The following is a 57304-nucleotide window of genomic DNA, read 5'->3' as shown; positions in this document are numbered from 1 at the left end:
ATCATCTGGGGTGTACTCGAACACGACATCTTTCACGGCAGCGAAATCTCCACGACGCTCGGCGTCCACGGCCTGCCAGTAGTCGAGATGGATTAATAATACGCTGTTCGCTTGATCACGTTATGACTTACGCAGTTGGCGAGCTCAGCCTTCGGCAGAGCGGTACCTCATTCCGTAGAGGTGTGCGTTTTTCCGCGCAGAGCGCGGAAAAACGCACACGATGATCAAAAAGTACCTTGCTGCCGCAGGCGCTATGCGCGGCTTCGGGAAGCCGAACGGCGCAACTGCGTAAGTCCTACACGTATAGTTTGTGTTGCACTCCGTGGCTTCGCCACGGAGTGCAACACAAATTGGCTAGGATGCCGCTAGTACGGTAAGGCGCGGCTGCTCAGTGCGCAGCACTGCGCCGAACGCCAGGGCAAAAATGAGGATGACGATCCATAGCACTGGCTCGTAACGGCCAAACACCATATAGAGTGCGCCAGATCCGACGGGTGCTAGCGCCTGTGCCCCCGCCAGGAAAAATGCGATCACGCCGTTGATGCGCCCATAATGCGTCTGCCCATAATGTTCGGCCAGAAGCGCCGGCCGCGCGAGCGTCCCGGCTCCACTCGCCGCCCCAAAGAGCGCTACGCCGCAGAGCACCCCGCTCGTTCCCGGCACCATCATCAAAATCAGCACTGCAACTCCCTGGAGCAGCACCAGCACTGCCGCTAGATACGGGTGCGGGATGCGCCGCTCTAAAGGCGCAAACGCCAGCCGCCCTGGAAACTTCATTGCCCCGATGATACTTGCTGCCAGGGCCGCAAAGCGTGCATCATAGCCGTGGTCGAGGAGATAGGGAATAAGATGGATGGTGATCGCGATCGCTGCCAGTGTCGTCAGCGTGAACCCCGTCGTCAGCCACCAGAAGGTGCGGTCACGAAGGGCGGCGCGTACAGAGACATCACGCCGACGCCGTGGCTGCAGCTCGACGTCAGCCAGGTAGGGTTCGCCGTCAACCGAGAGGCCTAGGTCGGCTGGCCGCCGCCGTAGAACAAGCAGGTGCAGCGGGATGGTTCCCACGCCAAGAATGATTGCGAGTACCAAAATCGCTGCCCGCCAACCGAACCGCTCACTCAGCTCGGTTGCCAGAGGAATAAAGATTGTGCTGGCGAACGCGGCCACGAATGTGACAATCGACAGCGCGCGGCTGCGCTGACGGACAAACCAGGTGTTCACCACCACAAACGCGGGCTCGTACAGCAGCATCGCCATCGTGATGCCAATGCCGATCCAGATCAGATAGAACGCGGGGAGCTGGCTGGTTTGCGACCAGGCGAGCACCAGCCCTGTGGCGACACACGCGCCTACTGTCATCAGCAGGCGCGGCCCACGGCGATCCAGCCAGCGCCCGACCAGCGGCGCGGCGATGCCCGAGGCCAGCAGCGCCGCCGACAACGCCCCGGTCATGGCGACGCGCGACCAGTGCAGCTCGTGCTCCATCGCGGGCAGTACCACTGCAAAGGTGTAGTACAGGATGCCCCACGAAATAGTCTCGGTGATGGCCAGGGTGGCGACAATCACCCAGCCGTAATAGAGCCGTCCGTGCGCGAAGCGTGCGAGCATCGTATCTCCCAATCTCTTCGCTGCGCCTCCCGAGCAGCAGCGGGTCGCGCGACAGCTTCTGTGTACGGTTGGCGCGGGGGGCGCGCGCCACAACCGCACACGATACGGAGCATAGTACCGCTCTGCCGCAGGCTGAGCGCGCCAACTGCGTAAGTTCTAGACAAAAACGGCGTGGCCGCAACCACGCCGTTCAGCACCGCGATCGCTATTACGCGCCGCAGCCGCAGCCCCCCTGGCCAGCGGCCTTGGCCTCCGCATCCTTGACGCAGCAGGCATCCGCATCTGCTGGTGCCGGGCCACCGCAACACCCCTCGCTCGCGCCACTTGCGGTGAGCACAAGCTGAAGGTTTTTCGCTGCGGCACGCGCACTCACCGGCGCGAGATTGATCAGACTTACGCCACCGGCAGGCACCGTCTGCAGCGGAGCGCAACAGCCGCCTCCATCGGCGCCACGGTCGACTGAGCAGACGCCGGTCTCGGGCAGCACGAGCTGGACATCGCGGGCGCTCTCCCAGTCGCCCGCCAGCGCCGCAACCACCGAGCGTACCTGCTCGTAGCCAGTTAGCAGCAGGAAGGTTGGCGCGCGGCCGTAGCTCTTCATGCCGACGATGTAGAAGCCCGGCTCCGGGTGGCTCAGCTCGTCGACGCCGTGCGGCGGTACCGAGCCGCAACTATGGATATTCGGGTCGATCAGCGGCGCCAGCGCGCTTGGCGCCTCGACGGCCGCGTCAAGCCCCAGGCGTAGCTCGTGCAGCATTGCAAGGTCGGGCCGGAACCCAGTGGTGGCGATAATCTCATCTACAGGCGCGAGCGACCCTGTGCCATCGCTCACCACGATACCGTCGGCGGTAGCCGTGAGGCGAGTAATCTTGAATCCGGTGACCATCTGCACCCGCCCGGTCTCGACCAGCTCGCGCATGCGCTGGCCCAGCCGCCCGCGCTCTGCAAGCTGGTCGTCGGTACCGCCGCCGTAGAGCTGGAATGTATCGGTGCGCCGCAGTATCCAGGTAATCGCGGTATCGCTCTCCTGCTCAGCCAGCACCCCCAGATCGAGCAGTACGTTGAAGGCTGAATGACCGCTGCCGGCCACAAGCACTCGCTTGCCGGCGTAGCGCGCGCGCTCTGGCCCCAGCACATCAGGAATACCGTAAAAGATACGATCGGCAAGCGCCAGCTCGCCAATGGCTGGGCGCCCATTTGCGCCGAGCGGGTTCGGCTGCGTATAGCTGCCGGACGCATCGATCACCGCTTTGGCCAGCAGATGTTCCGTGCGGCCGTCGGCTGTCTCGACCTCGAGAACAAACGGCGCCTGCTCACGGCCAGGCGTTTTCATTTTGTCGAAGCCGTACCGGGCAACCGCCCGGACGCGCTGCCCGAGGCGCAGGTGCGGTGCAATTGCCGGGAGCGCCGCCAGCGGCGCCAGATACTGCTCGACTACCTCGCGACCCGTTGGATACGTATCGGGAGTGGGCGCTTGCCAGCCAGAGTCCTTCAGTAGGCGCTCGGCGGCCGCATCGACCACGTAGCGCCACGGCGAAAATAGCTGCACATGCCCCCAGGCGAGCATCGATGCGCCGACAACTGCGCCGGCTTCTAGCACGAGTGGCGTCTCACCGCGCTCGACGAGATGTGCGGCGGCGGCCAGGCCGACCGGGCCAGCGCCGACCACCGCCACAGGCAAGGCTGACTGATGCATTGCTTCACTCCTTTAGCACCCGCAGGCGGGCTGATTGATACCAACTCCGTTTGATTACTTGTGTTTTCTTGTGCGGCCCGCCCGGCTTTGCCGGGCGCCGCACAAGAAAACGAAATTTGGGCGGCGAAGCCGCCCCAAACCCAAACAAAGTGTCGGTCATCAAGCGAATTTGATATGATATGGCACATTGCGCTGTATACAGCGGAAGCTCCACTGTATCAACTACCTCAATTATATCGATGATGGTCGATGTAGCGGACAAAAAAAGCGGCTCAGGCCAGATGGTCGAGCGGCTCGAGGATGCGCGAACGCAGCTCAGCTAGCGCCGCGCGATTCACGAAATAATACGCGAACAAGCCATGTCGCTCACAGTCAATCAGACCGGCATCGCGCAGCAGCTTAAGGTGGTGCGAGACAGTCGGCTGTTTGACCGGCAGCGCCGCCTCCAAGTCGCAGACACACACTTGGCCCGGGCTGCCTGCCAGCATTGTCAAGATCTGGATGCGGATCGGATGCGCCAGCGTCAGCAAGGCATCGCTGAACTGCTGTGCGGACTCCGAGCTCAGCTGCTGTTGCTCGCCCTCGCCACAACAGCGCGAGCCTGGCTTTCGCGTGATTGATTCAAGTGTAAGTGTCATTGGATCCTCCATCAGGACGCAGTATAGCAGCTACATCGAAGATTGTCAATGTAGTTGGGGCAATGCTTTCCGATGAGTTTACGCGCGATTAGAAGCTGTCTGAGAGCGGTTTTTCCGCGCTGCGCGCGGAACATGGACACACGATGATCAGCTGCCGCAGGACCATGCACGGCTTCGAGAAGCCGAACAGCGCAACTGCGTAAGCCCTAAAAGAATATACTATACTATACCTCTATCCGTGGTTCCGGATAGACTCTAAGAAGCTGTTTGAAAAGGGTGGTTTGGAGGGAGAAGTCCCTCCAAGTTTCCACTTTTGGCGGTGACCACATTCGTGGCCGCCACCCGCCAGAAGGAAGTGCGAGGGGCATAGCCCCTCGCGCACCCCTTTCAAACGGACTCTAAGTGTGCCAGGGCTCGTGCAACGTCTTTCGGCCTCTCCCCCTATCAGGGCAGGCGAAAACAAATCTGGCGCCGTGGCGTGGTCGCTTTGCGATTGCACCACGACGCTAACAATAATCCCCCTTCCCGAGCATGGAAGAGGGAGGGAAGAGCAGTGAAAGCCGATTTGCACGAGCCCTGCTAAGCGTTCCAAGAAAACAAAGACGAGATGCTTATGCAGTTTCCTACCAATGACGCAAATAAACTTGCCGACGAGAACCTGGCCTTACGCCAGCGCATTGCCGCGCTCGAAGCCGAGCTAGCCACACATGGGCATCAGGCGCGGCCCAGCGCCGATCCCACAGGCGGCCTGCCACGTCTCGACCAGCTATTTGCTCCGGTTCTGGAGCAGCTTCCGGTGGGAGTGTTGATTGCCGCGCCCACTGGCGAGCTGCTGTTCCACAACCTCGAGGCAGCGCGGCTGCTTCGACATCCGCTCTCGCCCAATGCCGACTATAGCGGCTATGCGCAATATGGTGCCCTGCATCCAGACGGACGCCCTTACACGCCCGAGGAGTACCCGATTGCCCGGGCACTGCTGGGCGAAACACTCATCCCAACGGAGGACATGCGCTACCGGCGCGGCGATGGCACCCTGACGAAGTTCGCCGTCAGCGCGGCACCAATCTACAGCGCGGATGGGCAGCTCATCGCCGTGTTCAGCACCTTCCACGATATTGCCGCGCAGCGCGAGACAGACGCGGCGCTGCGCGAGCGCGAGCAGCAGCTGACCAGCGTGATTGAGGCGGTCGACGGCCGTGTCTGGTCGCTCGATCGCGAGCTGCGCCTGCTGATTGGCAACTCGCAGTTTCACCGTGAAGTTCAAACCCTGACTGGCCAGGCGCTCCACGTCGGCGAGAGCATCTGGACGCTGCCGATGCCCGAGGACTGGCGTGAGAGCTGGCACGCTTCGTATGAGCGTGCGCTCGCCGGAGAAAGGTTCAGCGTCGAGCGGCAAGCTGCCGGGCTGACGATTATGTACCGATTTATGCCGATTCGCTCGGCGGACGGGGCCATCAGCGGCGTCACGGTCTTTGGCTTGGATATTACGAAGCAGGTTGACGCTGAGACCGCCCACCAGGAAACCGAGCGTAAACTCGGCGCGCTATTCGAGATACTGCCGGTTGGCGCCTCGATCCTCGACTCCGAGCGCCAGGTCGTCTATGCGAACCCGGCCCTCAGCCAGATCCTGCGTCTCGACCAGGTAGATCTGTCTCACCAAGCGTATCAGCAGCGCCAGTATCTCCGCCCGGACGGCGCTCCTATGGCCGCCGAGGAGTTTGCCAGCGCACGCGTGTTTCGCGAGCAGCAGCCTGTCACTAATGTAGAGACTGGCATTGTCACCGAGGCCGGGGACGCGATCTGGACGAGTGTGAGCGCGGCGCCGGTAGACTTCCTCGATTGGCGCATGGTCGTCGTCACCACCGACATCACCGAGCGCAAGCGCGCCGAGCAGGCTCACGAGCGTGCCACTAAGCGGCTGCGGGTGCTCGCCAAGGCTTCGCGGGCGTTTGCCGAGTCGAACGTTGATCTTGGGGGTGTGCTCGATCGAATCGTGACAATCACGGCCGAAGTGCTGGGCGACGGCTGTGCCGTAAGCCTGGTCTCCGACGATGGGCTGTGGCTCAAGCAGCTCGCGGTCTACGATACCGACTCCGAGCGGCTGCGCCTGCTCCACGAGCACAACGAACACCCGCAGCCGCTCGACGCACCCTTAGCCGGCCCTCGCATCGCCCAGACGGGCCAGCCAATCGTGCTCCCGGTCGTCGACCACGAGCAGTTTCGGGCGAGCGTGCGGCCGGAGTCGCGGGCCTTGTGGGATCAACTTGCCTTCCACAGCATGCTTGGCGTGCCGATGCGCGTGCAAAACCGGTCGATCGGCGTCCTGACGCTGTTCCGCCACCGCCCCGAGCAGCGTCCGTTCGGCGAGGACGACCTTCTTCTCGCCCAGGAGCTAGCCGACCGGGCGGCGCTGGCCATTCATAACGCACGCCTGTTCCAGCATGCACAGAGCGAGATCGCCGAGCGTGAGCGCGCTCAGAAGGCTACCGACCTGCTGCATGTGGCAGGCCAGCTGCTGGCTCGGCCGCTCGGGCTCGATCAGGTGCTTGATACATTGCTCGACGTGCTGCAGCAGCTGATCCCCTACGACAGCGCGAACATCATGCTGCCGGATGATCCAACCGCTTTCCGCGTGCGCTACCTGCGCGGGTACGAGGCGTGGACCGATCCGGAGCGGATAAAAGCGCTGCGCTTTGATCTCTCGCAGCGCCCACCGATCGCCACGATTGTGGAGACCCGGCACAGCTACTTGATCGCGGACACCCGCCAAGATCCAGCCTGGAAACCGATGCTTGGCACCGACCATATTGGGTGCTGGCTGGGCGTGCCGCTGGTTGCCAACCATAAGCTGGTCGGGATCTATTCGATCGATCGACACGAGCCCAGCTCGCTGACGGCGAGCGATGTGCGGCTCGCCGAAACCCTCGCGGCGTCGGCGGCGGCGGCGATCGAGCGCGCCCAGCTGATCGCCGAGCTGCACGACGAGCGCGCCCAGCTGGCTCGGCGGGTCGCCGAGCGCACGGCAGACCTGAGCCTGGCCAATGCCGAGCTGGCGCGCGCGGCGCGGCTGAAGGATGAGTTTCTGGCGAACATGTCGCACGAGCTGCGCACGCCGCTAAACGGCATTCTCGGGCGCAGCGAGGCACTCCAGGAGGAAATCTACGGTCCGGTCAGCGCCAAGCAGATCGAGGTGCTGCAAGGCATCACTGAGAGCGGCCAGCATCTGCTCGGGCTGATCAACGACATCCTCGACCTGTCCAAAGTCGAGGCCGGGCGCCTCACGCTGGAGCACGAAACCCTGGATATCGACATGCTGTGTACGGCCAGCATGCGCATGGTTGCCCAGATCGCCATCACCAAAAAAATCAGCCTGAATACCAGCATCGACGCGGCGGCTGAGCTGATCAACGCCGACGAGCGGCGGCTCAAGCAGATCCTGGTCAACCTGCTTTCCAACGCCGTGAAGTTCACGCCGCGCGGCGGCAAGATCGGGCTGGAGGTGCGCAGCGACGCCGAGCGCCAGCAGGTGAGGTTCACGGTATGGGACACCGGCATCGGCATTTCGGAAGAAGACCTGGCCAGGCTGTTTCAGCCATTCACGCAGATCGACAGCCGCCTGAATCGCGCGCACGACGGCACCGGGCTAGGATTGACGCTTGTGCGCCGTCTGGCCGAGGCGCACGGCGGGAGCGTCCATGTCGAGAGCGTAGTGGGCCAGGGCAGCCGCTTCTCGGTCGTACTGCCGTGGGATCCGGCGGTGCAGCGCGCCGTCCGCCTGGCTACCGCCAGCGTCGTCGATACAACCCAGCCGGCGGTTCGCCAGGCACTGGTGATAGAGGACTCCACTACCGTCGCGGCGCAGCTCTCGCGCTACCTCCAAGAATTGGGCGCCCAGGTCGAGATCTCTTCCTATAGCACCGGCACCGTCGAGCGGGCGATCGCCCTCCAGCCGGATGTGATTATTCTCGACATCCTGCTGCCCGACGAGGATGGCTGGCACGTGCTGAGACAGCTCAAAGCCGAGCCGCGCACCCGCAATATCCCTGTGATCGTCGTTTCAGTGGTCGATACACCCAGGCTTGCGCGCGAGCTTGGCGCGGCCGAGGTGCTGCTCAAACCAATTGACCGCGAGATGTTTGTGACGGCACTGCGCCGCGCGACCACGCGCACAGCCGAGCCTCTGGTCGAGCGGGCGTTGCTGGCAGTACCGCAGCCGGTGGCCCGCCCGCGCCTGCTGCTGGCCGAGGATAACCAGACGAATATTGATATGCTGTTCGAGTACCTTCACACCAAGGGCTACGATGTGACGGTGGCGCGCAATGGGCAGGAAGCCATCGTTTGCGCCCAGGAGGAGAAGCCCGACATCATTCTGATGGACATCCAGATGCCAGGTGTCGACGGATTAGAAGCCATCCGGCGCATCCGCGCGGACGGCGCACTTGCGCATACACCGATCATCGCGGTGACGGCATTAGCCCTGCCGCGCGACCGCGAGCGCTGCCTGGATGCCGGCGCCGACGAGTACATGGCCAAGCCAGTCAGCCTGCGCATGCTTGTGCACACAATCGAAAGCTTGCGCAAGCGGCGTGCCGGGGAGCATAGTCACTCACAAGACGACGCAGCATCACCCGTATCCTGAGGCAGGACTTTGCGAATCGATCAGGCGGTGCATTTATGGGGGTTCGGGGGCGGCGAAGCTGCCCCCGAACTTCGTTTTGCGCTGCCCTGCATAGCTTCGCAAAACGACCGGGGTACAATTAAAATTGATAAATTTAATCAAATATATTAAGATTTATGCGAGCCTGGAAGTGTGTAGTCACGGCTGTGCCGGTGGCTGGGGCGAAGAGCATAGCCGTGCTTGGGGAACGAAAGCGAGATACGAATGGAACCGCAAGTGCTTCCTGATCTGCTGCAGCTGCGCTATGGCGAGCGCAAACCGGCGACACCGCCCGCCTGGCATGCGCTGCTGACAGTGCTGCTGAGTCACCGCTCGGTGCGTGCGTATGCGCCTGAGCCGCTGCCGCCCGGCACGCTTACGGCGCTGGTCGCGGCGGCGCAGTCGGCCGCCAGCTCGTCGAATCTGCAGGCCTGGAGCGTCGTATCGGTCGAGGATCAGGCGCGCAAGGCGCGGCTGGCGCAGCTGGCCGGCGATCAGGCCCATGTTCGCGAATGCCCGCTTTTTCTGGTGTGGCTTGCTGATTTGGCACGGCTGGCGCGCGTGGCCGAACAGCGCAACCTCCCATACGCAGCGCTGGACTACACCGAGATGCTGCTGCTCGCGGCGATCGACGCGACGCTGGCTGCACAGAATGCGGTCGTCGCGGCCGAGGCGCTGGGCCTTGGCACCGTCTATATCGGCGGTATTCGCAACCATCCGCTCGATGTGGCCGCCGAGCTGCGCCTGCCGCCGCGGGTGTTCCCGCTCTTCGGCCTTTGCGTCGGCTGGCCGGACGACGCGCGTACGGCGGCGATCAAGCCACGTTTGCCACAAAACGCGGTGCTGCACCACGAAACCTACGCGCTCGAGCAGCAGGACACGGCGGTCGCGGATTACAACCGGGTGATGGCCGCGTTCTACACCGAGCAGCGCATGAACGTCGATGGCGATTGGGCGGAGCACTCGGCACGGCGGGTGGCCGGGCCACAATCGCTCTCGGGCCGGCACACACTGCGTGAGGCGCTCCAGGCACTCGGCTTCGACTTGCGCTGATCGGCACCCGAGCCTCAGCCCGGCAACTATTTCTATGCGGAAAGGCGACACAAAGCCATGACAACTGCAGAAGTCATCGTGATCGGCGGCGGCGTCAATGGGGCGAGCGCCCTGTTTCACCTGGCCCAGGCGGGTGTAAAGAATATCATTCTCGTCGAGCGGGGCTATTTGGCAGCAGGCGCCACTGGAAAATCGGGTGCGCTGGTGCGGATGCACTACACCAACCCGTATGAAACGCGCCTGGCCTACGAGAGCCTGAAGATCTTCAAGAACTGGGATTGGATTGTCGGCGGCGAGTGCGGCTACACCGCCACCGGGTTTGTCCAGCTCGTTGCGCCGGCATTCGAGCAGGAGCTGCGTAGCACAGTGGCGATGCAGCGCGCGATTGGCGTGGAGGCGCGCGTGATTTCTGCCCAGGAGCTACGCGAGCTAGAGCCGGGCTGCCGCACCGATGACCTGACCTATGTGGCCTACGAGCCCGGCAGCGGCTACGCCGATCCGATCAAGACCTGCTATGGCTTTGTGCGGCGGGCGCAGGAGCTGGGCGCGAGCATCACAACCCACACAACCGTCACAGGGGTACGCCACGCGCACGGCCGCGTGACCGGCGTTGATACCACCGCCGGCCCAATCGACGCGCCTACGGTGGTGTTCGCCGGTGGCGCCTGGTCGAACCAGCTGCTGGGCAGATTGGGGATCGATTGGGGGCTGAAGCCGAATCGCCTGCAGGTCGTGATATTCCGCTGGCCGATCGCGATTGGCCGCGGCCATATGACCTGTATCGACGCGATCAACGACACCTGGTTTCGGCCCGAAAGCGACAGCGGCACGCTGATCGGCGCGGAATGGATTGCGTCGGAGGACTCACCCGACAACTACCGTGAGACGGCCGACCCAGCCGCAGTCGAGAGTGCGCGCGCGCGGCTGGTGGCGCGCTTCCCCGCCATGGCCGAAGCGCCCATGCGCGGGGGCTGGGCCGGCATGGTGATGATGAGCCCCGATGGCCGCCCGATTATCGACCAGGTTCCTGGTATCGCTGGCCTGTTCGTGATAGCTGGCGACAGCGGCACGTCGTTCAAGACCTCGCCGGCGATCGGCAAGTGCTTGGCCGAGTGGATTGTCGATGGCCAGCCGCGCACGGCCGACCTGCAGCCGTTCCGGGCGGCGCGCTTCGCCGAGGATGATCCGTGGGGTAAGGTTGCAACCTACGGCCGGGTCCGGCGAACCGTTTCGCGCTGATGCACTTCCAGCCCTGACTTGTGGCCCGGACTACGCATAGAAATTTCTCCTAGTCAGAGAAAGCGAAGTCGCTCTCGGCCCTCCGCTCGTTGTCATGTTTTTACTTGACTTATTAGATCAAGTATATTAATATTAATCCAGCCATGGCGTCACCCCTTCTTTTGAGGATCTACGCAGCTGGCGTGCTCGGCCTTCTGTCGGCGGGAAAACCGCACACAGAGGCGGCGTTCTCGCCACCATCCATCCTACCGGCCGGCGCCGCCGCAGGGAGAGGCAGCTCGCTCGCGAGCGCACAAGCCACGCGTCTGCTGCATCTCCCAGGCGCTGGCGCTGCATTCTACGGTGAAAGCTCAGACGCTTTCGCGCCAAGGTTTCTGTCAAATCTACCTGTCAGAGAAAGAAACAAGCCATGACAACCAGCACAAGCCTCTATCAAGCTGAGCTTGAAGCCTGGCGTCGCGAGGCCGAGATTCCGTTGCGGCGGGATTGGGTCAGCCTTATTGGACGCTTTGAGCTTCAGCCTGGGAGCTATACGATCGGCTCAGGAGCCAGCAAGGACATTCGACTGCCCGAGGGATCCGCGCCGGCCGATGTCGGCCTGCTGCGTTTTGAAGCCGGCGTGATCACACTCGTGGCCACACCCGGCGCTGGCGTACAACTCAACGGCATACTTCTGGATGAGGCGGCGGTGCTGCGCACCGACGCAGATACAAAGCAGACGCCCGACGTGCTCACCGTCGGCAGCGTCACGTTTTTCATCATCGAGCGCGGCTCACGCACGATCGTGCGCGTGCGCGATGCCAAAAGCCCGGCGCTAGCCGCCTTTCGCGGGCGGCGCTGGTTTCCGATCGACGAAGATTACCGCGTTGAGGGCGTGTTCACCGCATATAACCCGCCGAAGCCGCTCGCGATCACAAACCTGCTTGGCGACACCAGCGCCCAGACCAGCCCGGGCTTTGTGACTTTTACCGTCGGGCAGCACGAACGGCGCCTAGACGCGGTTGGCTGGCGCGACGGCGGGCTGGTGCTGCACTTCCGCGATACCACCAACGGCAAAACCACGTATGGTGGCGGGCGGGCCGTAGTGACCTCGGCGCCCCAGCTTGGGCTCGTGACCGTCGATTTCAACCGGGCCAGCAACCTGCCCTGTGTGTTTACCGAGTTCGCCACATGCCCGCTGCCGCCCGAGCAAAACCGGCTTGATAGTGCGATCGAGGCCGGCGAGCTGCTGCCCAGCTAGGCTCTACGCTCTGAACTCGTGTTTACCTGCGGCACGTCTATATTGCCCGTTGGCGAAGGTAGGGGCGCGGCCATGCCGCGCCCCTACCTTCGCCACGATCTCCTCGCAAGCCATGATGCGCTGTTCGCTTGACCACGTATAGATTGTGATGCACTACGTCAGGGCTCGTGCAACGTCTTTCGAGCCCTCCCCCGTCAGGGGAAGGGGAAACACATCTGGCTGTGAGGTGCAGTCGCGGCGGCGACCGCACCTCACCCCCTCACCCCCTCTCCCGCGCGCGGGAGAGGGGGTGAGGGGTGAGGGCCGACGTTGCACGAGCCCTGTGCACTACGTGGCGAAGCCACGTAGTGCATCACAATAAGAAATTTGGGGGACGGCTTCGCCGCCCCCAAACCCCCACCAAAGTGTACGTAATCAAGCGAATTTAGTATGAAAGGGGAATCCAATGCGCGAGCCAGCGCTAAGCGTTGCCGAGATCATTGAGCCAGCCAGCGTGGAGCAGCTGAACCAAGTGCGCGCGCTGATGCGAGCGTTTGTCGAGTGGAGCCGGCAGCGCTACGCAGCCTATATCGATCAAGTAAACGCCTACTTCGAGGCCAAGGCCTTCAACGCCGAGCTTGATGGGCTGCCGGGTGCCTACGCGCGGCCGCTCGGGCGGCTGCTGCTGGCTCAAATTGATGGTCAGCCGGCTGGCTGCGTCGCGTTTCGACCATTTGACGCCAGTGGCTGTGAGATGAAGCGCATGTTTGTCGCGCCGGCATTCCAGGGGCGCGGGGCGGGGCGAGCGCTCGCCGAGCGCCTAATTGCCGAAGCGCGTGCCAGCGGCTATGCGCGCATGCTGCTCGACACTGGGTTTCTCCAAGTTGAAGCCCAGAACCTCTATCACAGCCTGGGCTTTGTCGATATCGAGCCGTACTACCCGATCCCTGATGCGGCGCGAAGCACCGCGCTGTTTATGGAGCTGCGGCTCGATCGCTGACGACGCCTTTGGAGTGCCATTGGCATATGTTGGATCGCTACCTGTGTGCTAGGAGCCAGATAGCGCGGATTCGGCCAGCCGAACCCATGCGGCCGCGCCGGTGGTGAGAATGCGGTCGTTGAAGTCGTAGCGCGGTGTGTGGAGCCCGGCAGTATCGCCGTTGCCGATCCAGATATATGCGCCGGGCCGCGCCTGCAGGAGAAATGAGAAGTCTTCAGCGGTCATCAGCGGCTTCAGCTGTGTGTGCACGCGCTCGCGACCTGCCACCTGTGCAAGCACCTCGGCGGCAAAGCCGGCCTCGCGCGGCGTGTTGATCGTCGCCGGGTAGCCGGGCACGAAGTTCACCTCGGCGATCACGCCGTAGCTCGCCGCCGTGCCGGCAGCCAGGCGCCGCAGCCCGTCCTCGAGCGCGGCGCGCGTCTGTGGGGTGTAGCTGCGCGCAGTGCCCTGGAGTCTGACGGTCGCGGGGATCACGTTGCTGGCCTCGCCGCCGTGGAACTGGGTGACCGACAGCACCGCCGGCTCGAGCGGGTCGAGGCTGCGGCTGACCAGCGACTGCAGCGCCTGCACCAGCGCGCTGCCGGCCAGGATTGGGTCGGCGGTGGTGTGCGGCAGCGCCGCGTGTGCTCCCGCGGCCGTGAGCACAATCTCGAAGTAATCGCCGGCGGCCATCATTGGGCCTGGCATCACGGCGAACTCTCCGGCCGGCAGGCCGGGGATATTGTGCATACCATACACATCGTCGACCGGAAAGCGCTCGAACAGCCCATCGCGCAGCATCTCGCGCGCCCCGCCGCCGCGCTCCTCAGCCGGCTGAAAGATAAACACAACCGTGCCATCGAGCGCCCGCGTGGCGCTCAGGTAGCGCGCGGCCAGCAGCAGCATGGCGGTGTGCCCATCGTGGCCGCACGCGTGCATCTTGCCAGTAATTGTGGAGCGATAGGGCAGATCGGCCTGCTCACTGATATCAAGCGCGTCTATATCGGCCCGCAGGCCGATCGTGCGGCGGCTGGCGCCGTGGCGCAGCACGCCAACCACGCCGGTGCCCGCGATGCCGCGATGAACCTCCAAGCCGTACGCTGCTAGCTCGCGTGCCACCAGCGCGGCGGTGAGGTGCTCTTCGTAGGCCGTCTCCGGGTAGGCGTGCAGCTGCCGGCGCAGGGCGACGAAATCTTCGCGCCAGGCCGCAAGCGCTTCAATCGGCAGTGGTGGTGTACGCTGGGTCACAGAGTATCTCCTGCAGAGAAGACCTGCCAAGGGCATCCGTTTTTCGCGCTCTCAGAGCCCCAAAAAGCATCTTGTGGGCGGCAAAGCCGCCGCCGCCAAGCGTGGTGATTGAGGCTTTGCAAGCCTGCTAAGCCAGCCCGGCTGGGCGGGTATGCTCGACCACGCCGCTGATCTGCTGTGGGTTCGCCAGCAGGTTCAGGATCGGGCAGGTGCGCTCCACAGCATCGTGCAGCGCGGCGATCTGCTCCTCCGAAGCTGGCGAGGTGAGCTGCACGGTGTAGCGAATATTGTGGGGGTAGATCGGGATGTCCTCATAGCCGGGCCGGCCGGCGCGCGGATCCATCTGCCCGGTGACGGTGACGCTCAGCGAGTCGAGCGGAACCTGCCGATCGGCGGCTTGGATCAGAAAGATGTGCGTCAGGCAGCTGCCCAATACTCCCAGCTGTAGCTCGGGCGAGCTGGGGCCAAGGTTGTAGCCGGCGAAGTCGGGGCCGCTGTCGCTGATGATCTGGAAGTCACGGATGCGGATGCGCCGTACCCCGCTGCGGCCCTCGGCGGTCACGCTCGCCTGAAGCGTCAGCGGCGGTGTGCCGCCGCTCTGCGCGGCCGCGTTGCGGGCAAGTATGGCGTCGCGCTTTTGGGCCAGGTACTCACGAAGTGTGCTCATCGATCCTGTCTCCTGCTTCGCTGTTACACGAACCATGGCTCACCTGATGACCGTGCCTACACCAACGATCGGCGTGGGTTGAACAGCCTGTATGTGATCGCTCTATACGCTACGCTTTGCCCCAAGCCAGCGCGCGCCCAAGCGTATACAGCTCGGCTGCCAGTGCGCTGATCTGCGCCTCGACGGCATCCGGGATCTGCGTCTTCTCTGGGAACTGCGCGTCGACAATGTAGAGCGCCTGTGAGGCGCTGAGGCCGCGCAGGCTTGCGACCAATGGGCGCAGCGCGTGATCCGCTACCAGCGCGTGGGCTAGACCCGCACCGGTGGCGATCAAGCCGGTAACAGTGCCGCGCAGCGCATCTTGCGGAAACAGGTCGAAAAACGCCTTGAGCTGCCCGGCATAGCTCGCGCGGTACACCGGCGTGCCGAGTATGAGGATATTTGCCGTTGCGGATCGCTGGATTGCCGCCTCGACGCTCGGGTCCTGCCGGCGCGCCAGCAGGGCCTCGGCCGGCAGATCGCTCAAGTCCAGCAGCTCGGTTGCCACTTGCAGTTCCGCCAGCCGCACCAGCGTTCGCTCAACCAGAATGCGCGAGCGTGAATTTGCCGATGGGCTTCCCGAGATCCCCAGCGCGCGTAGTGGCGCGGGCTGCGCAGTCATCGCCGCTTCCTTTCTGATACAGATAGTGCCGCTCTGCCGAAGGCTGGGCACGCCAACTGCGTACATCGTTTTTTCAGAACCTGTCTGAAATAGGGGAGGTGCGAGGGAGTATGCTCCGCGCGCACTCCCGCCTGGCGGGTGGCGGCCACGAATATGCCCGCTACTCGCTTTCAGGCAGCTCCTCATCGCTCAGCACATTTGTAGTCAATCTTAAATTAATTAATCATGTTTGTCAACATATTTTAATTGACAAACATGATTAAATATATTAACTTTATGCTGCAGTAAGCAGCTGGTTTGATGTAGGGATGTGTATGAGCACCTGGGTACACTCTCACGAGACAAAGACGGCGAGCGCGGCTGCCCCCGAGGCGCTCTGCTACGAAATTCTTCCCGTCACTCTGCACACCGGCCAGATCGTGTATGTTCAGCGCTGCGACGACATCGCGCGGGCCTGGTACGAGCCGTACATTGCCGCAGCGCACCCCAGCAGGGTCGTGCGCGCGTGCGTTGAGGCTTTCTTTGGCCGGGCGCTCGACCCAAGTGCGACGGTCGTGCATTCGACCGCCTGGCGCTACGAGAGCGGCGCCCACGCATCGGGCCGGCTGATCCTAACCTATCTGGCTGTGCTGCCACCGATCGCGTGTATCAGCCAGCTCAAGGCGGCCAGCCCGATCCGGCTTGAGCCAGTCGGCGGCGTGGCGCCTGCGCGCAGCAGTACCTTAGCTCCCCCCGATCAGATTACGCTGCAGCACGTGCTGGCGCACGCGCTCGATCACCTGCGGCTGTTGATCGAGACCGACCCGCCGATTGCCCGTGCGATCGGGCCGCTGTGGCGGGCCGCGCTGGATTGCCGCGAGCGCCGCCCAGCCGGCGAGCTGCAGCGCCTGGCGCCGGCGGGCGAGTACGCGCGCTCGGGCAGCCTGGCCACCACCCAATGAGCAGCCGATGACCGCAGCCGACACCAAGTTGTTTCCGGTCTGCGGCGAGCCGCCGGCCGCCGACCGCTCGCGCGCGTTCGCCCGCGCGCGGCAGCATGTCGATCTGGCGGCGTGGCGCTTGGGGCTCGAGGATGGCATGCGCCACATCCTGCGCACACCGCAGCGCCAGCTGACCGTGCAGCTGCCGGTGCGGCACGATGATGGCCGGCTGGCCACGTACACCGGGTTTCGTGTGCAGCACAGCCTGGCGCGCGGGCCGGTGTTGGGCGGGCTGCGCTACTGCGCTGAGCTGACGCTTGAGGATATCTGCGCGGTCGCCATGCGCGCGACGTGGCAGTGCGCGGCGGCCAACCTGCCGTTTGGCGGCGCGGCCGGCGGCGTGCTAATCGATCCGGGCAACCTCTCGCCGGCCGAGCTGGAGCGCGTCACCCGGCGCTACGCCACTGAGATCGCCCCGCTGCTGGGCCGCGAGCGCGATATTCTGGCGGCCGGAGCTGGCACATCGCCTGATGTGATCGCCTGGGCCATGGACACCTTCTCCATGCAGCGCGGCCATACTGTGCCGGCCGTCGCCGTCGGCAAGCCGCTGGCGGTCGGCGGGTCGCAGGGCCACGACCTGGGCGCGCGCGGCGTCGTGGCGGTGCTGCGCGAGGTCGCCGCTGCGCGCGGCATCGATCTGCATGGCGCGCGGGCGGTCGTAGCCGGGGCCGCGCCAGGTGAGCAGGCACTGGTGCCGCTGATGCGCGATTTGGGGGCGAGCGTGGCCGAGCTGCCCGCCGCGGCCGCGCTTGGCCATCACTGCGACATCCTGCTGCTTGGGGGGCAGGTGCCGGTGCTAGGCGCCGTGGAGGCGCTTGAAATCCGCGCCGATCTAGTCGTCGAAGCCGGCGGCATGGTCGACGTAGAGGCTGACTGGGTGCTGGAGGCGCGCGGCGCAACGGTCATCCCCGACGTGCTGACCGGGGCCGGGCAGGTGGCAGCGAGCTACTTTGAATGGGTGCAGGGGCTGCAGCAGTTCCTGTGGACTTCGCGCGAGGTCTACGCCCAGCTCGATCGGCTTGCCGCCGACGCGGCCCGCCAGGCATTACAGATTGCCGATGCGCGCCGGCTGTCGCTGCGCGCCGGTGTGCTGGTGCTGGCGGTCGGTCGGGTGGTCGAGGCAATCGTGGCGCGCGGGATCTACCCGTAGCAGGCCAGGTGTGACCGATGGCGCGCATCTGATCGACCTGCTGCTGGCTAGCCCTAGCCGGCTGGGGCAATGCCAATCGTGATGGATTTTTTGTGTGTGCGCGATCAGCTTGGCAAGCGGCGCTGCTAGGCTGGGCGTGGCCCGCCCAGCAGCTGTGTCGCCAGCTCCTTTACGAGCTTGGCCGCCAGCGCGGCAGTGATGCCCTGCGGGTCGCGCACCGGGTTGAGCTCCACTAGGTCGGCCCCCACTGGTGCAGGCAGGCCCTGAATGATCCCCAGCAGTTCGCGGGTGCTCAGGCCGCCCGGCTCGTGGTGCGATACGCCCGGCGCGAAGGCCGGGTCGAGCGCGTCGAGATCGAGCGACACGTACAGCGGCCCGCTCAGTCGCAGCTCGAGGCCCGGCCGCCACTCGCGCATCGTTATGATCTCCACGCCGAAGCGCGCGGCCTGAGCGCGCTGGTGCGGGTTCAGCGTGCGGATGCCCACCTGCACCAGCCGCGCGATCAGCCCTTCCTCCAGCGCGCGGGCGAACGGGCAGGCGTGCGAGAGGCGATCGCCATCCAGCTCGTCGTACAGGTCGGGGTGCGCGTCGATATGCAGAACGGTGAGCCCGGGGTAGTCCCGGCCATAGGCGCGCAGCAGCGGGAAGCTGCTCGCGTGGTCGCCGCCAAGCGCCAGCAGGCGCCCGCCGCGGGCGAGTACATCTGCGGCCGCGCCGGTGATTGCCGCCAGCGCCGCGGTGTCGTCGCCGAGCGGGATAGCAAGGTCGCCTAGGTCGTGCCAGCGCGGCTCGACGCCAAGGTCGTGACCGTTCTCGGCGCAAAGGTTCATCGCCCCGTTGTGCAGCGTGGCGCGAATTTGTGTCGGGGCCAGCGCCGCGCCGCGCAGGAACGAGGAGTGCGCATCCCACGGCACGCCCAGCATGGCCAGATCGCCTGGCTGGATAGCGGCCAGCCGCTCGGTCGCACGTGCTGTCATTCTGATTCCTCGCTCTAAGCTTGATGTTCAGAAACCAACCTCGCGAGCGAGCGCGTCACCGAGGCGCGCGAGCAGGTCGAGCGCCTGCTCAGCTTCAGCGGCCGTCATGCCCTCGATGGCCAGATCGTTGATGTACTGGGCCTCGGCGGTGAGCGGGCCGCGCAGTGCGCGCCCTCGCTCAGTCATCCGAATCAGGAGGCGTCGCCCGTCAGCGGGATCCGGGCTGGTCGTGATCAGCCCGTCGCGCTGCATCCGGCTGATGGTGGCGGCAGCCGTCGGCTGTTCGATATCAAGGTAGTGGGCAAGCTCGGCCTGGGTACTCTGCTCGACCTCCCAGAGGATGAGCAGGACCCGAAACTGGCCGATCGGTACGCCGTGTGCGGCGAGCCGACTGTCCAGCGCACGCGAGAAGAGCCGCGCGAGGCGGTAGGAGAGATACCCCAGGCTCTTTGGGCGCGAAAAGTGCGTTTCCAGTGCGTGATGCTTTGGTGGCATACCGATGCTCTGCTGTTGTTGGCCGTCTACAATGCCCCCGCCTGGTTCCTCGGCGGAGAGCCCACCGCCAGCTTGGGCTTGTCGACGCCGAATGCGATGAGCGCGAGCGTCAGTGTGCTCGCGACTGTGCCGGCGATACGCTCGGCCGCAGCGACGGTCGCACCGGGGGCTGTGGCGGCGCGAGCCGCCTCCAGCGCCGCCTGCCGGCGGGCAAGAGCAGCGCCGCCACAAGGATTCCTGCCACAACCGCTAGCCCGGCGTGCATTGCAAGCCAGCGGTGGCGAGCTGGCGAGAGCCGCGAGATCCACACCAGGGCGAAGCCCGAGATGGCCGCCAGTGCCAAACCAGGCATCGTCAGCGCCTGCGTCATTGCCACGCTCTGGGCGTGCATAAGCGCAAACGCTGCCGAGCCCGGTGCTCCGCCCCCACTCCACCGACAAGCCGGTTGAGCAAGCCGCCGAGCAACGTTGCTAGCCCGGCCAGATGAATGACCTTTAGGATGCGTTGCATAGCGGGCTTCTGTTTATCATAGTCTTGCGAAATGGTCAAGTTCGACCTACGCGCCATCCCAGATCGTCGCGACGAGGGCGGCCAGCAGCCCAACCAGACCGACATACGCGCGGATGGTGTGGCCGAGCTCCCAGCGGTCGCGTAGCGCTGACCAGTCCGCAGGTGGAGCAGCGGTATTCCAGGTGTCGATCGCGAAGTTGACTGGCGCATTGATGGTCAGCGTCGAGATCACCATCGCCACCGCACAGGCCAGCGCGAGCCCCTGAAGCGCGCGGGTTCGCGGGCTGCGCCGCCAGACGAGGAACAAGGCCCCAATCCCGCTCGCGACCGTGGCGATCATCAGGATGGGCGTAAGCGTCTCCAGACGATCGTTCATCCCCTGCTCAAGGATCGCATACCCTTCGGCGGGGAGCCGGTTCTGGGCTGGGATCAGCGACCACTGCGTGACGGCCATGAAGCCGGCGAGCAGCGCGAAGGAGAAGAGGTGCGTGAGCTTGAACCAACGATCCATGGCAAGCGCCTCCCAGAAAAATACATAGCATGCTATTCAATTAATAATGCATAGTATACTATGTATTGTCGGGATGTCAAGTGCCTCACCAAGGCGGCGCAGACTCACACCTCTGGCCTCGCAGGCTCAACAGCGCCGTCGACCTGTTTAGCGGATGCATCGTTCAAATGCACCCTCGCGCGCAGCGCGTCGAGGTAGGCCTGCAGCACAAACGCGAAGTCGTCGTCGGCGCGGGTGTCCTGAAAGTATGGCGCGAGCTCGATGAGGTACGGCCGTTCTGAGCCCGTGAACTGCTGGCTATCCCAGCGCTCCCACGTGGCCTGCGCGTCGGCCCGGCTCACCGTCAGCCCGCGGGTGTGGGCCAGGACAAATCCCAGAACCACGGCCACCAGCCCACGAAAAGCGCTGACCTGCTCACGCGGGCTGAGGCCGGCCGCCTTCAGCGCCAGCAGCACCCGCTCCATCCCCATCAGCACACGCCCGCTCAGCGGCTCCGCCTGCTCGATCTCCGTCACCAGGGCCGGGTGGACAATCAGCGCTCCATAGAGTGACTGCGCGAAGTATTCCAGGGTCGCCGGCCAGGCGAGATTTTCCGCCGGCTGCGTGATCGACGCGAGCACCCGATCGACCATGCCATGCAGCAGGTCGTCTCGGTCGCGCACGTGATTGTAGAGCGACATCACCTTGACCCCCAGCGCGGCGGCCAGCTTGCGCATCGAGAGGCCCTCGAGCCCCTGCGCGTCGACGATCGCGAGCGCGGTGGATAGGATCTCGTCGCGGGTGAGCGGCGGGCGGCTGCGTGGCATAGCGCGATCTCCTTCCCGGAAACTTGACAACGTACAGTGTACGTAGTATACAGTACGTACACTGTACGTTTTGTTATTCCAAGGAGCGAATCCTTCATGAAACGTGTCGCCACCTTTCTGATCGTCGTTCTGGCGCTCTCGGCTCCGCTCTGGCTCGCGGCCTCCGTCGTCGATGCCACGCGCATTATTCCGGTCGCGCTGCCGCTGAGCGCGCTTCAGTTTCTCGTGGTGCTGCTGGCGGCTGTCATCGTTATATGGCGCGGCGGCGGCTCGGTGCCGGCGCTCCTGCGGCGCGGCCTGGACATCAATCGGATCCCCGGCCTGACGTGGCGCCTCGGGGTGGTCATACTGATGCCGCTCCTCGTGCTGTGCTCCTACGGCCTGACGTTGCGAAGCGGCGTTTCGGTCAGCGTTCCCCCGACGCCGCTGCTGAGCCTGCCGGTGCTGCTGCTCATCTACAGCCTGAGCGCGTACTGCGAGCAGCTAGGATGGACTGCTATCCTCACCGATGCGCTGCTGACGCGCTGCAGCGTGCTCGCCGCCGGCCTGATCGCCGGCGGCATCTGGGCCGTGTGGCACTTCATCCCGTTTCTGCAGACTCACCACAGCCTCGCCTGGGTGGCCTGGCAGTGCGCCTTCACGATCGCCTTCCGGGTGCTTCTCACCCGCGTGTACGTCGCGACCAACCGCAGCGTCTTCGCGACGATCGCACTGCACGCGACCTACGACACGGCCTTCTCATTCCTGCCATCCTTTGGCTCGTCATACGACCCGCAGTGGATGACGGTCGTCACCGTAATGGCCGTGGCTCTGCTGTTCGTCGGCGCGAGGCCCCATCGCTTTCGCGCGCTTGACCGGGCCTGAGCCTCGGGATAGACCATCTCGGTATCCCTTTGGTGGGGTTTTGGGGGCGGCTTCGCCGCCCCCAAATTTCTTATTGTGTATGACTTACGCAGTTGGCGAGCTCAGCCTTCGGCAGAGCGGTACCGATTCCTTAGAGGTGTGCGGTTTTTCCGCGCGGAGCGCGGAAAAACCGCACACGATGAGCAAAAAGTACCCTGCTGGCGCAGGCACCATGCACGGCTTCGGGAAGCTGAATAGCGCAACTGCGTAACTCCTATTGTGTTGCACTACGCGGCGAAGCCACGTAGTGCAGCACAATCTATACGTGATCAAGCGAACATCTTATCAATCGGTTCATGGGCGGTGTTGGTCAGACTTGTCGCTCACGTCACGTCCAGCAGAAACTGGGTCACATCGCGCCGGAGCTCGTCGCTCCGCGCACCGAACTGGAAGAAGCCGTGATCCGCGCCTGCGTACTCCGTGTAGGTCACATGGCCGCCGAAGCGGTGACGTAGCGCCTCGGCGGCGATCCGCGACGAGCGGACCAAGCGATCCTCGTTTCCTGCGGCGATCAGCGTACGCGGAAGGGCGTCGAACGGCAGGAGCTCCATGGGCGTGATCCGGCTCCCAATGGCGCCTGCTTCGCTGCTTGCCGGACTGTACGCCTTGAGAAACAGCTTCCCGCCGGGGAAGCCATCCGCGACGATTACATCGCGCTCGAGCACGCCGTAGAGCGAGACGATGCTCACAACCTGCGGTAGTTCCAACGCGCCCGCGGTGAGCCCCACTTCCTGGAGCGCGTCATTTGCCATCAGGATGCCCAGCATCATGGCGAGGTTCCCACCGGCCGAGTCGCCCACGAGCTGCACGCGCTCGATGCCCCTGGCGCGTATCCACGCGAGCGCACCCAGCAGCGAGCGCAGCGGCTGGGGATGCGGGTCCTCAGGCGCACGCGGATACTCGACATTGAAGATGCGAAACCCTGCCTGGACGAAAGCCGCGAGCGGGCTATAGTACTGCTCTTTCTGCCCGCAGACCCAGGCTCCACCGTGGATAAAGACGATCGGCACGGCTGGCCCGGCGATTGCCGGCTCGATGACGTCCAATCGCTCCCGTGGGAGCGCGCCGTAACGGGCTTCCGTGATCGCGGCCGGTAGCCGACGACGGTCGCGCTGTGACCACAGGGTTATCACAGCCGTCAGACCGCGCCAGCCCAACAGCTGTACGATGTCGGATGCTGAGAGCTTCACGTTCTTCTTCAAGCTATTCTCCTTCTGGTGTGCTCTGCCTAGATGGCAGCGCTTTCCCGTTGCGCGCTGCGGGGGAGGAGCCGGACGAGCCCGAGGCAGCAGGCGATGATAGCAGCGACCACAGCGAGGCTGGTGACGATGGCACGTCCATCCCCATGCGTCGTGAGCGTGGTGAAGTAGATGGTGGTCATTACTGCCGTGCCGATGCTGGTGGCCAGCTGTTGGACCGCGGCGAGTGAACCGCTGGCGCTGCCGGCTTCGTGGGTGTCCACATCGCCGATCGTGATGTCGAAGAGGTTCCCGAAGCAGGTGCCCAGCCCAAGCCCCAGCACAAAGATCGGCGGCACGAGCGCCCAGATGCGCACTGCGGGGCCAAGGACACCGATGACGATGGCCAGGCTGGCGACGCCGACCAGCGTGATCACCAGGCCGATAGCGATCAGGGCGCGGCCAAGCCGATGAATGAGGTTGGCAGCGGCGATCGAGGCGACGATAATGCCAAGGGACATCGGCACGAGCCCGAGCGCGGCGCCAGTGGGCGTGGCGCCGCGGCTCTGCTGGAAGAATAGCGCGAGAATGAGCGACATACCGCCGATCGCCGCGAAGAACACGAGGCCAAGGATCAGGCCGGAGGTGAACCCCCGGTTGGCGAGCAGGCTCGGCTTCACGAGCGGGCTGCGCGCGGTACTCTGGCGCCAGCAGAACAGGCCGAAGCACACGACACCCGTCGCCAGGAGGGTGAGCGGTGCAGCGCTCCACCCGGTGTCGCTGCCGCTGATCAGGCCGTAGATCAGCGCGAACATTGTCGCGGCAAGCAGAGTGGAGCCGAGGCCGTCGAGTGCGATGCTGCGGTCGGCTGGAATCCTGGGCAGCACCTTGAGGCCGAGGATAAAGGCGAAGCTGCCGATGACGAGGTTGATCAGGAACATCGGCCGCCAGCTCAGGCCGGCGAGATTGGCATCGACCAGGAACGCGCCGAGGATGGGGCCGAGGACGGCGGCCAGGCCCAGGATGGGGCCAAACACACCGAAGGCCGTGCTGAGCTGATCGCGCGGGAAGGTCGCCTTGAGCATCGCGAAACCCTGCGGGATAAGTAAGGCGCCGAATGCGCCCTGGGCCAGCCGGCCGACGATCAGCATCGCCGGGGTGACGGCGACGCTGCACACGAGGGAGGCGAGGGTGAAGCCGGCAATGCCCGTGAGAAAGATGCGGCGCTGCCCATACTTGTCGCCGAGCCGACCGCCGAGAACCAGGAGCACCCCAAGGGCGAGAGCGTAGCTCGCGCCGAGCCAGCTGATGAGCGCGTGGCCGCCGCCAAGCTCGCGCTCAATCAGGGGCGCGGCGATGTTGGTCATACTGGCGTCGAGCAGATCCATGATGTCGGCGACGATTACGACCAACAGGATGACCCAGAGGTTCGGCTGCGGGCGTCCGGTAGGGGTGGCCATACAGACACTCCTGTGCAATGGGTGAGGTGAGGCGATCAGCCTGGAGCTCACCTGGTGTACGCGTCGAGCCTCGCAGCTGTAAGCAAGGAGGTTGCGTACATCGTTATCGTATACGTACATTGTACAATACAATAACAATGTACGCAAGCGGCAATTGCGGAGCTTTCGATGTGAGTCCGGGCCACATGTTCCGTTGCGCCCGCCAGGGCGCAACGCCGTGCAGGTTAGGCCAGCGGGCGTCGGTCTCATGTGGAACATGGTCGAGGCAGGTGCGGTACAATGTGGGACGCAGCGCAGTATTGGCGAGCGCTGCCAGGGAAGGCGAGGCTGTATTGACCGAGCAGAACGACGAGCAGGCCCCGGTGGTCTGGGACCAGCCCGATCCTCCGGCGCGCCCCTACGTGCCGCTCGACCGGGCACGCATTGTGGCTGCGGCCATCAAACTGGCCGATGAGCAGGGGCTGGAAGCATTCACGATGCGCAAGCTAGCCGCAGTGCTTGGCGCTAGCCCGATGTCGCTCTACCGGCATGTCGCCCGCAAAGAAGATCTGATCGACCTCATGCTTGACCACATCGTGGGTACGTACGACCTGAGCGGCATCCCGTCCGGCGATTGGCGCGCCGACCTCGTCACGCTGGCCCGGCAGCAACGCGCCGCCGCCTTGCATCATCCCTGGTCGATCATCCCGGTGGTTCGGCCGGCTTTAGGGCCGAACGCCATCGCGCACTTGGAAACCGCGCTGTCTGTATTTGATGCAACTCCGTTGCCGGTCGCGTGGAAGGCCTGGGCGACGAACCTGGTAGAGACGTATGTTCGCGGCAGTGTCGAAGCCGAGCTAGCCGACGCCGCCGCAGAGCGTAGCAGCGGCATGACTACGGAGCAGTGGCAGCGGACGATGCAGCCCTACCTCGAGCGCCTGCTCGCGACAGGCCGCTACCCGCGGGTGAAAGCCTTTTTTGATGATGAGAACGAGATCACGCGCGACGAGGCCTTCGAGCGTGGGCTGACGACGATCCTTGACGGCATCGCGGGCCTTATCAGCGGGAGTACGGCACCGCCAGGCTGATCTGCTCGCACGGGCGAATGCCGGCCGCGCTGAGCGTGAGCCGTATACGCTCGATCCTCTCAAGCACGCTGCTCGCCATCTGCGCGTTCGTTTATGGAGCAAGCCCGGCGTGCCTAGATGCTGGAGGTCACCGTTGCGCCCAAACGTTCAAACAGTATAACCCGTGTCTCCGTACCTGTTCGCTATCTTATCTTTCCGCGATTGCCCATCTGGACGACGTGCTGGAGCAGTTGCGCGACTACGGCCACTCGACCACTTCGATTACGCTCTCGATGGTGATCACGAACCGGAATGTCGGCAAGCCAGGCGCCGGCAACAATGCGCAGCTTGGAGTGTAGCCGGCGCCATCATGCGCCAGGCCGGCAGCGATCTATGCCTTGGGTACAAGCACGTTACGCATCAGCACGCTATCGTGGCAGCTCCCGTCGTCGAACACTAGCTGCTTCCGCTCGAGCCAGACATACCCCAGGCGCTCGTAGTACCGAGGCAGCCGGCCGTCACCGTAGTAGCAGTCCAGATAGATCGCGTCGCTCGATCGTGCGCGCGTGCTGCTCGGCGTAGCCCACCAGCGCCTGCCCGTCGTGCTGCCCTCCCGGCTCCCGTATGCTGGCCAGGGTCGCCAGCCACGTGACCCGCCGATGGATCACAAGCTCGGCCCAGGCGTCCGGGGTCGCCGTCGCCAGCGTCACCACCGCGCGCAGCCGGCCTTCCACGAACAGGCCGTGGTTCTCCCCGGCGTGCTGCCGGTGTGCGTAGATCGCGTATGGAACCCGCCAGGCCGGTAGCTGGCGCTCCTCGAGCCACGCGGCCGCATCCATGACGATCTGATAGGCCGCATTGAGCTCCGCAGGTGTGAGCTGTCGGCAGTGATGGATCATGAACCTGTGGCTCCTTGAGCAGGTCTCCAGGCGTCGCTGGCGTGTCTCCGCCTGCTTGGCGCTCATCACCCAGCGGATCACTGCCTGGCGATACGAGGGCGCACGGGCGCTGAAAAGGCCTAGGCCTTCTCGTTGGCCTGGAATAGTGCTTCAGACGCAGCATCAAACGCCGCTTCGTGACGTTGCTTATAGGAGTAGATGACCGTGCGCTTGTCGCGCCAGCGCTCAAATGCCTCCAGCCCAGGCGGGCGCATCCGCCGTTGCGAAGAACACCGCCGCTTTGGCCTGCTCATGATCTCGCATAGCGTTCCTGTCTACATCTACGCTCCAAGCAGATAGGCTTCTCGTAGCCACCCGAGCAACTCTTCATCATGGATTCGGCATTGCCGTCGATGCGGTGCTGGATGCGGAGTAGGCGCTTGTTTCGGCAGATGTTGCTAATGTTTCTTAGTGCTGATCATCGGTTGCTCGCCGCGAATCCGAGCATCAGCCCCTAACAACTCCAACCACTCGCCCGAAAGGTTCGTCGGCGCGCCCCTCGTTCCAAGTCACACCACGTGAAGGTCTGCTGACATGTCTCCCGCCAGATGCCTGCCTCACTAAGAAGCTGTTTGAAAAGGGTGGTTTGAGGGACTTCGTCCCTCCAAGTTTCCATTTTCTGGCGGGTGGCGGCCACATTCGTGGCCGCCACCCGCCAGAAAGGGAAGTGCGAGGGGCTATGCCCCTCGCGCACCCCCTTTTCAAACAGGCTCTAAGACACCGGCTTGGGTTCGGGTAGGGATCTCGTTGGCTTGAACCTGCCCCAAATCGCGCGGTTGAACAACCGGTGCGTGACAGAGCGCCTCGGCGTGCGCTCCGCCGACCTCAACCCACTCGCGTACACTCTGAGCTTGCGGTGCGAAGGCGGCCTCCGATCGCTGGGATTGGACAGCCGTGGGCAACCAGAACCCGAAGGCTCGCTGCAGCCGCATGATCTTTGCGTCTTTTCGCGCCGGCGCTTAACGAATGCGGCCGAAGAATGCGCGCACGTCGCCAATGAACAGGTCGGGCGCTTCCATTGCCGCGAAGTGGCCGCCGCGCTCGAACTCCGACCAGTGTACAACCATGTTCGTCTTCTCGGCGAAGCGCCGTATCGCGACATCGGTGGTGAACACCGCCACGCCTACAGGCACGCTGGAGCGCTGCTTCGGCGCCCACATACTCGCGTCGTGGAAGCGCTCGTAGTATGCGTTGGCCGACGACCTGGCGGCGCCGGTTAGCCAGTACAGCATCACATTCGTCAGCATGCGATCGCGGCCGATGGCTGCCTCGGGCAGCTCTGCCGCCGGATCGCTCCACTCCTTGAACTTCTCGACGATCCACGCGAGCTGCCCCACCGGCGAGTCGGTCAGCGCATACGCGATGGTCTGCGGCCGGGTGCCCTGCAGCTGCATGTAGGCCATCTGGTCGTCCCGAAAGTGCTTATGCAGCGCCAGGCGCCGCTGCTCGCCCTCGCTGAGGTTGGCCATGTCGGCCGGGTCGCCACTGGGGAATGTGACCAGCGCGTTGACGTGCACGCCCACGACGTGCTCGGGAGCAATGCGGCCGATCTCGGGAGCGATGAACGCGCCTATGTCGCCGCCCTGGACGCCATAGCGCTCGTAGCCGAGCCGGGCCATTAGCTCGGCCAAGGCTCTGGCGACGCGGCCGTCAGTCCATCCCGGCTCGCTCAGCGGCTGAGAAAACCCGTGGCCGGGGAGCGACGGGATGACCAGGTGAAAGGCTGGTGCCGTGCTGTCGCCGTGGCCGCGCGGATCGATCAGCGGCTCGACGACATCGAGGAACTCGACGAACGAGCCCGGCCAGCCGTGGATGAGCATCAGCGGCGTGGCGTCTTCCTCGGCCGAGCGCACGTGCAGGAAGTGAATGGTCTGGCCGTCGATCTCGGTGGTGAACTGCGGGTAGGCGTTTAGCCGCGCCTCCTGCGCGCGCCAATCGTAGCTACTGCGCCAGTACTCGGCCAGCTCCTTCAGGTAGCCTAGCGGCACGCCACGGCTCCAGCCGACGCCCGGCAGCTCGTCGGGCCAGCGAGTGCGCGCCAATCGTTCAGACAGGTCGTCGAGCGCGGCCTGCGGGATGTCTACGGTGAATTCGTGCATGTCCATGCCTTGTTCTCCTTTCGCACTTCTCCTAGTTGACGTGCCACCTGGTTACAGTATATCCTTAAAGGAGGCCAAATTTGTCCTCGTTTCCATGGCGTTTGTTGAAAAGTGTGCTGAAAGCAGCGTGGTGCCATGTACAACCCGACCAGCCGCGTCCTCACCGTGCTCGAATTGCTGCAGTCGAAAACCACGATCACCGGCCCGGAGCTGGCCGCGCGCCTGGAGATCGACGTGCGTAGCGTGCGGCGCTACATTACGATCCTGCAGGATGCCGGTATTCCGATCGAGGCGACGATCGGCCGGCACGGCGGGTATCGGCTGCGCCCCGGCTACAAGCTGCCGCCGCTGCTGTTCAGCGATGAGGAAGCCACGGCGATTGTGCTGAGCTTGCTGGCGACCTCGTGGCTCGAAATCGGCCAGTCGCCTGCGGCAGTCGAGGGCGCGCTGGCGAAGGTCTTGCGCGTGCTGCCGTCGCGCGCCCGCGAGCGGCTGAGCGCCGTCTCTGCGCACCTCATCCTTTCGCCGCGCGAGCAAGACGCGCAGCCCTCCGCCGCGCTGCTGATCGAGCTGAGCGACGCGATTAGCCAGCGGCAGCGCATCGCGATCGACTACCGCTCGCAGAACGATGCGATCACTCAGCGCACGGTTGAGCCGTATGGGTTGGTGGGCTGGTGGGGGCGCTGGTACCTGGTCGGCTACTGCTGCATGCGCCGGGGATATCGGCTATTTCGGCTGGATCGGCTGCAGCAGGTGCGGCTTCTCGCGGAATCGTTTGTGCGCGCCGAGGATTTTGACTGCCAGGCGTATGTGCTCGAGCATCTGGCCAAGCTAGCTCCGCGCTGGCAGATTGAGGTGGAGTTTCAGGCCGCGCTGTCTACCGTACAGCAGAAGATCCCGGCGAGCTATGGGACGCTGACGGCGACGCCGGAGGGTGTTTTGTTCCAGGGCCAGTATGGCGACATAGCCAGCACGGCGCGCTACCTGGTGGGCTTGAACCTGCCGTTCGTGGTGCATGGCCCGCCAGAGCTGCGCGAGGAGCTGCTGCGGCTGGCCGAGCGGGTGGTGCGGAGCGCAACCGCGCAGCCGCAGCCAGGCGCGCACGCCAGCTCGATTGCGGCGGCAGAGTAGCGCGCAGGTTTATCTATCTTCGCCGCTAGCGCTCGCCGCTGAGCCGCTGCGAGAGCACGCGCGCGGCGTGGTCGGCGATGCCTTCGCCTGCCGGCGCGGCCACCTGGCGCATGGCTATGGCTACCGCCTCGGAGGGTGGCTCGAGCGGAGCGCCGCGCCGCCTGCGGATGGAGCTGCGGTTTTTCCGCTTGATTACTGACACTTTGGTGGGGTTTGGGGGGCGGCGAAGCCGCCCCGCATCTTTGAGTTGTACGTGGCGAAGCCACGTAGTGCAACTCAATCGAGAAGTGATCAAGCGAACAGCGTGTTATTTCCGGTGAAGCCTAATGATCGTGCTCGGCGTGCAGGTGCTCGTGGCCGAGGTGGCGGTGGGCATGGCTGTGGATCGCGCCATCGCTGTGAATGTGGCGGTGCGCGTGGATCAGGTTGGTGCGCTCGAGCAGGCTGGTGTCGCGCAGCACCTCGGCCGGCTCGCCCTGCGCCACCACTGTGCCGGCCTGAAACACCACGCTGGCGTCGGCGATCTCGGCGACAATGTCAAGGTCGTGCGTGGCGGTGATCACCGTCTTAGCGCCGCCGCTCCAGCCGATCAAGAAATCGACGACCATGCTCTGGCTTTTTGGGTCGAGCGCGGCGGTTGGCTCGTCCATCAGCAGCACCTCGGGGTCGAGGATCAGCACCGACGCTAGCGCGACGCGCTTCTTCTCGCCGCCCGAGAGCCGGTGTGGCGAGCGATCTTTCAGGTGGCTGATCTCGAGCAGGTCGAGCGTCTCTTTCACCTTGCTGCGGATCTGGTCTTTCGGCCAGCGCAGCTGCAGCGGCCCGAACGCCACCTCGTCGAACACGGTCGGGTTGAACAGCTGCACGTCGGGGTTCTGAAATACCAGCGCGACGCGCCGGCGGAACGCGAACGCCAGCGCGTCGTCCTGCAGGCTTTCTTCGGTGAGCGGCTGGCCGAACGCGCTGATGCTGCCGCTGTCGGCGAAGTACAGGCCGTCGAGCAGGCGCAGCAGCGTCGATTTGCCCGAGCCGTTCGCGCCGAGGATCGCCAGGCGCGTGCCGCGCGCCACGCTCAGCGAGATCCGGTTGAGCGCGATGACGTCGCTCGTGTAGCGGTACACGACGTCGCGCACGTCGAAGACCAGCTCGGTTGGCTGTGTGTTGATTGGTATCATTCGATTATTGCCCTAACCAGAATGCAAGCGCCGCGGTGCCGAGAAACCCCGCCAGGGCGGCCCAGTCGCGGCCTCGGAGCGTGAAATCGTCGAGCGTATACACCTCGCCTCGGTAGCCGCGCGACATCATCGCCAGGTACACGTCGCCGCTGAGCTGGATGCTTTTGCTCAGCAGCACGCCCACGCTGGCGCCGGCCAGGCGCCGCCGGTCGGCGGCATCAAGCGTGCCGACCATGCGGCTCTGGCGCGACTCAAACATGTCCTGCGCGGTTTGCAGCATCAGAAAGATGTAGCGGTAGGTCATCCCCAGGATCACCACAAATACCACCGGCACGCGCAGCACGCGTAGCGCCTTGAGCACGTGCGTCCAGGGTGTGCACAAGATCAGCAGCATCGAGAGCGTCGCAGCTGTCTCGACGCGGGTGATCAGGTATGCCGCCGCGCTGAGGCCCTGCGCGCTGATCGGCCAGCCCAGCAGCGGCACGCGCGCCAGCACCTGGCCGGGGGTGATGAAGATCGCCGGCAGGGCCAGCGTGCCGGTGAACAGCAGTGCGCCGAGCCACACGCGCGTCGCCAGGGTGCGCAGTGGCACGCGCGAGAGCAGCGCCAGCGCCAGCGCCAGCGCGAACACCCCGAGGATCACCAGAATGTTGCGCGCCAGCGCCGCCGCCACCAGCAGCGCCAGCAGCCCCACCACCTTGACGCGCGGGTCGAGCTGCTGCAGCAGCCCGTTGGCTTTGGCAAGCTCCTCGGCATACAGCGCGCGCTCCATCGCCTCGGCCAGGCCGGCGATCGTGCGCTCGACGAAGCTGGCGCGGCGCTTGCGCCTGGGCGCGGCTGTTTGACTCGATATCGCCATATGGCATTCCTATCAAAGCTCGGTATTTTCGGCGGGTCGCGCCTGCACTTGTGGCCACGACCCGCCGGAAAGGGGCTACGTGAGGGCCGATGCCCCTCGCACTCCTGCAGAAACAAATCGGCTTAGCCCCCCGGCGATGCCGGCGCCGCGTCGGGGTCGCGCCCGCCGCGCAGCAGCCTGGCGAGCCAGCTAATCGCGAAGAATGCCAGCATGATCAGCCCCGTGCCGAACACCGCCGACAGAATGTAGCCAAACGCCTCGCTCTGCATGAACGCGGGCGCGTAATCCGGTATCGGCGCCGTCCACACCGACGAGAGCTGCTCCAGGCCAGCAGGCGCCTGCTGCGGTGCCTGGGCGTTCAGCGAGCCGGCTTGGATGTCCTGGCGCGCCTGCGGGCTGTTGAAGTCTTCGGGCGCCCACTCGCCCCAGGCGGTGCCAGCCGCGAGCAGCCCGAGCGGTGAAAGCACCATCAGCACGGCCAGGCCCACCAGCAGCGGGCGCGCAGTGCGCCAGCCGCCGCGCCGCGCAACCGACTGCGCGCCATCGGCCTCGCCGGCCGCGCCCGGCGCGGTAAGCCTGAGCAGCGCCGGGTCGGCGCGCTGCAGGTACGCCACCACGCCGCCCGTCACCACCAGCTCGGCCAGGCCAGCGATCGTCAGGTGGCCGATTGCCATGGCCGGGATCGCCACGCTCAGCGGGTAGGGCGCGTACAGCGGCGCGCCAGTCGCGTCCTTGAACAATATTGGCTGAATGCCGAACTCGACCGCCGCCAGCAGCGCGGCGACATTGATCGCGGCATAGCCGGCAATCGCCGCCGCGACGACCCGGCGGGTTGAGGTGATCTCTGTGCGACCGGCGATCGCGCGATACACCCAGTAGGCCACTAACGAGCCGACGATCGCCATGTTGAAGCAGTTCGCGCCAAACGCCGTCACGCCGCCGTCGCCGAAGAACAGCGCCTGGATGAGCAGGGCAACCGACACCGCCAGCATCGAGCCCCACGGCCCGAGCACAATCGTCGCGATGCCCATGCCTACGGCGTGGCCGGTGGTGCCGCCAGGCAGCGGCAGGTTGAACATCATGATCACGAACGAGAAAGCCGAGAACACCGCCAGCAGCGGCACCAGCCGGCTGTTGAGCATTCGCTGCACCCGCCGCAGCGCGGTGTACCAGAACGGTGCCGCCGCTACATACAGCGTCGCGCACGTCGCTGGGCTCAGGTAGCCGTCGGGGATATGCATACTCGCCTCCTGTGGGTGCCATGGGCGCACCGCTAGCCGCAACTATTCCCTGTTGCAACTATTCTCATCTGCGGGAAGTCGCGGCTACTATACGCTGCGCCAGCCGCATTGTCAACTGGCGAGCGCCGGCTTTCTTCTCCACTGAACATACGTACGCATGGGGCCGATTGGACGTATCTGCGGCAAGCAGTATTGGCGCGCGACACACTTCTACCAGTGTATGCGCAGCTGGCGGCGCGCGTGGATGGCGCGCCGGCCTTTGGGAGCGTGTAGAGAGCTGAACACTCGCTGTATTCGGGGGCTCGGGGCCGATGAATACTTGCTGTATTCTGGGGGTTCGGGGCGGCTTCGCCGCAGTTGTTTGTGCGCTGCCCTGCTTGGCAAAGCCAGGCAGGGCAGCGCACAAACAAAACTGATCAAGAGGTAGCTCTAGGCATTGCCAAGGATCAGGCAGGCCTCGGGGGGGAAGCTGACGGTGATCTGCTGGCCGCGCGCGGGCGGGTTGAGATGCGGGTTATTCACTTCGTCGAACTGCAGCGCCTGCTCGCCGAAGCGCACGCGCACGCGCACCGTCGGCCCCAGGAACATAACATCTTCGACGGTGCCGGCGAGGCGGTTAGTGCTGTTGGGCACGCTGTCGGCCGCGCCGTCGATCGAGATGATCTCGGGGCGCAGCGCCAGGTTGATCGGCTGGCCGGCGCCGACATCGCCCAGTGGCTTGGACGCGCGGATCTCCTGGCCGTCGATCGTCAGCCGCCCCTCGGCCGCGCTGGCGACGTGCGCCGAGAGCACATTCAGCGTGCCGACGAACGAGGCGACAAAGCGCGTGGTCGGGAAGTTGTAGATCTCGAACGGCGTGCCGATCTGCTCGATCCGGCCGTTGCTCATCACCACGATCCGATCCGAGAGCGACAGCGCCTCTTCCTGGTCGTGCGTCACATAGATCGTCGTGATGCCAAGCTGGCGCTGGATCGAGCGGATCTCGTTGCGCAGCGACACGCGGATCTTGGCGTCGAGCGCCGAGAGCGGCTCGTCGAGCAGCAGCACCTGCGGCTGGATGGCCAGCGCGCGCGCCAGCGCCACGCGCTGCTGCTGCCCGCCCGAGAGCTGGTAGGGGTAGCGCGCGCCAAACTCGGGCAGGTGCACCGTGCGCAGCATCTCCTCGACGCGCGCGGCGATCTCGCCGGCCGGCTTGCGCGCCACCTTCAGCCCAAAGCCGATATTATCGGCCACGGTCATGTTCGGGAACAGCGCATACGACTGGAAGACCATGCCGACATTGCGGCGGTTGGGCGGCATGCCGGTCACATCGGCGCCATTGATCCGGATCGTGCCCGACGTGGGCGTCTCGAAGCCGGCGATCATGCGCAGCGTGGTGGTTTTGCCGCAGCCGCTTGGGCCGAGAAACGAGATGAACTCGCCGCGCTCGACCTCAAGGTTGAAGTTTTCGACCGCGACCGACTGCGCAAAGCCTTTGCGTACGTTCTTGAGATCGAGAAACGCCATACACGCTCCATCTGGCAAATGCTGAGTGCGCGCTGCCAAGGCTTACGGCGGCACTACGCTCGCGGCTCCGAAGCTATCGCACCCCGCCAAGCTGCGTCTGGCCCGGCGCACCGCGGCCAAGGAACTGGATCAGCGCGACAGTGCCCCAGGTGAGCCCAAAGCTGAGGATCGCCAGCGCCGACGGCTCGTACACCGCGCTGCTGGCCTTGAGGTTCATATACGGGCCGAACGCGGGCTGGGCCAGCAGCGATGCGATCGTGTACTCGCCCATCACGATCGCGAAGCTCAGGAACGCGCCGCTGAGCAGCGCGATGCGCACATTCGGGAAGATCACCCGCAGCAGGATCGTCGCCCAGCTCGCGCCAAGGCTCTGCGCCGCCTCGGTGAGCGTGCGCACGTCGATCGCGCGCAGGCCGGTGTCGATCGCGCGGTACATATACGGGAACGACAGCACCACGTAGCTCGCCACCAGCAGCGAATAGCCGCCGGCGCGGCTATTTAGCAGCGTGCTGCTATACGTGCGGATCAGGCCGAACACCAGCACCACCGCCGGCACCACAAACGGCAGCAGCGTAACGAACTCGACAACCGGGCGCAGGCGCGGCACGCGCAGCTGCACCCAGTACACCGTCGGCACGATCAGCAGCGCGCTGATCACGATCGTCAGCAGCGCGGCCTGGAGCGAGAACGTAAAGCTCTGGTAGAAGAACGTATCGTCGAACACATTCGCATAGGCGTCGAAGCTCAGCACGCCCTTGCGCGCGCGCAGCGAGAAGTCGAACGTGGCGATCAGCGGCACGAAAAAGTACAGCAGGCCAAGCACGACCCAAACCCACGGCCAGAAATGACGTTTTCTCATCGCAGCTTCTTTATCGCGATCATAGATGAGCGCCTGCCGCGCGCAGCCCGCGACCGGCAAGCGGCCATTAGCTTCGGAGCCAGCGGGCGGTCTTGCGCTGCAGCCAGGTGTACGCCCCGATGCACACGATCATCACAAATACCATCCCCAGCGCCAGCGCGTTGCCCAGGCCGGGGTTGTGCAGCGCGTCGCCGCTAATCTGCGCGCTGATCAGGATCGTCACCAGGTTGCCCTGGCCGCCGGTGAGCGCGTAGGCGGTGGCCTGCGCGCCAAAGGCGTTGCCGAACAGCAGAATCGTCGTGCCGAGCAGCGAGGGCAGCAGGATGGGCAGCGCCACGTAGCGCCAGTATTGCCAGTTGGTCGCGCCGAGGTTCTCGGAGGCCTCGCGCCACTCGCGCTTGAGCCCGTCGAGCGCCGGTGCCATGATCAGGATCATCAGCGGCAGCTGAAAGTAGGTGTAGGTGAGCGTCAAGCCCCAGAAGCTGTACAGGTTAAACCCCAGGCGGTACAGGTCGACCCCCAGGCCCGAACGCAGCAGCACGGTGATCAGCCCAAGGCGCCCGAGTGTCGAGATAAACGCGAACGCCAGCGGCACGCCGGCGAAGTTCGAGGCGATGCCCGAGAACGTGAGCAGAAAGGCGCGCAGAAACCCCGGCAGCCCGCCGATCGTCACGGCGTAGGCCACCAGAAAGCCGAAAATGCCGCCGGCGAGCGCGGTGACAAAGCTCAGGCGGATGCTCGAGATGTACGAGTTGAGGATGAACGGCTGCGCCAGCCCGGCGATATTCGCCAGCGTGAAGTTCCCGGCCTCGTCGAAAAAGCTGTTGATCGCGATCGACGCGGCGGGCAGGAGCAGAAACGCCAGCGCGAACAGAAAAAACGGCAGCACGCCCAGCCAGGCCCAGCTGCGGCGCGGGGCGGCCGCTGGCATGCCTGGCGCGTCGCGGGTATCGGCCTGAACCAGCTGGGACATAGCGACCCTCTTTACAGAACCGAGAACCGAGAACCGAGAACCTGCGGCCGGCTCTTCGTTCTCGGTTCTTGGTTCTTTCGGCCAGTGTTACTTCACATCCGCGCCAACCGACTTATCCCAGCCCTCGGTGATGACTTTCTTCGAGGCGTCGATCTGCGCCAGGGTGGGGAACAGCGCCTTGGCGTAGAGTTCGGCCGGCGGCAGCTTCGAGGCCAGGTCGGCCGGCACCACATTGCGCTTCACCAGGTCGTCGTAGCGCACCGGGTGCGAGTAGCCCTTCAGCCAGATCAGCTGGCCTTCGTCGGAGTACAGGAACTCCATCCACAGCTTGGCGGCGTTGGGGTGCGGCGCGTAGGCGCTGATCGCCTGCACGTACACGCCGGCCAGCACGCCCGACTTCGGCACCACCACGGCGATCTCGGGGTTGCCCTTGGTGCTGTCGCGGTTGCTGAGGGCGTTGTAGTCCCAGCGCAGCGCGATCGGCGTTTCGCCCTTGGCCACGGTGGCCGGCTTGGCGATCACCGGCACGAAGTTGCCGGCGTCGTTCAGCTTCTTGAAGAAATCCAGGCCGGGCTGGGCGTTGTCGGCCGAGCCGCCATTGCCGAGCGCGGCGGCCCACACCGCGTTGATCGCCTGGCTGGATTTGCGCGGGTCGCCGGCCAGCGCGATCTGGCCCTTGTAGTCGGCCTTCAGCAGGTCGGCCCAGTCCTGCGGCACGTTTGAAACCACCTGCTTGTTGACCTCAAACGCCATCACGCCATAGTAGTCGCCGTACCAGTAGCCGTCGGGATCCTTCAGCGCGGCCGGGATCGTCTCCCAGGTGCTGACCTTGTACGGCTGCAGCAGGTTGTCCTTCTTCGACGACTCGCCGAACGCGAAGCCGACGTCGATCACATCGGGCGCCTGCGGGCCTTTGTTGTCCTTGTTGGCCTTGATCGCCTCGACCTCGTCGGCCGAGCCGGCGTCGGGGTTCAAGTCGTTCAGCTTCAGGAACGGGTACTTGGCCTTGAACTTCTCTTTCATCTCGCCGTAGTTCGACCAATCGTTTGGCAGCGCGATGACCGTCAGCTCGCCTTCTTTCTTGGCGCCTTCGACCAGCGCGTCCAGCGCGGCGTTGCCGCTGGCAGCCGCGCCGCCGCCGCTGGCAGCCGGTGCGGCCGTGGGGGCGGTTGTGGTGGCCGCGGGGCTGCCGCAGGCCGCCACCAGCGCGCTGAAGCCAGCCGCTGTGGTGATCTTGAGGAAGCGCCGCCGGTTCAGGTTGCCTTTGGACATCTGTTTCCTCCGTTGTGTGCGAAGAGCATCTACACCTGAACAACACGATCGATGCGGCGGGCGGCCCCGCAGGCTGGGCATACCTACGGCCGCCGGGCCTATCGATGTGTCGACTCAGACAGCAACGCCGGTGCAGGCGAGGCGTGCGGGCCGGCTTGGTACAGGGTTCGGTTCGGAGAAGTACGCCTAGTGTATGCTATCCATGCGAGGCTGTCAAATCGAATCGTACCTTTGTCTGGTTAATGGTCTATTGGCACACCATTAAGCGTACGTAAAATAGCGCGTCAGAAACGCTTCGGCGGCGAGCGGTGCGGCCGCGCAAGGTGCCTCGCGCGGCTGTGGTTGTGCTCGCTATTGGCCCGGTGGCTTCGCCGATTTCGTGCGCGTCGGTACGCCGTGCTGGCTGGCTCAGGCAATACGCACGGCTCGTGCAACGTCTTTCGACCTCTCCCCCTACCCCCTCTCCCGCGCGCGGGAGAGGGGGGCGAGGGTGAGGGCCGACTGCACGAGCCCTGAGGCAACACGGCGGCCGCTGGCGCAAAGCGCCAGCGGCCGCCGTGTTGGGTGTATTCGGGTGCGCGTCGCGAGCTACTTCTTGCTCACCTGCACCTTGGGCGCCAGGCCTTCGATCGTGGCCGGGGCGGCCTCGCCGCTGATGAACGCGTCGGTCATCTGGCGGGCGACGTCGTCGGTGAACTGGCGCGGCGGTGTCTTCATCAGGTAGGCCGAAGGCCCAAACAGCGGCCCGCTGACGCCCCGGTCCATCGCCAGCTTGAGGCAGCGCACCGCGTCGATCACCACGCCGGCACTGTTCGGGCTGTCCCACACCTCGAGCTTGACCTCGACGTTCAGCGGCACGTTGCCGAAGGTGGTGCCCTCGAGCCGGATGTACGCCCACTTGCGGTCGGTCAGCCACGGCACGTAGTCGCTCGGGCCGACGTGCACGTCCTCGGCCGGCAGCTGGTAGTCGAGCTGGCTGGTCACCGCGCCGGTCTTCGAGATCTTCTTCGACTCCAGGCGCTCGCGCTCGAGCATGTTGTAGAAGTCCATGTTGCCGCCGAAGTTCAGCTGGTAGGTGCGGTCGAGCTTCACGCCGCGCTCGCGGAATAGGTTCGCCAGCATGCGGTGCGTGATCGTCGCGCCCACCTGGCTCTTGATGTCGTCGCCAATAATCGGCAGGCCCCTGTCGGCGAAGCGCTTGGCCCAGTAGGGCTGCGAGGCGATGAACACCGGGATGCAGTTCACGAAGCCGCAGCCGGCCTCGAGGATCTGCTCGACATACCACTTGGTGGCCATCTCGGAGCCAACCGGCAGGTAGCTCACCACGACGTCGGTGCCGGTCTCGCGCAGGATCTTGACGATATCGACGGTCGAGCCGCGGGCCTTTTTCACGCGCGAGTTCAGGTACTTGCCGATGCCGTCGTGGGTCATGCCGCGGTCGACGCGCACGTTCAGGTTCGGCACGTCGGCGAACTTGATCGTGTTGTTCGGGTCGGCGAAGATCGCTTCCGACAGATCAAGCCCAACTTTGGTGTCGACAACGTCGAACGCCGCCGAGAACTCGATGTCGTTGATATGGTAGCCGCCCAGGTTGACGTGCATCAGGCCGGGTACCGACTCGCTCTCGGGGGCCTTGCGGTAGAACTCGACGCCCTGCACCAACGACGACGCGCAGTTACCTACGCCGATGATCGCGACACGAACTTTCTTGCTCATTGGGGGTGCCTCCATTATGTGTCATTACAAACCGGTGGTAGCTATCGAATATACGTGATAATTGGCCGGTGGTATCTATCGAAACAAGGCTGCGGGGCGGCAGAGCCGCGCTTACGCTAGCCGTTGGCGAACTGCCGCAGCTCGGCGCTGCGCTGCAGGTGGCTGAGCAGGTGCCGCTTGGCCATGTAGACCTCGTGGATATTGGCGAACAGATCCGGGTGGCGCGCCAGGATCTCGCGCGGCGGCAGCTCGATCAGGAAGTTTTCGACCAGCACCACGCGCTCTTGCGCCGAGTGCGCCGCCTCGATCGCGGTGTGCCATAGCTCGCTGCGCTCCATTCGCTCGAGCACCAGGTCTTCGGGAGTTGCGATGCTGCTGGTCTCGACCCGCTGGTACGCGCGCTCGCGCGCATTTGCCGAGCGGGCCATGTCGATCGACGTGGCCGAGACGCAGGTGCGCAGGTAGCCCAGCAGCGACGAAAGATTAGGAAACTGGGCGAAGCGCTCGGGCGAGAGCGCAGCCCACGCGCGGGCGAACGCGCGGTCGGCAATGTCGTCGCAGTGCTCGTCGGTGGCGCCGCGCGACCCCTCGCGGCTGGCCCACGAAATCAGCATTGGCCGGTAGCGCAGGCTGATCTCTAGCCAGGCCGCCTCGTCGCGCAGCATGATCGCGCGGCGGAAGATCTCGAAGCCGTTGTCGTTCTCGGTGGAGGGCACGCGTGCCGAGCCGGCGCGCTGCTGGTTCGATGGTGCCGTGGCGCCATCTATTGTCTGCGTTGCATACACCGTGCTCACCTCGTTTCCGCTCTGTCGGTTTGGCTATCTCTGCGGTACGAAGCTATTGTAGCGTGGCAGCCCAGCCGCGTCAGCGAATTGCATTACACCGCCAGTGTATTCTTTTTCACACACTGCTGCTCACTGGATCTGGCGCTCGAGCGCGGCGGCATCGTGGATCGTGATGCGGTAATTACGGTCGACCGAAATATACGATCGGCCCTTGAAGCTGGCGATCACCTGGTTCACGCGCTCGCGCGTCGCGCCCACCAAGCTGGCAATGTCGCTCTGGGTCAGCCGGATGGGGATGATGATCTCGCCCTGCTGGTTGGTTTTGCCATACTGCCGGCCGAAGGCCAGCATTTGGCGCGCGACCCGGCCATACACGTCCAGCGCGCACAGCGCCTGGATGCGCTCGTTGGCCAGCCGCAGCCGGTCGGACATAATCCGCAACAGGTTGTAGGTGATCTGCGGCATGGCGCGCAGGCACTCCTGGAAGTTCAGCCGGTCGAGCCACAGCACCGTCGTCTGCTCCTGGGTTACGATGTTCGCCGAGCGGCTGGTGCTGTCGATCACGCTCATCTCGCCTTCGATATCGCCCGGCCCGCCAAATGCGATGATCACGTCGTTGCCATCGGCCTGCGTGACGTAGACTTTGACGGTGCCTTCGAAAATAATGTACACCACCTCGCCGGGCTCCTCGGCGCTGATCAGGTTCGTGCCGGCCGGGAAGGTTTTGCGGCGCAGCAGATCGTTCACGCGCGCGAGCTGCTCGGGCGCCAGGTCGCGGAACAGCGGCATCTCCGCCAGCGTCGCAAGGTTTGAAACAACCGCCATAGTGAGATCCTTCAGTCAGCCTATGGGCTACAAGTATTGCCGATAGGCGTGGTTCAAACCAGCTTTCCAGTTCATCGCTCCAAAGGCGTAGGTGAGCGCTCTACCGCGCCCGTACCGTGCCGCGCCGAAACCACGGAGCTGAGCCACGCCGTGCGGCGAAAAACGGCGGCCACGAAAGAGGATCCTGGCCGGATCCTTCGCGCAGGTTATGTGCTTCACTGCTGTGAACAGTACTATAGCCGAGAACTACGCGATTTTCAAGGCGCGCGCGTGCTATAATCGTGGCGATGCTATACGACGATACTATTGCAGCTATTGCTACGCCACACGGCGAAGGTGGCATCGGCATTGTGCGGCTCAGCGGCCCCGGCGCGCTGCCGATCCTCGAGCGCATGTTTGTGCCGGCGCGGCCTGGCGCCTGGCGCCCGTTTCGCATGCGCTACGGCCAGGTGCAGGCCTCTGGCGGCGCGCGCGTCGACGAGGCGCTGGCGGTGTGGATGCGCGCGCCGCGCAGCTACACCGCCGAGGATGTGGCCGAGATCTCGTGCCACGGCGGGCCGCTGGTGCTGCGGCGCGTGCTGGCGCTGGCGCTGCACTATGGCGCGCGCGCCGCCGAGCCGGGCGAGTTCACGATGCGCGCCTTCGCCAATGGCCGGATCGACCTGGCGCAGGCCGAGGCTACGCTCGATGTGATACAGGCCAAAACCGACACCGCGCTGGCGCTGGCTCAGGCCCAGCTGGGCGGCTGGCTGGCGGCCGAGCTGCGGCCCATCCGCGAGCTGCTGCTCGCGCCGCTGGCGTTCTGCACCGCGCTGGTCGATTTCCCCGAGGACGAGGTCGAGCCTCAGCCGGTGGCCGAGCCGCTTGGCGCCGCGCTGCGCGAGATCGAGCGTCTGCACGCCAGCGCCGGCCAGGGGATCGTCTACCGCCAGGGCGCGCGCGTGGTGCTGGCGGGCCGGCCCAACGCCGGCAAATCGAGCCTGCTGAACGCGCTGCTGCGCGCCGATCGGGCGATCGTCACGCCGATCCCCGGTACCACCCGCGATACACTCGAAGAAACTGCGAACCTGGCCGGCGTGCCGGTGGTGCTGGTCGATACCGCCGGCATTGCCGAGAGCGCCGATCCGGTCGAGCGCCTGGGGGTGGCGCGTAGCCGCGCCGCGCTCGCCGCCGCCGACCTGGCGCTGCTGGTGGTCGACGCCAGCGCGCAAGCTGCGCCCGAAGACGCCGAGATCGCGGCGCTGCTGGCGGCGAAGCCGGCCATTTTGGTGATGAACAAGTGCGACCTACTGAGCGAGGCTGGCCGACAAAACGATGCGAGGCAGGCGTTTGACGCGCTGCTATCGCGCGCCGGCTGCCTGCCCGTCGCGGTTGTCGCTACCTCGGCGCTCAGCGGCGCCGGCCTGGCCGAGCTGGCTCAGGCAATCGCTGCGGCGCTGCTGGGCGGCGCGCCAGCCCACGGCGACCGCATGGTCAGCAACCCGCGCCACCGCGACGCGCTGGCGCGCGCAGCCGGCCACCTGCGCGACGCCATCGCCGGCCACGCGGCGGCTCTCCCGGCCGACCTGCTGGCGGTCGACATGACCGCCGCGCTGGCGGCGATCGGCGAGATCACCGGCGATGGCGTAGACGACGACCTGCTGGCCACGATCTTTAGCAAGTTCTGCATTGGCAAGTAGCCCGCTCGCGGAGGCACTATGAAGCAGCCTGCATCTCCTCCAGCTAGCCCAAGCACGCTCAGCGGCACGCGCACGCAGCGCATGATGACGTTTGTGATCACGCTGGTGCTGCTGAACATGCCGATCTTCGTGATCGGCCTGCTCGACGCGCGATCGTCGCCAGTGACGCTGATCCTCTCGTCAGCTATGTTTCTCTACTACGGGGTGTACTACCTGCTGGTGCGCGCGGGCTACGGCGAGCCGGGCACCTACGCCTGCGTGCTGCTGCTGGCGGTGGTGCTGGGCGCCGGCAGTCACAACGGCGGCGGCTTCATGATGGCCACCAATGCGCTGTACCTGCTGCTGCTGGTAGCGGTGGGGCTGGTGCTCGACAGCGAGCGCGCGCTTGATGTCACGCTGCTGCTGTGCATGCTGTCGTACGGCGCGCTGGTATACGTCGAGCTGGCGGTCGCGCCGCCGCTGGTGTTCGCCACGCTGTACACCACCCACAACCGGCTGGCGGTGTCGTCGGTGGTGCTGGCGCTGCTGATCACCATGGCCGGCGTATGGCGGCTGATGCGCGCAAACCTGGTGATGATGCGCCGGATCACCGGCGAGCTCGAGCAGGCTAGCGCCGCGGCCGACCGCCGGGCTAGCGAGAACGGTGAGCTGGTGGTGCAGGCCCAGGCGAGCAACACGATGCTACGCGCCACCGAGGCGCGGCTGCGCGAAACCGTCGACGCGCTGGCGCTGCCGCTGATACCGCTCGACGAAGGCGTGGCGCTGCTGCCGCTGGTCGGGTATATCGACGAGCGGCGCGCCGAGCGGCTGATGGAGGGATTGCTGGAGGGCATCCACACGCAGCGCGTGCGCGGCGTGGTGATCGACATCACCGGCCTGCGCGATGTTGACGCGCGCGTGGCGGGTACGCTGCTGCGCGCAACAATTGCCGCGCGCCTGCTTGGCACGCGCGTGGTGCTTTCGGGCATTAGCGCCGAGGCCGCCCAGGCGCTGGTGCACCTCGACACCGATATGCGCGCGATCGAGACGGCCGGCAGCCTCAGCCAGGCGCTACGCCAGCTCGCGGCGTAAGGCATTGGGGGCTACGCGCCCTCGCGGCAGAGGGCGGCCGCCCGCCCTCTGCACTCCCGCGCTGGGGCTTTGCTCCAGGCCCCATAATCAATGCCATCGCTCTTGCGACGCCGGTGGTACATGCCTCGTGGCACGGGTACGGGTGTTGGTTGGCCCTGAGGCATGCGCGTACGGCGTTGGTGGTGGCATGGCCTTCTTCCCTGCGGAGGCGCCCACGATGTGCGCCCTACATTGGGTAATGCGCTCCCCCGCTCTGCGCTCCAACGCTCTGCGCTCTGCTATGGCCAAGCGCGCCCCAGCACGCGCTCGTAGCACGCCAGCATCCGGCCGATCACCACATCCCACGTGAACATCGCGTGTGTCCATTCGCGGCCGGCGCGGCCCATGCGCGCGCGCAGCGCCGGGTCGTCCAGCAGCGTGCCGAGCGCGCGGGCCAGCGCTGGTGCGTCGGCGGGCGGCACCACCAGGCCAGTCTCGCCGTCGCGCACCACTTCGGTCAGCCCGCCGGTGCGCGCCGCCACCACCGGGCGCTCGCAGCTCATCGCCTCGCACGCCGCCAGGCAGAAGGTCTCGTGATCGGTGCTGGGGATGGCGAACACGTCGCTGATCGCGTGCAACTGGGGCAGCTCGGTGTGTGGCCGGTTGCCGATGAAGTGCGCGCGCTCGGCGATCCCCAGGCGCCGCGCCTGGGCCTCGAGGCTGGCGCGGTGCGGGCCATCGCCGGCCAGGATCAGCCGCGCCCCCGGCAGCCGCGCCAGCGCATCGAGCAGAAAGTCGAGCCCTTTAAACGTCACCAGCCGGCCGGCGTACAAGATCAGCGGCGCGCCGTCGGGCGCGTAGCGCGCGCGCAGCACCGCGTCGGGCGTGGCCGGCCGGAACAGGTCGGCGTCGAAGCCGTTATACGAGACGTCGATCGGGATCTTGTAGTGCGCCTCGACCATGCGCGCATTGAAGCGGCTGCACGCGAATGCGCCGTCGATGCTGCGGCGGAACAGCACGTCGCCGGGGAAAAAATCAGTGCCGTGCGAGTTGTACACCAGCCGCGCGCCGCGGTAGAAACGCACGTGCGCGCCGATCGGGAAATCGTAGGGCTTCACCACCTGTACAATGTCGAAGCCGCCGCGCATCAGGTCGCCCAGCGCCCAGCCGGCCATCGAGAGCCGCTCCAGCAGCTTCAGCAGGTTCAGCGATTTGCGCAGCGGCGGCACGCGGCCCCAGCTATCGCGCGCCACATACGGGTAGCGCCGCACCGTCACGCCGGGCGGCTCGCGCCGCACCGCGCCCCGGCCGCCGAAGATCGTCACGCGGTGGCCGCGCTCGGCCAGCTTCTGGCCGACATCCCACACAATACTTTCGACGCCGCCGAGCTTGACGGTAGTGGTCAGGTTATAAAGTGCAATGTTCATTTGGTTTGGGCGATGCTACTGGCGGATCGTCGCGACGCGCTCGATCCAGAAGGACAGCGCGGCGGCGAGTGTAAGCGCGTAGCCGGCCGCCACCAGCACGCGCCCGGCCAGGCCGCGCCGCCAGGCCCAGCCGATCACCGGCGCAGACAGCAGCGCCATCGCCGGGATAAAGTAGAAAATCTGCTTGTCGACCATCGCGATGCGGCTGCCGGCGATCGTGAACAGCAGCGCCACCAGCAGCCAGCTGCCGTAGAGCGCCAGCAGGCGCCGGTTGCGCAGCCGCGCCAGCCCCACCAGGCCCAGCGCCAGCGGCGCCCACAGCCCGAACATCACCGGCCGCGCCAGGTAGCCCATGCGCGGGATGTAGTCGGCCAGGTAGTCTAGGAACGGCTGGTGGTTTTGGATCCCGGCCTTTTGCCCGCCGCCATTGCCGAGGAAGTACGGCAGCGTGCGCTCGACGATCAGCGGGATGTACTGGCCGTAGTAGATCAGCGTGGCCAGCAGGAGCGCCGCCAGCGCCGCCAGCGCGATCGCCGCGATCGAGCGGCTTTCGCGCGGGTGGCCGGCCACGAACGCCGGAGCGCCGCCGGGTGCGCTGGCTCCGCGCCGCTCGGCGCGGCGGGCCAGCCACAGCGCGGGCACCAGCAGCGCCAGAAACAGCATCATGAACGCGGCCATCACCGTGTAGATCAGCGTGGTGATCGTCAGCAGCAGCGTGAGGATCGCGAAGGGCCAGGGCCGATCCAGCCGGCGGTAGGCCGCGACGATAAACACCGTCGACACCAGCGTCCACCAGATGCCGAAGGTCGTGGGCAGGTTGCCCCACGAGTGCAGCAGAAATGTTGCCGGCGTCACGGCGTAGAGCAGGCTGGCGAACAGCGAGTCGCGCTCGTTCAGGCCGGCTTTGCGCCCCAGCAGCGCGATCAGCAACACCCGGCTGCAGTCGACGAGCGCGCTGAACATGTGGCCAGCCAGCACCATGGGCAGCGGCAGCAGCAGGAACACGCCGGCGAAGATATGGAACCAGGGCGAGTATGGGATCACCGGCGGGTTCGCGCCCCACTCGGCGGTGGGCATGGTGCGCTTATCCATCGGGTTGCCGGTGCCGTAGAATGTCCAGAACTCGCCGCTGAAGATCCGCCTGGCCCACTGCATCTGCAGCGCCATGTCGATCCCGACGAAGTACGGGTAGAGCATGGCGCCGGCCTTGACCCAGTAGCCCACGAAGAACACCAGCAGCAGGCCGCGCAGCAGCCGGTCGCTCAGCGGCGCGCCGGCGCGGCGGAAGAGCCAGGCCACGCCGCGCTCGAGCGCGAGCAGCAGCAGCACGCTCCAGAGCGCCAGCAGCGCCAGCCGCGGCAGCATGAAAGCGGTTGGGAAGCGTGCCTGCGCCAGCGCCCAGGCCCCGCCCAGCACCACGGCCAGCGCCAGCAGCGCCGCCAGCGCCGGGTTGCGCGTCAGGCGCGCCAGGCACAGCTGCAGGCTCAGCGCGATCACCAGGGCGTAGAGCAGGGCCTTGAGCGGCGGCAGGAACGGCGTGGCGCCGGCCGGCGCCACGCTCACGTCGTAGAGCAGCACGCCGAGGTTGCGCGGGTCTTTGAAGGTGTTCGAGCTGATCTCGAGCGTCAGGTCGCCGTCGGGCACCAGCGCGGCCGGCACCAGCACCGCGATCTGGCGGCGGTCGCCGTCGGGCAGGCTGGCCACTGGCGTGCCATTGGCGCGGATCACCGCGCCGAGCGGCTGCCCGTCGGGGTGGCGCAGCGCGGCGGTCAGCCGCACCACCCAGTCGCCACGGCCGATCGCCGGCAGGCTGATCGTGCTGCTCGCGCTGGTCCAGCGGTAGGTGCGCGCCGGCGCGAGCTTTACCTGCTTCACCCAGCCGGCCGGCGGTATCGGGTCGCCCACCAGCCCCGGCTCGAGCCGCAGCCGCAGCGTATCGGCGGCGCCAAGCTCGGGCGGGATCAGCAGCACCAGCTCGGCTGGGCTGCTGCGCGCGATCCACAGCCGCACGCCATTGGCCGAGAGCGTGTAGTTCTTCAGGCCGTTCGGGTCGAGCCCCTCGGCTGCCACCACAGTGACCTGCCAGGTGCCGCTGCGCCGGCCCGGCACGCTCAGCTCGGCCTGGGTGGGGGGCCAGCTAGCCACTTCATCGGCGCCAATCGGCCCGACCTCGGGGGCGTAGAAGTCGGCCGTTGCGTCTTCGCGGTCGCCGGTGCGCGGCAGAAATGGCCGGTCGAGGTAATCGCCGATGTCGATCGCCACGAACGGCCGGCTGCTATAGGCCGCCAGCAGCGCCAGCGCCGTGGCGAGCGCCAGCAGCAGCGCCGGCAGCCAGGGCGCGGCGCCAAGCCAGGCCAGCGTGGGCGCCAGGCTTGCCGCGCGGCGCGACTCTGGCGTGCCGATTGTTGGTTTTGGGATGGCTCCAGCCAAACTATTACTCCGTCTCGCCGACTTTCACCAGCAGCAGCTCGTAGGTGCCCTGGATGGCGGTGCGGTAGGCCAGGTAGGCGGCGCGCGCCAGCCCCAGCCGCCGCAGCGCATCGCGTGCGCGGCCCTTTAGGCCGGTGGCGCTGCCCTCGCCGCGCCGCACCCGGTCCTCGCGCAGGTCGCCGACGCGGAAGCCATAGCCTGCGGCCAGGCGCCGGAAGCCGGGCATTGTATAATAGTGCATCTCCGAAAGCTTCTGGCGGTCGCTGAAATCGGACTGGCCCTTGCTGCGGCCGCGCCGCGCGATGATCGCCTCGGCCAGCGGGCGCGGCATCCAGTTGAGCAGCGGCAGGTGGTAGTGCGGGTCGCGGTAGGCAAAGCGGTTGATCACCGTCAGCAGCACGCGCCCGCCGGGCTTCAGCACGCGCGCCAGCTCGGCCAGCAGCTGCGCCGGGTTCTGCACGTGCTCGACGACATCCCACGCGATCGCTAGGTCGAAGCTGGCATCGGCAAACGGCAGGTGCTCGCCGGCGCCGTTCATCACCGGCAGATCGGCGTCGTAGCGCGCCGCCCGCAGGCGGATGATCTCGCAGTAGGCGCGATTATATTCGAACGCCAGCGGGTGCGCGCCGGCTAGCGCCAGCGCCACGCTGGTGCCGCCCATGCCGCTGCCTAGGTCGAGAATGCGGCGCCCCGCCAGCCCGCCGCCGTAGCGGTCGATCAGGCGCAGGCGCTCGTGCTGCTGGCGCTCCTGCCAGATCCGGCCCTCGCGCCAGCGCGGGTAGTCGGGCCGCCAGGTCATGTGCGCCAGCCAGTGGTCGATCTTGCTGGTCAGCTCGGCCTCGCGCTGCGCGTCGAGCGCGGGCTCGGGTAGTTGGTTGAGTATGCTCATCGCTTCGTCGCTAGGTCGGCCGAGCGATCGCAAGCGGCGCCTGCCTGCTTGCAACCATTCGAGCGCACACACATTCAAGCCGGCGTCCGGCCCGGCCCCGATTGTAACAGAAACACGGGCGCGCGCAAACCAGCGTTGCGCGCGCCTTGCCGTTGCGCCGCCAGGCTTGTAATTGGGTAATCAGGGAGAGTATACTCAGCTCGCCAGCCGCCGCCAGAGCAATAGGGAGGGTCGCGTGAACACCAGCGAGATCGCCAAGTGGATTCAGGATCGTATGCCGGCCGGGCTGCTGAGCGGCCCTCCCGAGCTGGCAATGTACGATGATGAGGCGGTGGTGTTGCTGCCGGTGGCGCCTGAACCGCACATCGCCGAGGCCGACCCCGAGAGCCGCCGCGCGGCCGAGCTGCGCCAGATCGCCACGCACCGCGAGGAAACTCGGGTGCTGCGCATGCGCCTGGCGCGCGATCTGCAGAAGCAGCTGGGCGTTCCAGTGGCCTGGGGCATGCGTATCGGCGCGAGCCAGGCGCTGTTCACCACCCGCTCGGCCCCGGTGATGACGCGCCTGGGCCGCGCCGAGCGCGATGTGCTCGATACGCTGGTGGCCGCCGGCGTGGCCGATACCCGCAGTTCGGCGCTGGCCTACGCGGTGCGCGCGTTCGCCGCCGAGCACGCCGACTGGCTGGCCGAGGTGCGCGCGGCGATTGCCCAGGTCGATCAGGTGCGCGCGCGCCTGAAGCTTTCGCGCCGCGCCGGCGCGCCAAGCGTGCCCGACGCCGAGGAGTAGACCAGGCGCGCTCGATCGCGCTGCGCTCCGCTATATGCCATCCCAGAGAAACCAATCCAAGTCGACATAACCGCGATCGTCGAATGTCACGCCTTCGGCCTCGAGCAGCTCGCGCTGAAGCGTGGCGTTGAACTCGTTGCTGATGCGCCCGGCGGCGTTGATCACCCGCCACCACGGTACCTCACGGGCGCGATCCGGCCCTAGCCCCGCCAGCGCCCAGCCGACCCCACGCGCACCGCGCGGCACCGCGCTCATCTGCGCGATGCGCCCGTACGTGCTGACTTTGCCGCGCGGGATGCGCCGCACGACCTCGTACACGTCGTCATAGTAGCTTGTCATAAGTGTGCCTGTTTCATGCGCCGGGCGATCATGCTGGGTAAGTTTCGAATGTGCCGTCTTGGTACAGCACATTGATCGCCGGGCCATTGCCGAAGCCCAGGCTGCTGTATACCAAGCGGCCGTTCGCGAAGCGCTGCGTCACGCCCGTGCCGGCGCTCTCGGCTGCGGTTGCCCAGCCGAGCGCGTCGGCGACCGACTGGTTCGCATACCACAGGCGCCCAAACCCGCGCAGCGGCTCGAGCAGCCCGGCGGGCGGGGTTTTGTCGCCGCTGTCGGCGGGGTCGCCCTCGCGCCAGGTGTCTTCAAACGATTGCCAGGTGTTTTTGGTGCTGCTGCCGCTCTCGCGCGCGATCACGTAGATCGTGCCGCCGCCGCTCTGCGGGTCGGCAAGCCACAGCATCGCCCCGCGCTCAAACGGCTCTTCGGCAACTGCGCGCTCCTGGCTGTCTTGCGCTGCGCAGCCCAGCCGCTCGGCCACACTCGGCTGGTTTTCGAGCAGCCTGGCGAACGCGTCACCAGCCGCGATCGGGCAGGGCGGCGCGGTTGGCTCGGGCGTCGGCGTGGGCGGCGCAGTTGGCTCAGGCGTCGGCGTGCTGGTTGGCGCCTGCGTAGCCTGCGGCCGCGTTGGCGCGCTGCTTGGCGGCGGGCTAGGCGCCTGGGTTGGCCCAGCCGTTGCCGGGGCGCTGGTTGCGGTTGGCGCGGCGGCTACGCTGGTTGGGGCCGCGTCGGTGGGCTGCGGCGCGGTGGGCGCGGCCGGCACGGTTGGCGCGAATGTCGCCAGCGCCCTGGTGGGGCCGGGCGGCGTGGGAAGCTGGCTATTTGCGCGCGAGCCGCCCAGCAGCCCGGCGGTGTACAGCCAGCCGCCGCCAACCGCCAGCGCCAGCACAAGCCCGAGCAGCACCCATGCCAGCGGGCTGCCACTGCGGGCAGGCGGGGGCGGCGGTGCCGCGCTGGCGCGGTTGGCCGGCACGGTCGGGCGGGCGTACGGTGGCGCCGCGTCGCCACGGTTTGTCGGTTGCGCGGCGCCGCCGGCCATCTCGCCGACGGCGATGTGCGGCACTACCACGCGCGCATCGCTGGGGCGGCGCAGCGCAGGCGGCGGGGTGGGTAGCTCAAAGCCCGTGGCCGCGCGGAGCGCCCGCGCCAGCTCGCCTGCGCTGGCGTAGCGCTGGCTCGGGTCGCGCGCTAGCGCGCGGCGCAGCACCGCGTCGATCGCTGGCGTGAGCTGCGGGTCGAGCTGCGAGGGCGGCGTGAAAGCGCCGTGCAGGTGGCCCATCAGCACCTCTTCGGTGCTGCCCTCGAACGGCCGCCGCCCGGTGAGCGCGCGGTATATCAGCACCCCCAGCGCGTAAATGTCGGCCCGCCCGTCGACGGTATGGCCGCCGCGGATCTGCTCGGGCGCCATGTACTCGGGCGTGCCGATCAGCACGCCGGTGGCCGTCAGGCCGCGCGCGGTCGCGTCGAGCGATTTGGCGATGCCGAAGTCGGTAAGAATGGCGCGCGCGTGGCTCAGGTCGCTCGCATCGGCGCTCTCGATCAGAATATTGCCCGGCTTGATGTCGCGGTGGACGATCTGGCGGGCGTGCGCGTAGTCGAGCGCGGCGGCCACCTGATCGACAATCGGCAGCAGCTCGGCGGTCGGCAGCGCCCCGCGCAGCCGCAGGGTGTCGGCGAACGATTGCCCGCTGAGCAGCCGCATGGCGATGTACACCAGCCCGTCGCCCTCGCCAACGTCGTAGATCGGCAGGATGTTCGGGTGGTCGAGCCCGGCCGCCAGCACTGCCTCGCGCTGGAAGCGCTCGGTCAAGGCTACGTCGCCGGTGTACTGCGGGTACAGTATCTTGAGCGCGACATCGCGGCGCAGCACGGTGTCGCGCGCGCGGTATACCGCGGCCATGCCGCCGCGGCCCAGCACTTCCACGATCTCGTAGCGGCCCAGCCGCCGGCCTTTTAGGTCTTCAAGACGCATCGCGGTACTCGATATGTCACGGGCGCTGCCGCGCGGCTCATTCTTTTACACAATAGTGCGTCGTTTCGGCAGCACAACGGCAAGAACAAGGCCGCGTGCGTCGATTATAGCATATCAATGCTATCAGCCATGTATCAGCCGTTTGCGGATTGCGCGGGCCTGCGCGCGTGGTAGAATGCGGTATCGGCGCGCGCAGTACTTGCGCGATATCTGTGTGCCTGCCGAGCGCCACGGCGCGCTCCGGGCCGTATACTTAGGGTACTGAATGGCAGAACAACCATATATTCCCGGTGGGCGCTCAGGCCGCCGGCCGCTGGCACGCCGCCGCCTGCCGCCAGGGCTGCTTCGCCCGGCGCCTGCGCCACGCAAAGGCCCGGCCGGCTGGGGCGCGCGCGTCCTGTTTGGCCTAGCCGCGCTGGCCGCGCTGCTGCTGGTCGGCGGCGCGATCACCGCCTACGCCTCGTACGCGCAGCTGGCCAACTCGCTCGAAGGCCGGCTCGATACCCTCCAGAAGCACCAGGGCTTTCAAACCTCGCGCATCTACGATCGGCACGGCACGCTGCTGTATGAATTCTTCGACGCTGGAAAGCGCACGCGGGTTCCACTCAAGCAAATTTCGCCGCTGCTGCGCAACGCCACGATCGCGATCGAAGATAAGACGTTCTTCAAAAACAGCGGCGTCGATTACGAGGGCATCGCCAAAGCGGTCTACCGCGCCGTCAGCGCCGGCGAAGAGCAGGGCGGCGCCTCCACCATCACACAGCAGCTGATCAAGCAGGCCGTGCTTACCGAGGAAGAGAAAGCCCCCGAGAATCGCTACAAGCGCAAGATTACCGAGATCATCCTGGCGCAGGAGCTCTCGCAGCGCTACTCGAAGGACGACATCCTCGAGCTGTATCTGAACGAGATCTACTACGGCAACCTGGCCTATGGCATCGAGGCCGCCTCGAATGTGTATTTCAACAAGCACGCCAGCGAGCTGACGCTGGCCCAGGCGTCGCTGCTGGCTGGCCTGCCGCAGCTGCCCAACGTCTACGATCCGATCAACTACCTCGAAGGCGGCGCGCTGCGCGGCATCCAGCTTGGCGACAGCTGGCTCGCGCCCGATTATACCTTCCCCGACGGCACGCCGCCGCCCAAGAAGCGCCAGGCCGCCGTGCTGACCCAGATGGTCGATGAGGGCTACGTGACCGAGGCCGAGGCGCGCGCGGCCGCAGCCGAGGATCTGCGCTTCTCGAGCCAGGTGGCGCCGATCAACGCGCCGCACTTTGTGTTCTACGTGCGCAAGCTGCTTGAAGAAAGCGAGGAGTACGGGCCGCAGTTCATCAACCAGGGCCTGTCGATCTACACCACGCTCGACCTCGACATGCAGCGCATGGTGCAGCAGAAGGCCGCCGAGCGCATCCGCGACCTGGCCGAGCGCAACATCCATAACGCGGCGGTGGTGGTGATGCAGCCAAACAGCGGCGAGATCCTCTCGATGGTCGGCAGCATCGATTACAACGCGTCGGTGCCGACAAGCACCAAGGGCGAAAAGGGCAATGTGCTCGATGGCCAGGTGAATGTCACGACGCGCGACCGCCAGCCTGGCTCGGCGCTCAAGCCCTTCACGTATCTGTCGGCGATGGACCAGGGCATGACGCCTGAGTCGATCTTGTGGGATGTGCCCACCGAGTTCCCGCCGTTTGGCCCGAACTCGTACAAGCCGCTGAACTACAATGGCAAGTGGAACGGCCCGCTGCGCATCCGCACTGCCCTGGCCAACTCGCTGAACATCCCGGCGGTCAAGGCGCTCAAGTTTGCGGGCATCCAGAATACGCTCGATCTGCTGCACCGCGCCGGCATCAAGGGCCTGCAGAACCCGCCTGGCTACTACGGCCTGGCGCTCACGCTCGGCGGCGGCGAGGTCACGCCGCTCGACCTGACGGCGGCCTACAATACGCTGGCCAGCGGCGGCACCTACTACTCGCCCATGGCCATCCTCAAGATCGTCGATAGCCGCGGCAATGTGCGCGAGTTTCGGCCCGAGCCGCATCCCAATGCGATCAACTCTGACCACGTCGCTATTGTCACCGATATGATGAGCGACGACACCGCGCGCGCGCCGATCTGGGGCCTGAACAGCAAGCTCAAGCTGTCGCGTCCGGCCGCCGTAAAAACCGGTACCTCGAACGACTGGCGCGATGCCTGGACCGTCGGCTTTACCCCGTATGTCACGGTCGGCGTCTGGAGCGGCAACAACAACAACGAGCCAACCGCCAAGGTCGAAAGCCTCACCGGCGGCGGCGTGATCTGGCATAACGTCATGGAAGAGCTGTTTGCTAACGCCAAGTTCGGGCAGGTGCTGTCCGAGCCCTACAACGGCGCGCCGCCGCTCGAGTTCAAGCTGCCGAAAACCGTGGTGCGCAGGCCGCTCTGCGAGATCCCCGGGCCGTTCAATCGCTACTCGCAAGAGCTGTTCTCGCCCGACATGCTCGAGCGTAAAACCAAAGACGAGCCAACCGCCACCGCTGACGCCACTGCCGAGGCTACGGCGGGCGGCGTGCAGAACGGCTGCGCGGCTTTTCGTGAGCTTACGGTTGCCAAGCTCGGCGACGCGCCTGCGCCAGCCGAGGGCGATAGCCCCGACCAGCCGGCGCTTAATAGCGCCAACTACTGCCGCCCCGTCGACGGCGTGGCGATACCCCAGGGCATGCTGACGACCATCCAAACCTGGAATGTGCCGCCGCTCGACCCCGACGAGAAGGTCGAGTACCGCTGGCAGGGCGGCAGCGCCGTCGCGCCCGATCAGATCCCCAATTGCACCGAGGCCATGGTGGCGTCAGTCGCGCCGCCCGGCTCGATCAAGCTGCCCGATCTGCGCGGCTTTGGCGAAAACCAGGCCAAGGAGAAACTGGCCGAGCTGGGCATCACCAACGTCTACGTCGATTATCAATCGCGCGAGCGCATCCCCCAGATCTTCGATAGCACCGCGCCGTACGCGGTGGTGAGCACGCTGCCCGGCCCCGGCGAGTGGGTGCCGCCTGGCAGCACGGTGGTGCTGGGCGTGCGCGCGCCCGACGCGGCTCCGCCAGCCCCTGGCGGCGAGCCGACGCCGGGCGGCGAGCCGGCCGCGCCGCCCACCGAGGTGCCGACCCCGCCCGTGCCATAGCGCTTGCGGCCGCCGCGAGTCGCTTGTGCTGCTCAAACAAGCGAAGGGGCCTGCGCGACGCGCAGGCCCCTTCGCTGTGTGCCAGGCTCGGCGGCGAGAAGCGCCTATGCCACACTCTCGCCCGGAGCGAGCGCGATGACCTCGGTATGCACGCCGAAATCCTGGGCATGCTGGCGCAGCTGGTCGGGCGTGCCCTTCAGCAGCGGAAACGTGCCGAAGTGGCCGGGGATGGCATACTTCGAGCGAATAAGCTTGAGCGCGTAGGCCGCCTGGCGCGGATCCATGGTGAAATGGTCGCCGATCGGCAGGATCGTCAGATCCGGCTGGTACAGGTCGCCGACGATCAGCATATCGTAGGTCACGGCCGTGTCGCCGGTGTGGTAGATCGTGAAGCCGTTCGACATGCGCAGCACGTAGCCAACCGCCTCGCCCAGCGACACCAGCGTGCCGTTATCGTTGTAGGTGCTGCTGTGCTCGGCCTTGGTCATGGTCGCGCGCACGCCGGCTACCTCGACGGTGCCGCCCTTATTGAAGCCTACAATCCGCTCCTCGCCTACGCCCTGCGCCGTCAGCCACGACACGAGGTCGAACATACAGACGATCTTGGCGTCGGTGAGCGTCGCCAGCGATAGCAGGTCGGCGATATGGTCGAAGTGGCCATGGGTGATAAAGATTGCGTCAAGCCCTTCGTTTCGTACACGCTGCTTCCACCCGTCGGGGCAGGCCGGGTTGGTCTCGACCCACGAGTCGATCAGCAAGTTCTTGCCCTCGGGCGTGGTAATGTGGAACGTACCATGGCCGAGCCAGCTGATCGTCGTGTCGCGTCCAATCGATGCCATACACTCCTCCTTTTCAGGGCAACTGCGTCATTCGTGTCTATCGTAGTGTGGAACGAAGCTTGCAAGCAGAGTAGCGATTGTAGCGCACAGTGGCGCGGATAGTATAGCACAGCCGCGCCACAAGGGTTGACAGACGCGCAATCGTGCGTATAATAAGTGCATACCCCCCATGGGTATCGGCCCCTCAGCGGGGGATAGGAACATCTAAGGAGATACACACATGGCCAAGCCAATTACCGTAACTGATGGCGAGTTTGAGCAGAAAGTGATCAACTCCGACGTACCGGTGGTTGTCGATTTCTGGGCGCCGTGGTGCGGGCCCTGCCGCGCGGTGGCGCCGATCCTCGAGGAGCTGGCCGGCGAGTTCGAGGGCCGGCTGACGGTCGCCAAAGTGAACACCGACGAAGAGCAGACGTGGGCCAGCCAGCTTGGCATCATGGCCATTCCGACCATGGTCATGTTCAAGGACGGCCAGGAGGTCGGGCGGGTGCAGGGCGCGCGGCCGAAGTTGATGCTGAAGCAGGAGTTCGAAGCGATCCTTGCGCGCTAGCCCGCGCACGGTGGCCTTAACGTCAGAGGTCGGGCGGCTGCAGGGCACGCGGCCAACGTCGATGCTTCGGCAGGGGCTCGAGCAGCTTCTGGCGTAGTGCGAGGCAAAAGCTATGTCCGAGCCGAAATCACCGCTCGTGTTGAGCGGCCCAATCAGCCCCAGCACGCGCACCGAAGTGCTGCAGCGCCTGCGCCGGATCGAAGGCCAGGTGCGCGGCATCCACAAGATGGTCGAAGATAACCGCGACTGTCGCGATGTGGTGGTGCAGCTGTCGGCGATCAAAGCGTCGATCGCCAGCCTTAATACGCTGGTGGCCGAAACATACGCGCAAGAGTGCCTGTGCAACGCCGAGCAGATCGGCACTTCCGATGTGGCGGGCCTGCTCGATCTGCTGAAGGCCGCGCGCTAGCTATTGCGGCACCACCAAGAACCGGGGGTCGGCTTTGCCATATGGCAGGCGGCTCTCGGTTCTTGGCTATTCACCGCCCTCCCAGCTGAACGACCGCGCCAGCAGCCAGTCGGTCAGGCGCGGCGCCAGCAGGCTCACCGCCGCCGCCAGCCGGTCGCCCGCCGAGACATACGCAACACGCGGCTCGCGTATCGCCGCCCGCACGATCGCCTGGGCCACCTGCTCGGGCGTGGCGGCGCGGCTGCTTACGCGTCGGCGCTCGCGGCCCTGCCCCAGCCGGTGCGCCGCAAACTCGGTCTGGGTGCTGCCCGGCCGCACCAGCGTCACCGCTACGCCGCTGCCGCGCAGCTCGACGCGCAGCGCTTCGGTCAGGCGGTCGAGCGCGGCTTTGGCCGCTGCGTAGCCGCCCAGGTAGGGCAGCGCCCGCAGCCCGACCACCGACGAAACAAAGATCAGCTGGCCGCCGCCGCGCCGCAGATGCGGCAGCGCTGCCTGCGTGAGCGCCAGCGGCCCAAACAGGTTCACCGCCAGCGCCTGCTGCAGATCCTCGGCGCGCATGCCTGCCACCGGCGCGGCTAGCCCCACCCCGGCGTTGCTGATCACAATGTCGAGGCTGCCAAATTCCGCCACTGTCTGCTCGACAAGCCGCCCGACCGCGCCTGCGTCGCTGATGTCGGTGGGCACCACCAGCGGCTGGCCGGGCAGCGCCTCGGCGGTGGCCTGTAGGC

49 protein-coding genes and 1 pseudogene (1 of these 50 cut by a window edge) are annotated in these 57304 nt (G+C 65.8%); 17 read left to right on the top strand and 33 right to left on the bottom strand.

The genetic code is table 11. The features are described from left to right. A protein-coding gene (locus U0177_RS19160; RefSeq protein WP_409572269.1) for a DinB family protein crosses the window boundary here: on the top strand, positions 1–96 show its 3' portion. Its footprint begins 498 nt before the window's first position; 96 of the gene's 594 nt are visible here — the last part of the coding sequence; its start codon lies off the left edge, out of view; its stop codon occupies positions 94–96. 258 nt (positions 97–354) lie between these two features. On the opposite strand, the gene U0177_RS19155 is transcribed toward U0177_RS19160, so the two are convergent. The 3 genes from U0177_RS19155 to U0177_RS19145 form a co-directional block, all read right to left on the bottom strand. After that, positions 355–1608 (bottom strand): MFS transporter, encoded by a 1254-nt coding sequence (locus tag U0177_RS19155; protein WP_409572268.1) that lies wholly within the window; start codon positions 1606–1608, stop codon positions 355–357. Between the two features lie 208 nt (positions 1609–1816). Next, a complete protein-coding gene (locus tag U0177_RS19150) occupies positions 1817–3304 on the bottom strand; it encodes an NAD(P)-binding domain-containing protein (RefSeq protein ID WP_409572267.1) in 1488 nt (495 codons plus the stop codon). A 272-nt stretch (positions 3305–3576) separates the two neighbouring features. After that, complete coding sequence (locus tag U0177_RS19145) at positions 3577–3942, bottom strand: ArsR/SmtB family transcription factor (protein ID WP_409572266.1); 366 nt, start codon at positions 3940–3942, stop codon at positions 3577–3579. 613 nt (positions 3943–4555) lie between these two features. On the opposite strand from U0177_RS19145, the gene U0177_RS19140 reads away from it, so the two are divergent. The 5 genes from U0177_RS19140 to U0177_RS19120 all read left to right on the top strand — a co-directional run bounded on the left by U0177_RS19140 (position 4556) and on the right by U0177_RS19120 (position 13110). Beyond that, complete coding sequence (locus U0177_RS19140; protein WP_409572265.1) at positions 4556–8581, top strand: response regulator; 4026 nt, start codon at positions 4556–4558, stop codon at positions 8579–8581. A gap of 243 nt (positions 8582–8824) precedes the next feature. After that, positions 8825–9652, top strand: a complete 828-nt coding sequence (locus U0177_RS19135; protein WP_409572264.1) for an NADPH-dependent oxidoreductase — start codon at positions 8825–8827, stop codon at positions 9650–9652. 57 nt (positions 9653–9709) lie between these two features. Beyond that, positions 9710–10891 (top strand): NAD(P)/FAD-dependent oxidoreductase, encoded by a 1182-nt coding sequence (locus U0177_RS19130; protein WP_409572263.1) that lies wholly within the window; start codon positions 9710–9712, stop codon positions 10889–10891. A 409-nt stretch (positions 10892–11300) separates the two neighbouring features. Beyond that, positions 11301–12131 carry a DUF1684 domain-containing protein gene (locus U0177_RS19125; protein WP_409572262.1) on the top strand — a complete coding sequence of 277 codons (831 nt, stop codon included), beginning with the start codon at positions 11301–11303 and terminating at the stop codon, positions 12129–12131. A 445-nt stretch (positions 12132–12576) separates the two neighbouring features. Continuing rightward, positions 12577–13110, top strand: a complete 534-nt coding sequence (locus U0177_RS19120) for a GNAT family N-acetyltransferase (protein ID WP_409572261.1) — start codon at positions 12577–12579, stop codon at positions 13108–13110. A gap of 48 nt (positions 13111–13158) precedes the next feature. Here U0177_RS19120 and U0177_RS19115 read toward each other — a convergent pair whose 3' ends face one another. The 3 genes from U0177_RS19115 to U0177_RS19105 all read right to left on the bottom strand — a co-directional run bounded on the left by U0177_RS19115 (position 13159) and on the right by U0177_RS19105 (position 15665). Then, on the bottom strand, positions 13159–14337 hold the full coding sequence (locus U0177_RS19115; RefSeq protein WP_409572260.1) for a M20 aminoacylase family protein: 1179 nt from the start codon (positions 14335–14337) through the stop codon (positions 13159–13161). Between the two features lie 127 nt (positions 14338–14464). After that, positions 14465–15004, bottom strand: coding sequence for an OsmC family protein (locus U0177_RS19110; RefSeq protein WP_409572259.1), 540 nt, complete (start codon positions 15002–15004; stop codon positions 14465–14467). A gap of 109 nt (positions 15005–15113) precedes the next feature. Next, positions 15114–15665, bottom strand: coding sequence for an NAD(P)H-dependent oxidoreductase (locus U0177_RS19105; RefSeq protein WP_409572258.1), 552 nt, complete (start codon positions 15663–15665; stop codon positions 15114–15116). 314 nt (positions 15666–15979) lie between these two features. Between U0177_RS19105 and U0177_RS19100 the strand changes: the two genes are divergently transcribed. After that, positions 15980–16606 carry a hypothetical protein gene (locus tag U0177_RS19100; protein WP_409572257.1) on the top strand — a complete coding sequence of 209 codons (627 nt, stop codon included), beginning with the start codon at positions 15980–15982 and terminating at the stop codon, positions 16604–16606. A gap of 7 nt (positions 16607–16613) precedes the next feature. Then, complete coding sequence (locus U0177_RS19095) at positions 16614–17795, top strand: Glu/Leu/Phe/Val family dehydrogenase (RefSeq protein ID WP_409572256.1); 1182 nt, start codon at positions 16614–16616, stop codon at positions 17793–17795. A gap of 125 nt (positions 17796–17920) precedes the next feature. Here U0177_RS19095 and speB read toward each other — a convergent pair whose 3' ends face one another. The 4 genes from speB to U0177_RS19075 form a co-directional block, all read right to left on the bottom strand. Next, on the bottom strand, positions 17921–18772 hold the full coding sequence (gene speB, locus U0177_RS19090; protein WP_409572255.1) for an agmatinase: 852 nt from the start codon (positions 18770–18772) through the stop codon (positions 17921–17923). Positions 18773–18799: 27 nt separating this feature from the next. After that, the gene (locus U0177_RS19085; protein ID WP_409572254.1) at positions 18800–19267 is read right to left on the bottom strand and encodes a MarR family winged helix-turn-helix transcriptional regulator; all 468 of its coding nucleotides are present in this window, start codon (positions 19265–19267) and stop codon (positions 18800–18802) included. 556 nt (positions 19268–19823) lie between these two features. After that, the gene (locus tag U0177_RS19080) at positions 19824–20288 is read right to left on the bottom strand and encodes an anthrone oxygenase family protein (protein WP_409572253.1); all 465 of its coding nucleotides are present in this window, start codon (positions 20286–20288) and stop codon (positions 19824–19826) included. Between the two features lie 104 nt (positions 20289–20392). Further along, on the bottom strand, positions 20393–21094 hold the full coding sequence (locus U0177_RS19075) for a TetR/AcrR family transcriptional regulator (protein ID WP_409572252.1): 702 nt from the start codon (positions 21092–21094) through the stop codon (positions 20393–20395). 96 nt (positions 21095–21190) lie between these two features. On the opposite strand from U0177_RS19075, the gene U0177_RS19070 reads away from it, so the two are divergent. After that, positions 21191–21958, top strand: a complete 768-nt coding sequence (locus U0177_RS19070; RefSeq protein ID WP_409572251.1) for a type II CAAX prenyl endopeptidase Rce1 family protein — start codon at positions 21191–21193, stop codon at positions 21956–21958. A gap of 362 nt (positions 21959–22320) precedes the next feature. Here U0177_RS19070 and U0177_RS19065 read toward each other — a convergent pair whose 3' ends face one another. Both U0177_RS19065 and U0177_RS19060 read right to left on the bottom strand, forming a co-directional pair. After that, positions 22321–23199 carry an alpha/beta hydrolase gene (locus U0177_RS19065; RefSeq protein ID WP_409572250.1) on the bottom strand — a complete coding sequence of 293 codons (879 nt, stop codon included), beginning with the start codon at positions 23197–23199 and terminating at the stop codon, positions 22321–22323. 26 nt (positions 23200–23225) lie between these two features. After that, on the bottom strand, positions 23226–24635 hold the full coding sequence (locus tag U0177_RS19060; RefSeq protein WP_409572249.1) for an MFS transporter: 1410 nt from the start codon (positions 24633–24635) through the stop codon (positions 23226–23228). Positions 24636–24967: 332 nt separating this feature from the next. On the opposite strand from U0177_RS19060, the gene U0177_RS19055 reads away from it, so the two are divergent. After that, positions 24968–25702 (top strand): TetR/AcrR family transcriptional regulator, encoded by a 735-nt coding sequence (locus U0177_RS19055; protein ID WP_409572248.1) that lies wholly within the window; start codon positions 24968–24970, stop codon positions 25700–25702. A gap of 497 nt (positions 25703–26199) precedes the next feature. On the opposite strand, the gene U0177_RS19050 is transcribed toward U0177_RS19055, so the two are convergent. The 3 genes and pseudogenes from U0177_RS19050 to U0177_RS19040 form a co-directional block, all read right to left on the bottom strand. Beyond that, positions 26200–26580, bottom strand: a complete 381-nt coding sequence (locus U0177_RS19050) for a hypothetical protein (RefSeq protein ID WP_409572247.1) — start codon at positions 26578–26580, stop codon at positions 26200–26202. 30 nt (positions 26581–26610) lie between these two features. Beyond that, positions 26611–26724: pseudogene (locus U0177_RS19045) on the bottom strand (YdeI/OmpD-associated family protein); the annotation flags it as partial. Positions 26725–27578: 854 nt separating this feature from the next. Further along, complete coding sequence (locus U0177_RS19040) at positions 27579–28724, bottom strand: epoxide hydrolase family protein (protein ID WP_409572246.1); 1146 nt, start codon at positions 28722–28724, stop codon at positions 27579–27581. Between the two features lie 129 nt (positions 28725–28853). Here U0177_RS19040 and U0177_RS19035 point away from each other — a divergent pair, with 129 nt between their 5' ends. Then, the gene (locus U0177_RS19035; protein ID WP_409572245.1) at positions 28854–29849 is read left to right on the top strand and encodes a helix-turn-helix transcriptional regulator; all 996 of its coding nucleotides are present in this window, start codon (positions 28854–28856) and stop codon (positions 29847–29849) included. Between the two features lie 25 nt (positions 29850–29874). On the opposite strand, the gene U0177_RS19030 is transcribed toward U0177_RS19035, so the two are convergent. The 11 genes from U0177_RS19030 to U0177_RS18980 form a co-directional block, all read right to left on the bottom strand. After that, positions 29875–30051 (bottom strand): hypothetical protein, encoded by a 177-nt coding sequence (locus U0177_RS19030; RefSeq protein ID WP_409572244.1) that lies wholly within the window; start codon positions 30049–30051, stop codon positions 29875–29877. Positions 30052–30172: 121 nt separating this feature from the next. After that, positions 30173–31024, bottom strand: a complete 852-nt coding sequence (locus U0177_RS19025; RefSeq protein ID WP_409572243.1) for an energy-coupling factor ABC transporter ATP-binding protein — start codon at positions 31022–31024, stop codon at positions 30173–30175. 4 nt (positions 31025–31028) lie between these two features. Continuing rightward, on the bottom strand, positions 31029–31883 hold the full coding sequence (gene cbiQ / locus U0177_RS19020; RefSeq protein ID WP_409572242.1) for a cobalt ECF transporter T component CbiQ: 855 nt from the start codon (positions 31881–31883) through the stop codon (positions 31029–31031). A 122-nt stretch (positions 31884–32005) separates the two neighbouring features. After that, on the bottom strand, positions 32006–33124 hold the full coding sequence (gene cbiM, locus U0177_RS19015) for a cobalt transporter CbiM (RefSeq protein ID WP_409572241.1): 1119 nt from the start codon (positions 33122–33124) through the stop codon (positions 32006–32008). 429 nt (positions 33125–33553) lie between these two features. Then, the gene (locus U0177_RS19010; protein WP_409572240.1) at positions 33554–34630 is read right to left on the bottom strand and encodes an ABC transporter ATP-binding protein; all 1077 of its coding nucleotides are present in this window, start codon (positions 34628–34630) and stop codon (positions 33554–33556) included. Between the two features lie 73 nt (positions 34631–34703). Then, complete coding sequence (locus U0177_RS19005; protein ID WP_409572239.1) at positions 34704–35489, bottom strand: ABC transporter permease; 786 nt, start codon at positions 35487–35489, stop codon at positions 34704–34706. A gap of 67 nt (positions 35490–35556) precedes the next feature. Next, complete coding sequence (locus U0177_RS19000) at positions 35557–36462, bottom strand: ABC transporter permease (RefSeq protein ID WP_409572238.1); 906 nt, start codon at positions 36460–36462, stop codon at positions 35557–35559. Between the two features lie 87 nt (positions 36463–36549). Then, positions 36550–37734: an ABC transporter substrate-binding protein gene (locus tag U0177_RS18995; RefSeq protein WP_409572237.1), complete on the bottom strand. Its 1185-nt coding sequence runs from the start codon at positions 37732–37734 to the stop codon at positions 36550–36552. Between the two features lie 588 nt (positions 37735–38322). Continuing rightward, positions 38323–39450: an inositol-3-phosphate synthase gene (locus U0177_RS18990; protein ID WP_409572236.1), complete on the bottom strand. Its 1128-nt coding sequence runs from the start codon at positions 39448–39450 to the stop codon at positions 38323–38325. Positions 39451–39566: 116 nt separating this feature from the next. Further along, positions 39567–40235: an RNA polymerase sigma factor gene (locus U0177_RS18985; RefSeq protein ID WP_409572235.1), complete on the bottom strand. Its 669-nt coding sequence runs from the start codon at positions 40233–40235 to the stop codon at positions 39567–39569. 129 nt (positions 40236–40364) lie between these two features. Further along, entirely contained in the window at positions 40365–41060 is a 696-nt protein-coding gene (locus U0177_RS18980) for a Crp/Fnr family transcriptional regulator (protein WP_409572234.1), read from the bottom strand. Between the two features lie 287 nt (positions 41061–41347). Here U0177_RS18980 and mnmE point away from each other — a divergent pair, with 287 nt between their 5' ends. Both mnmE and U0177_RS18970 read left to right on the top strand, forming a co-directional pair. Continuing rightward, on the top strand, positions 41348–42739 hold the full coding sequence (gene mnmE / locus U0177_RS18975) for a tRNA uridine-5-carboxymethylaminomethyl(34) synthesis GTPase MnmE (RefSeq protein WP_409572233.1): 1392 nt from the start codon (positions 41348–41350) through the stop codon (positions 42737–42739). 18 nt (positions 42740–42757) lie between these two features. Continuing rightward, complete coding sequence (locus U0177_RS18970; protein ID WP_409572232.1) at positions 42758–43810, top strand: STAS domain-containing protein; 1053 nt, start codon at positions 42758–42760, stop codon at positions 43808–43810. A 278-nt stretch (positions 43811–44088) separates the two neighbouring features. Here U0177_RS18970 and U0177_RS18965 read toward each other — a convergent pair whose 3' ends face one another. From U0177_RS18965 to U0177_RS18955, 3 genes are read right to left on the bottom strand one after another with little or no spacing between them, the layout of a single operon-like run. Further along, entirely contained in the window at positions 44089–45216 is a 1128-nt protein-coding gene (locus tag U0177_RS18965) for a glycosyltransferase family 4 protein (protein WP_409572231.1), read from the bottom strand. 15 nt (positions 45217–45231) lie between these two features. Next, complete coding sequence (locus U0177_RS18960) at positions 45232–47646, bottom strand: hypothetical protein (protein WP_409572230.1); 2415 nt, start codon at positions 47644–47646, stop codon at positions 45232–45234. Between the two features lie 4 nt (positions 47647–47650). Beyond that, positions 47651–48535, bottom strand: a complete 885-nt coding sequence (locus U0177_RS18955; RefSeq protein WP_409572229.1) for a class I SAM-dependent methyltransferase — start codon at positions 48533–48535, stop codon at positions 47651–47653. A 235-nt stretch (positions 48536–48770) separates the two neighbouring features. Between U0177_RS18955 and U0177_RS18950 the strand changes: the two genes are divergently transcribed. Then, positions 48771–49319 (top strand): hypothetical protein, encoded by a 549-nt coding sequence (locus tag U0177_RS18950; RefSeq protein ID WP_409572228.1) that lies wholly within the window; start codon positions 48771–48773, stop codon positions 49317–49319. Positions 49320–49349: 30 nt separating this feature from the next. Here U0177_RS18950 and U0177_RS18945 read toward each other — a convergent pair whose 3' ends face one another. Next, on the bottom strand, positions 49350–49658 hold the full coding sequence (locus tag U0177_RS18945; RefSeq protein WP_409572227.1) for an MGMT family protein: 309 nt from the start codon (positions 49656–49658) through the stop codon (positions 49350–49352). A gap of 28 nt (positions 49659–49686) precedes the next feature. Continuing rightward, positions 49687–51627: a protein kinase domain-containing protein gene (locus U0177_RS18940; RefSeq protein WP_409572226.1), complete on the bottom strand. Its 1941-nt coding sequence runs from the start codon at positions 51625–51627 to the stop codon at positions 49687–49689. A 265-nt stretch (positions 51628–51892) separates the two neighbouring features. Between U0177_RS18940 and U0177_RS18935 the strand changes: the two genes are divergently transcribed. After that, positions 51893–54778, top strand: a complete 2886-nt coding sequence (locus U0177_RS18935) for a transglycosylase domain-containing protein (protein WP_409572225.1) — start codon at positions 51893–51895, stop codon at positions 54776–54778. 104 nt (positions 54779–54882) lie between these two features. On the opposite strand, the gene U0177_RS18930 is transcribed toward U0177_RS18935, so the two are convergent. Next, positions 54883–55617, bottom strand: coding sequence for a metal-dependent hydrolase (locus U0177_RS18930; protein ID WP_409572224.1), 735 nt, complete (start codon positions 55615–55617; stop codon positions 54883–54885). 220 nt (positions 55618–55837) lie between these two features. Between U0177_RS18930 and trxA the strand changes: the two genes are divergently transcribed. Together trxA and U0177_RS18920 are read left to right on the top strand one after the other, a co-directional pair. Beyond that, positions 55838–56167, top strand: coding sequence for a thioredoxin (gene trxA / locus U0177_RS18925; RefSeq protein ID WP_409572223.1), 330 nt, complete (start codon positions 55838–55840; stop codon positions 56165–56167). 112 nt (positions 56168–56279) lie between these two features. After that, entirely contained in the window at positions 56280–56576 is a 297-nt protein-coding gene (locus U0177_RS18920; RefSeq protein WP_409572222.1) for a metal-sensitive transcriptional regulator, read from the top strand. Between the two features lie 66 nt (positions 56577–56642). On the opposite strand, the gene U0177_RS18915 is transcribed toward U0177_RS18920, so the two are convergent. Next, on the bottom strand, positions 56643–57304 hold a 662-nt coding region (locus tag U0177_RS18915; protein WP_409572221.1), incomplete at its 5' end, for an SDR family NAD(P)-dependent oxidoreductase.

Origin of the sequence: Kouleothrix sp. (assembly GCF_046328425.1) — a bacterium.
Classification (GTDB): domain Bacteria; phylum Chloroflexota; class Chloroflexia; order Chloroflexales; family Roseiflexaceae; genus Kouleothrix.
The sequence above is the reverse complement of the archived record's forward strand: the minus strand, read 5'-3'. Positions and strand labels throughout refer to the sequence as shown.

Coding starts and splice junctions, on each gene's coding strand:
- U0177_RS19025 (WP_409572243.1), bottom strand. CDS start 31,024: ATGATACCAATCAACACACAGCCAACCGAGCTGGTCTTCGACGTGCGC.
- U0177_RS18940 (WP_409572226.1), bottom strand. CDS start 51,627: ATGCGTCTTGAAGACCTAAAAGGCCGGCGGCTGGGCCGCTACGAGATC.
- U0177_RS19140 (WP_409572265.1), top strand. CDS start 4,556: ATGCAGTTTCCTACCAATGACGCAAATAAACTTGCCGACGAGAACCTG.
- trxA (WP_409572223.1), top strand. CDS start 55,838: ATGGCCAAGCCAATTACCGTAACTGATGGCGAGTTTGAGCAGAAAGTG.
- U0177_RS18945 (WP_409572227.1), bottom strand. CDS start 49,658: ATGACAAGCTACTATGACGACGTGTACGAGGTCGTGCGGCGCATCCCG.
- U0177_RS18995 (WP_409572237.1), bottom strand. CDS start 37,734: ATGTCCAAAGGCAACCTGAACCGGCGGCGCTTCCTCAAGATCACCACA.
- U0177_RS18920 (WP_409572222.1), top strand. CDS start 56,280: ATGTCCGAGCCGAAATCACCGCTCGTGTTGAGCGGCCCAATCAGCCCC.
- U0177_RS18980 (WP_409572234.1), bottom strand. CDS start 41,060: ATGGCGGTTGTTTCAAACCTTGCGACGCTGGCGGAGATGCCGCTGTTC.
- U0177_RS19005 (WP_409572239.1), bottom strand. CDS start 35,489: ATGAGAAAACGTCATTTCTGGCCGTGGGTTTGGGTCGTGCTTGGCCTG.
- U0177_RS19000 (WP_409572238.1), bottom strand. CDS start 36,462: ATGTCCCAGCTGGTTCAGGCCGATACCCGCGACGCGCCAGGCATGCCA.
- U0177_RS19040 (WP_409572246.1), bottom strand. CDS start 28,724: ATGGACATGCACGAATTCACCGTAGACATCCCGCAGGCCGCGCTCGAC.
- U0177_RS19145 (WP_409572266.1), bottom strand. CDS start 3,942: ATGACACTTACACTTGAATCAATCACGCGAAAGCCAGGCTCGCGCTGT.
- U0177_RS18955 (WP_409572229.1), bottom strand. CDS start 48,535: ATGAGCATACTCAACCAACTACCCGAGCCCGCGCTCGACGCGCAGCGC.
- U0177_RS19050 (WP_409572247.1), bottom strand. CDS start 26,580: ATGATCCATCACTGCCGACAGCTCACACCTGCGGAGCTCAATGCGGCC.
- U0177_RS19080 (WP_409572253.1), bottom strand. CDS start 20,288: ATGGATCGTTGGTTCAAGCTCACGCACCTCTTCTCCTTCGCGCTGCTC.
- U0177_RS19135 (WP_409572264.1), top strand. CDS start 8,825: ATGGAACCGCAAGTGCTTCCTGATCTGCTGCAGCTGCGCTATGGCGAG.
- U0177_RS19125 (WP_409572262.1), top strand. CDS start 11,301: ATGACAACCAGCACAAGCCTCTATCAAGCTGAGCTTGAAGCCTGGCGT.
- speB (WP_409572255.1), bottom strand. CDS start 18,772: ATGACAGCACGTGCGACCGAGCGGCTGGCCGCTATCCAGCCAGGCGAT.
- cbiQ (WP_409572242.1), bottom strand. CDS start 31,883: ATGGCGATATCGAGTCAAACAGCCGCGCCCAGGCGCAAGCGCCGCGCC.
- U0177_RS19010 (WP_409572240.1), bottom strand. CDS start 34,630: ATGGCGTTTCTCGATCTCAAGAACGTACGCAAAGGCTTTGCGCAGTCG.
- U0177_RS19095 (WP_409572256.1), top strand. CDS start 16,614: ATGACCGCAGCCGACACCAAGTTGTTTCCGGTCTGCGGCGAGCCGCCG.
- U0177_RS19105 (WP_409572258.1), bottom strand. CDS start 15,665: ATGACTGCGCAGCCCGCGCCACTACGCGCGCTGGGGATCTCGGGAAGC.
- U0177_RS18990 (WP_409572236.1), bottom strand. CDS start 39,450: ATGAGCAAGAAAGTTCGTGTCGCGATCATCGGCGTAGGTAACTGCGCG.
- U0177_RS19120 (WP_409572261.1), top strand. CDS start 12,577: ATGCGCGAGCCAGCGCTAAGCGTTGCCGAGATCATTGAGCCAGCCAGC.
- U0177_RS18930 (WP_409572224.1), bottom strand. CDS start 55,617: ATGGCATCGATTGGACGCGACACGACGATCAGCTGGCTCGGCCATGGT.
- U0177_RS19100 (WP_409572257.1), top strand. CDS start 15,980: ATGAGCACCTGGGTACACTCTCACGAGACAAAGACGGCGAGCGCGGCT.
- U0177_RS18970 (WP_409572232.1), top strand. CDS start 42,758: ATGAAGCAGCCTGCATCTCCTCCAGCTAGCCCAAGCACGCTCAGCGGC.
- mnmE (WP_409572233.1), top strand. CDS start 41,348: ATGCTATACGACGATACTATTGCAGCTATTGCTACGCCACACGGCGAA.
- U0177_RS19155 (WP_409572268.1), bottom strand. CDS start 1,608: ATGCTCGCACGCTTCGCGCACGGACGGCTCTATTACGGCTGGGTGATT.
- U0177_RS18935 (WP_409572225.1), top strand. CDS start 51,893: ATGGCAGAACAACCATATATTCCCGGTGGGCGCTCAGGCCGCCGGCCG.
- cbiM (WP_409572241.1), bottom strand. CDS start 33,124: ATGCATATCCCCGACGGCTACCTGAGCCCAGCGACGTGCGCGACGCTG.
- U0177_RS19130 (WP_409572263.1), top strand. CDS start 9,710: ATGACAACTGCAGAAGTCATCGTGATCGGCGGCGGCGTCAATGGGGCG.
- U0177_RS19035 (WP_409572245.1), top strand. CDS start 28,854: ATGTACAACCCGACCAGCCGCGTCCTCACCGTGCTCGAATTGCTGCAG.
- U0177_RS19150 (WP_409572267.1), bottom strand. CDS start 3,304: ATGCATCAGTCAGCCTTGCCTGTGGCGGTGGTCGGCGCTGGCCCGGTC.
- U0177_RS19075 (WP_409572252.1), bottom strand. CDS start 21,094: ATGCCACGCAGCCGCCCGCCGCTCACCCGCGACGAGATCCTATCCACC.
- U0177_RS19070 (WP_409572251.1), top strand. CDS start 21,191: ATGAAACGTGTCGCCACCTTTCTGATCGTCGTTCTGGCGCTCTCGGCT.
- U0177_RS19085 (WP_409572254.1), bottom strand. CDS start 19,267: ATGCCACCAAAGCATCACGCACTGGAAACGCACTTTTCGCGCCCAAAG.
- U0177_RS19060 (WP_409572249.1), bottom strand. CDS start 24,635: ATGGCCACCCCTACCGGACGCCCGCAGCCGAACCTCTGGGTCATCCTG.
- U0177_RS18965 (WP_409572231.1), bottom strand. CDS start 45,216: ATGAACATTGCACTTTATAACCTGACCACTACCGTCAAGCTCGGCGGC.
- U0177_RS19110 (WP_409572259.1), bottom strand. CDS start 15,004: ATGAGCACACTTCGTGAGTACCTGGCCCAAAAGCGCGACGCCATACTT.